Genomic DNA, 57,671 nt, shown 5'->3' with positions numbered 1-57,671 from the left:
GGACGGTCTGATCATGGTCAGCCCGCTGCCCGAGCATAAAAGCGCGATGACGACTTTTCTGGAAAGCAATATTCCGTTTGTGACGGTGGGCAAGTGTCAGTTCTTATCAAACGCCTATCAGGTCTGTACCGACAACTATAAAGGTGCGATGCTCGCGATGGAGCATTTATTGGGGCTGGGCCACCGGCGGATTGCTTATATCAACGGCCCGCACTTCCTGCCCTCCAGCGGGGAACGCTGCCGCGCCTATCTGGACGCGATGCGCGCCGAAAACCTTCCGGTTACGGAAGGAATGATCCGCGAGGGCGGCAACTCGATCGAATCGGGCTATGCCGCCACAAAAGAGATCTTATCCGCCCATCCGGACATCACCGCGCTTTTCGTCGCTTCCGACTATATGGCGATTGGCGTGGAAAGCGCGGTGCGCGACAGCGGCATGCGCGTGCCGGATGATATCTCCATCGTCAGCTTCGATAATATCCCGATCGCCGCACAGATCAGCCCGGCGCTGACAACGGTGGATCAGCATATCGAAGAAAAAGGGCAGCTATGCGTCGATCTGCTGCTCGACCTGTTGGAGGAGCCGAACACGCAGCGCGCGCATTCGATTGATATCGCGCCGACGCTGTGCGTCAGGGAGAGTACAAGCAAAGTCCGCTCATGAGCGAACATTCGTGGGCGGACGGTTCTTTATTCGATCGCGGGAACGGTGCCGGTCACGGTACCGGCTATATATGGTAATCCCCCTATGATTACACTTTACAGGGGATATTTCTGAAACCTCTGCGGGAGCGGTACCGAGAACGGTTTCTTACAGCATTTCTTTGAATATGGTGCAGCGGCACCGGAAACGAGGCAAATAGAGCAATGAAGAAATTGGTTTTAACAGATATCAACAAGCTGGAACTGGTGGAAGCGCCTATTCCGGAACCGGAGGAAGAGGAAGCGGTTGTCCGCGTCCGGTACGCGGGGATATGCGGTTCGGATATGCACATCATGTCCGGCCAGCATCCGACGGCGCGCCCGCCCTTTGTCATGGGGCACGAGGTATGCGGCGAGATCGTATCGATCGACAGCGTGCGAAGACGCGATCTGAAACCGGGCGATAAGGTCGCGATCCACGCGGTCAAGGGCTGCGGATCGTGCGAGATGTGCCGGTCGGGGCGTGAGAACCTGTGCAAGCGGATTGAGATCATGGGCGCGGGCTGCGACGGTTTTTACAGCGAATATGTGAAATGCCGCGCCGACCGGATCGTTCCCTTCCGGGCGGAGGTCGATATGAAGCTCGCGGCGCTGGTCGAGCCGCTGACGATCGCGGTGCACGATGTGCGGCGGTCGGGCTTGCAGGCGGGCGAGGATGTGTTTATCGCCGGGGCGGGCACCATCGGCGTGCTGATCGGTATGGTGGCGCGGCTGAACGGCGCTGCACACGTGGTGCTGGCCGAGATCAACGCCGATCGCATCCGCATCGCGCGCGAGCTGGGTTTTGACGTGGCGGATATTGCGGCCGCGGATTTTGAAGCGCAGTGCACCGCCGTTACGGGCGGCAGGAAATTTGACCGCGTTTTTGAAGTGACCGGCTTTCAAAGCGGCTTCGATACCTGCCTGAAAATGCTGCGGCAGGGCGCGACGATGGTGCAGGTCGGCATGCCGGGCAGCGGTTCGTTTGAAAGCGGCTTTGATGTGAACGCGATCATTTTTAATGAAGCGAATTATTTGGGCGTGCGCAATTCGACCGCGCGCTCAATGGAAGCCGCGGCCAAGATCATCGACGACGGTCTGCTCGATAAGCATTTACGCCGGGTGGTTTCCGCTGTTTACCCAAAGGAAAAGGCCGTGGAAGCGTTTGAGGCGGCGCGGCGGGATAAATCCATGCTGAAAGTACTCATTGATTTTTCGTAACAACGCATAAAAGGGGCTGAACACAACATGCAGGATTGGAAAGAGATCTACCGCGCCAAGCTGACCACGGCTGCGGAGGCGGTGAAGCATATACCGGACGGCGCGCGCGTGTTTTTCGGGCACGCCGCGAACGAGCCGCCGGTCTTGGTGGACGCGATGGTGCAAAACTATGAGCAGTATAAAAATGTGGAGATCGTTCATTGGGTGCCGATGGGCAAGGGCGAGTATACGCTGCCCAAAATGGCAGGGCACATCCGGCATAACGCGCTGTTCGTCGGTCCGTCCACAAGGGCCGCCGTGCAGGAAGGGCGGGCGGATTACACCCCGTTTTTCTTCTATCAGTCGCCCCGGTTTTTCACGGACGGCACCATGCCGGTCGATGTGGCGCTGGTATCCCTGACCCCGCCCGACAAGCACGGCTTTTGCTCGTTCGGCGTTTCGGTGGGCGGCACTAAGCCGGCGGCGCTGGCGGCAAAGATCGTGATCGCGCAGATCAACGACCAAATGCCGCGCACCATGGGCGATTCTTTTATTCACGTTTCGCGTCTTACCTATGCGGTGGAAGCGTCCAGCCCGCTGCCCGAGCTGGGCGGCGGCAGCATCGGCGCGGTGGAGGAGGCGATCGGCCGCAACTGCGCGGCGCTGATCGAGGACGGCTCGACCTTGCAGCTCGGCATCGGCTCTATCCCGGACGCGGTGCTGAAATTTCTTGGCGATAAAAAGGATCTGGGCATCCATTCCGAAATGTTTTCCGACGGCGTGGTCGATCTATACCGGAAGGGCGTGATCACCGGCGCGGCGAAAACGCTGAACAAGGGCAAAATGGTGGCCGCCTTTTTGATGGGCAGCAAAAAGCTTTATGAATTTGTCGACCAGAACCCCGATGTGTTGATGCTGCCGGTCGATTATGTCAACGATCCGGTCGTAATCGCGCAGCAAAACAAAATGGTGGCGATCAACTCCTGCTTACAGGTCGATTTTAACGGGCAGGTCAATTCCGAATCCATGGGGGCAAAGCAGTTTTCCGGCATCGGCGGGCAGCTCGATTATGTGCGGGGCGCGTCCATGTGTCCGAATGGCAAGGCGATTCTTGCCATGCCGTCCACGGCAAAGCATGGTACCGTTTCTCGTATCGTGCCGGTATTTGCCCCGGGCACCACGGTGACGACCACCCGCACAGACGTACATTATATCGTAACGGAGTACGGCGCGGTCGATCTGCGCGGCAAAAGTCTGCGCGAACGCGCGCGGCTGCTCATCTCTATCGCGCACCCGGATTTCCGGGATGAGCTCCGGCAGGCTTACCGCGAACGCTATGGAAACGAGGAGGCAGGGACATGAAAACAGTGGAACACGTGGGCGCGCACAAGCTGGAACAGGTGTTTTTGACCGTGGAGGACCACATTGCGGTCATGACGCTGCACAACCCGCCCGTTAACGCGGCGAGCGGCACGGTGCAGGAGGAGATTCTGCTGCTGTGCGATTACATTGATCGGGAGGATGATATTTGGGTATGCATCCTGCATTCGGATATCAAAACCTTTTGCGTGGGCGTTGACATCAAACGATTTAAGAAGAGCATCGACGACCGGGACGTGACCAACGTACAGGAAAAGTATTACGATGGGGCGCTGGCGCTGTACGAGCTGCGCGTGCCGCTCATCTGCGCGGTGCACGGGCACTGTCTGGGCGGCGGCCTGTGCTACCCGGCGGGGGCCGATATCACCATCGCGGTGAAGGACACCGTGTTCGGCGCGCCGGAGGCCAAGCTATCCGTTGTCGGCGGCTCGGGCCATCTGGGGCGCATCCTGCCGCCGATGATCCAGCGCGATATGTGCTACTGCGGCACCTTTCTGACGGCGGAGGAGCTGCAACGGTACGGCGGCGTGACGCAGGTCGTCGATACGCTGGAAGAGCTGATGCCCGCGGCCATGGCCAAGGCGCGGGAGCTGGTGAAACGCGGCCCGCTGGTGCTTCGGTACCTGAAAGCGTGCCTGAACGCACAGGAGGATTTTCAGATGAAGCGAAAAAACGATCTGGAGGTCACCTACACCCGGTATATGGCGCGGCATCAGGACTTCGCGGAGGGCGTAACGGCCTTTCTGGAAAAGCGCGAACCGAACTACCGGGGCGAATAAATGTTTATGGTTGCCGTTTGGCATCATGAATAAAGAAAAAAAAGACAAACTAAGAACGTGTAATGAAAAGGGGTTTTCACAATGAAAAAGCGATTGTTAGCAGCATTGACAGCGGCGAGCCTGTGCGTATCACTGGCGGCCTGCGGAAACGGCGACGCGAAAACAGCCGGCGGGCAAAGCGGCGAGGCGGGCGGAAACAAGGTCACACTGAAGTTCAACTTCGTCAAGGCCAGCACCGATCCCGAGTACCAGTGGTACGACGAGTACTTTTCCGATATCCGCGAGGCCTCCGGCGAGGAAGTGAACTACGAGCTGTATCCCTCCGAAGCGCTCGGCGCCACCGCCGACGTGCTGGAAATGGCGGCCATGGGCCAACCGGTCGTGGTGGACTGCGACCTTTCCTATCTGGCAAATTACGTGCCTGATCTGGCGGCCGGGATGGCGCCCTACCTGATCCAGACCCCCGAACAGATCAAAACGCTTTGGAAAAGCGAGGTTGGCGAGGATTGGAGCCGAGCGCTGGCGGATAAGGGCCTGCACCTGATCGATCTGCATTACTTTGGCGCGCGCAACCTGATCTGCAATAAAGAGGTGCATTCGCGCGAGGACATCGGCAAGCTGAAGATCCGCTGCGCGGCCACGCCGATGTGGAACGAAGTCGTGCGCGTGCTCGGCGGCAACGCGACCAACACCGCGTGGAGCGAAACCTATCAGGCGCTGTCGCAGGGCGTGGCGGACGGCGCGGAGTCTCCGATGGGCCTTCTCTATTCCGCGCGCCTGTACGAGCCCTGCAAGTATCTGGTACGCACCGAGCATTTGATCGCCTCCACCGCGATCGTCATGAGCGAAGAGGTGTACCAGTCGCTTTCGGACGAGGCGAAAAAGGCGATCGACGACTGCGCTTCCGATTTTGCCGATAAGGCGGTCGAGCGGGTGCAGAGCGTGGAAAAGGAATACGAGCAAAAGCTGGTGGACGAGGGCGTGCAGATCATTGAGATCGACAAGGCCGCGTTTATCGAAGCCGCGCAGGACACGCCGAAGCAGTTCCCGGAATGGTCGGATGGTCTGTATGAGCGCATCCAGCAGGCGATCGCGTAAGCGATCGCACTGCCGGACCGGATGGAGGAACCACATATGAAAAAATTCGGAGATATCCTATACCGTCTGGAAACGATCGTGGCGGGAACCGGCTTTGTCGTCATGGTCGGCGTCATAACGGTCAACGTACTGGCGCGTTTTCTGTTTTCTAAATCGTTTGCTTGGGCGGAGGAGATCGCCTATCTCAGCTTTAACTGGGCGGTGTTTTTCGGCATCTGCATCGTATACCGCAATCAAGGGCTAATCTCCATTGACGCGCTGGTCAGCCGCCTGCCGGAAGGGGTCCAGCGCGCAGTACAGGCTTTTACCTTCGCGCTGGTCGGCGTGGCCAATATCGGCCTGATCGTTTGGGGGATCGAGCTTTCGATCCAAGGGCTGGTGCGTTCGACCCCGATCCTGCGCATCCCGTATTTCTGGGTCGATCTGAGCGTGCCGGCGGCGGCCCTGATCTTGGGCGGCTATTCATTCTATAACATGATAAAGTGCCTAAAGGGCGAAAAGATCGAAGAAGCCGCCCTTGAGGAACGTACCTGAGAAAGGGGGAAACGCTGTGTCATTCTGGTCTGTAGTGCCGATCATCATTTTATTCGTTCTGTTCTTTCTCAAGGTGCCGGTCGCTTATTCTATGATCATTGCGGCTGCCAGCTATTTTCTGCTCGCCCCGGGGACGATGGACCCGTGCAGCATGATACAAAAAATGATCTCGTCCAATTCATCGTTTACTTATTTGGCGATCCCGTTCTTTACCTGCGCGGGCGTGGTGTTCGGCTATTCAGGCATTACAAAGCGTCTGATGGGGCTGGCGGAAATGATCGTCGGTCAAATGCGCGGCGGCATGGCGCAGGTCAATGTGCTGCTTTCCGCGCTGATGGGCGGCCTGTCCGGCTCCGCGAACGCGGACGCCGCGCTGCAAAGCAAAATGCTGGTGCCGCAGATGGAGAAGCTCGGCTATAACCGCGCGTTTTCCTGCGCGGTCACCGCGGCGTCCTCGTGCATCACGCCGATCATCCCGCCCGGCATTATCCTGATCCTATACGCAACAGCCTCTAACGTTTCGGTCGCCAAAATGTTCTATGCGGGCTATATCCCCGGCATCGTCATTACGGTTACCATGATGGTGCTCACTTGGTGGATCTCCAAAAAGAGAAACTACAAGCCCTCGCGCGAAAAGGCGGCTTCCGGCGGCGAGTTCGGCCGTGCTTTTATCGACGCGCTCCCAGCGCTGTTCGTGCCGTTCGGCCTCGTTCTCGGCCTGCGCTTCGGCATTTTCACGCCGACCGAGGCGGGCGCGATTTGCGTACTGTATGCTATTATCATCGGCATGTTCGTTTATAAGGAGCTTAAGCCGTCCGACATTCCGAAGATCATCAAGGAATCGGTTGTGAACACGGCCGGCGTTATGTTCATTCTGGCGGGCGCGCAGGCGTTTTCGATCTACTTGACTTGGGAGCGTTTGCCGAATATGATCTCCGAAGCGATCATCAGCGGCATTTCCAACCCGTATGTGTTCCTCATCGTCGTCAATATCTTGCTGCTCATCGTCGGTATGTTCTTCGACGGCGGCGCGGCGATGATCTTACTCGCGCCGCTTTTGGTGCCTGCAGCGCAGGCGTTGGGCATCGATCTGATCCATTTCGGTATCGTGCTGGCGGTCAACCTGACCATCGCCGGCATGACGCCGCCGTTTGGCGCGATGATGTTCGTTTCCACCTCGATCACCGGCACGCGAATAGAGGACTATACAAGGGAAGCGCTGCCCTATATCGCGCAGCTGATCATCTGCCTGCTGCTGATCACGTATATCCCGCAAATCGTCACCTTTTTGCCCAATCTGCTGGCGGGATAAGGAAGGTAAACCAACAGCGTACACATTTCTTTTGCCCGCCGGCAGCACGCCGGTGGGCAAAATGATTCATCCGAGCAAAACAGAAAAGGGAGGCGAAGCATGCAATCTCTTGTTCTTTCAGTATCCGCCTTTTACCTGCCGGTGGACCGCATCGTGGAAGAGGTGGAAGCGCTGGACCGCGCGGGGGTCGATCTGTTTCATGTTGACCTGATGGACGGCGGCTTTGTCGGCAACCTTGGAATGAGCATGCAGGATCTGGACGCGATACGCCGCCATACGAAGCGGCCGATCGATGTGCATATGATGGTGAACGATCCGGCGCGCTACATCGGTCTGGCGGCGGAGCACGGGGCCGACATCCTGTATGTTCACGCGGAGGCGGACCGCCACCCTGCGGCGACCCTTGCGACGATCCGCGCGTTGGGCTGCAAGAGCGGTCTGGCGGTGAATCCGGGGACCTCCTTAGCACAGGTGGAGGAGCTGCTGCCGCTTTGCGACTATGTGCTGCTGATGACGGTGAATCCCGGCTTTGCCGGACAAAGCTATCTGGACTTTGTCGAGCCGAAGATCAAGCGGTTTGCCGCCGGGCAGGCGCGGTGGGGCTATACCGTGATGATAGACGGCGGCGTTACGCCCGCGGTAATCGCCCGGCTCGCAAAGCAGGGGGTACGCGGATTCATCTGCGGCAACCGCGTGCTTTTGGGGCAGCAAGCGCCCTATGATCGGATCGTGCCGCGCATCCGCGCGGCAGCGGAAGGAAAGGCGGTATCAGTATGAAAGCAATCGTGGTCGAAAGGCCGGGCGTTTATGGATTGCGTGAGGTGGAGCCGCCGCGTATCATTCGGCCGGACGACGTGCTGGTCCGGGTACACGCTGTGGGCATTTGCGGTTCGGATCTGCATTTGCTCTGCGGCGGCAATTCCGCGGCGCAGTACCCGCGCATTCCGGGGCACGAGATCGTGGGCGAGGTGCAAGCGGTGGGCGATGGCGTGACCGGGCTTGCGCCCGGCGACCGGGTAATCGCGGAACCGCTGCGATACTGCGGCGATTGCCACGCCTGCCGCCGGGGCAGGCGCAACGTATGTCGGAATCTACAGATCGTCAGCGTGCATGTGGACGGCGGCTTTGCCGAGTATTTTGTCAGTCCGGCGCGCAACCTGTTCCACTTGCCAGACGATATTGGTTGGGCGCTTGCCACCGCGATCGAGCCCTGTACGATCGGCGAACAGGCGCATGCGAGGGCGGGCACTCTGCCCGGCGACACGGTGTTGATCCACGGCGCGGGGCCGATCGGCCTGATGGTGCTGGATACCGCAAAGCGGCTGGGCGCCCGCGCGATCGTATCCGACCCAAGTGAAAGCCGTCGCTGCCGGGCGGCGGCCTTTGGCGCGGATGCGACGATCGATCCGCGAACAGATGATTTGCGGGCGTTTGTCATGGAACAGACCGGCGGCGTGGGTGCGAACGAGATCTTTGACGCGACGGACGACGTTTCCTTGCTGCCGCTCTCGATCGAGCTGGCGGCGACCGCGGGAGCGATCGTGCCGCTGTCGTTCAGCAGCGACCCGGTCCCGGTCAATTTCGCGCCGCTCAATCAAAAGGAGTTAACCATCGCGGGCACCCGGCATCAGTACAAAATGTTTCCTAAGGTGCTGGCGGCGCTGCCCGCGCGCATGGATATGCTGCGGCGCTTTGTGACGCATACGTTCCCGCTGGAGCAGTACGAGCAAGCGTTCGCGCTTGCCTTGCAGCGGGAAGCGGACGCTTGCAAGATCGTGTTGACGGTGGGAGGATAAGAAGGAGCTTACAGCTATGAATGTTGCGGAAAATCTGCGAAAACACTATTCTTTAGAAGGCAAGGTGGTTTTGATCACCGGCGCGGGCGGCGGCATATGCAGCGAGATGGCGCGGGCCGTTGCGGGCGCGGGCGCGGAGGTAGCGCTGTGCGACTTGAACTTGGATGCGGTGCGGGCGGTGCTACCGACCATGCAGGGCGCGGGACATACGGCGCATCGGGTCGATCTGCGGCGGGTGAGCGAGATCGAGGCCTGCGTGGACGAGGTGCTTGCGGCGCACGGCCGCATCGACGGTCTGGTCAACGGGGCGGGCGTCAGCAAGCGGCTGGGCCTGCTCGATGTGGACGAGGCGCTGTACGACGCGATCATGGACGTCAATCTGAAGGCGGCCTTTTTCATGGGGCAGCAGGTGGTGCGCAAGGCGATGCGGGGGCGGGGCGGCAAGATCGTCAATATCGCCTCCTACAATTCCACGCGCATCTGCGGCGGCAGCTCGGTTTACGGCTGCGCCAAAAGCGGTATCTTGGGACTGACGCGGTCGATGGCGGTCGAATGGGGCGGGTTTGGCATTCAGGCCAACGCCATCGCGCCCGGCTTTATCGAAACGCCGCTGTGCCGCGAATTGAAAGAGGATCAGGCGCGCCTATCCTGTATTGAGGACATGACCTGCTGCCGCCGCATGGCGCAGCCGGAGGAATTGATGGGCATGACAATCCTGCTGCTATCCGACGCGTCGAGCTATATGACGGGGCAGGTGTATAACGTGGACGGCGGCGCGCTGGCAGGCGGCACGCCATGGTACTTTCCCACGGCCTATGGCGCGAAGCAGCACGCCGAGACAGAGTAAAACGGGCGCAAAGGTTCGGGGCGTTTTGGAAAAACGCGCCGAACTTTTGTGCTTTTTTCACGAATTCGGTCGAGCGGCGTTGAATAGTAGGCATCGAATATGGTATAATCCATTTATCTGAAATTAAATGGGAGGACAAAAATGTCCAGTGGATATCGGAGTGAGCGCCCGCCGCGTCAGGATGACGGAACGCTGATCGAAGGGCGCAACGCCGTTTTGGAGCTGCTGCGCGCCGGCCGGACAATCGATAAGATCTTTCTGGCAGAGGGCGGCCGCGGCGGCGATATTGCTTCCGCCGCAAAAAAACAGGGGGTGCCGGTGGTCACGTGCGACAGACGCAAATTAGACCACATGAGCCCGACCGGCAGCCATCAAGGCGTGATCGCACAGGTGGCCGCGCAGGATTACGTGGCGCTGGAGGATATTTTGCTCGTCGCGGAGCAGCGCGGAGAGCCGCCTCTTCTCGTCGTATGCGACGGTATCGAGGATCCGCACAATTTGGGCGCCATCATTCGCTCCGCCGAGGCGGCGGGTGCGCACGGAATCGTGATCCCCAAGCGCCGCGCGGTTGGGCTGACCGCCGCGGTGGCCCGCGCGGCCGCCGGCGCGCTGGCCCACATGGGCGTGCACAAGGCGAATAACCTCGCCGCCGTGCTGGACGAGCTGAAAGAGCGCGGCATCTGGCTGTTCGGCGCTGAGGCCGACGGCGACGCGCCGCTTTTTGAAGCTGATTTTGACCGACCCTGCGCGCTGGTGATTGGGTCCGAAGGCGAAGGCCTCAGCCGCCTGACGCGCGAAAAATGCGATTATATCGTCAGCATCCCGATGCGGGGGCGCGTCAACTCGCTTAACGCGTCGAACGCCGCCGCTGTGATGCTGTTCGAGGCTGTGCGCCGCCGTACGCACGCGAAATAGAGAAAGGGATCACAGAGATATGGATAGAAAAGACGAAACCATGAACCTTGACGATCTCAAGGCGTATTTAAACGACGTGCCTGACAGCGGGGAGTTCGACCTTGATTCTATCATCGCCGAGGTGGAAGGGCTGGCCCCGGCGCAGCCAAAGCGCCAGCCGCCCGCGGCGCCAGCGCCCAAGGCGCAGGCCGCCCCCAGAGCTCCGGCCGCCCCGCAGCAAACGCCTGAACCTAGAACGCAGGCCGCCCCGCAGGCGCAAGCGCGCCCGGAATCGCCGCGCCGGCAAGCGGCGCCTAAAGCCGCGCCGCAGCCCGCGCCCCGCGCGCAGGCCGCTCCCAAAACGCGGCCCGCGCCAAAGAAGGTCGTGGGCGAGGACGACTTGCCCGATCTGAGCGCTTTTGAACAGCAGGAGGTGGACGAGCGCAAGGCGCGCCGCGCCGCCCGTGAAGCGAAAGAAAATACAAAACGTGAAAGGGCCGAACAAAAGCGCGCCGTCCGTGTCGCCCGCGCGGCCGAACCGCCGGAAGAGGAGATCGAACAGGCGCAGCCCTCGCCGCGCGCCCAAAAGCGCGCGCGCGGGCAGAAGCTGTCCCGCAAGGAGGAGCGCGCCGCGCGCCTTGCCGCCGAGCAGGCCGAGGAAGAGGAAGACATCGTTCTGCGCGATCCCACGCAGGCCCAGCGCTCGGCCCTACGCCGCGCGCGCGGGCTGAATGTGCGGTCGCTTCTGGTGCTGCTGCTCGCCGCCGCCGCCGCTTACTTAAGCCTTGCGCCCACGTTTGAAATGCTGCCGGTGCCCATCGCGCTCGATGCGGGCGAAAACCAGTCGATCGCGATCGGCGCGCTGATGCTGCTGCAATTTATCGCGATCTTTCTGGGCGTCGACGTATTCGGCATGGGTTTTTTCAACCTGTTCCACGGCATTCCGGACCGCTCCACGTTGGTCTCGTTCTCGGTAATCGCCTCGCTGCTGCACGGCGCGTCCATCATTGTGTTCGACAACCAGTCCGGTGTGGAGATCCCGTATCTCGCCGTCAGCATTTTGCTGCTTTACGCGGCCATGCGTGAGGAGCGCGGCCGCTGCGCGGCGCGGGCGAGAGCATATAAGGCGATCGCTTCGGCGGAGCGGCCGATGGCGGTCTACAGCCATTATGACCGGACGGACGATGTATGCCGCGCGGTCAAGGGCAGGCTTGGTCAAATGGAGGATTTTCTCCGCGAAATGGAGCGCCCGGACACGATCGACCGCTTTTCCATGATCTACGCGCCGATCGCTTTGGCCGCGTCCATTATCTTCGCGCTGGTGGCTTCGCTCGGCCGGGGCGATCCGATCCGTTTTTTCTGGGCGTTTTCCGCGCTCCTATCCGTTTCCGCGCCGATCGGCCTGCTGTGCGCGTTCGGCGCGGGGTATAAAAACGTATCCCGCCGCTTGCTCGGCACGGGCGCGGCGCTCGCGGGCGCGCGTCAGGCCGGTCTGCTGCGCGGCACGGAGGAAGTCATCCTGACGGAGAACGATCTGTTTCCCGCGGGTTCGATCGCGCTGGAAGCGCTGCAAAACATGGGCGGCATGGCGGATGATAAGGTGTTGGCCTTTGCCGCCGCGCTGACCGACGGGGCAGGGCTGGAGCTTGGCCGTGTGCTGAACGACACGCTGCGCGAGCGGTACGGCGCGGTCGCGAGCGCCAAAAGCGTACAGCTGGTAGACGGCGGCGTTGCCGGTGAAGTAGGCGGGCACCGCGCCGTTTTGGGCACGGCGGCGCTCATGGTCAAGATGGGCGTGCGCATGCGTGCCGGGCAGAGCGCGGACACCTGCAACGCTTATCTGGTCGTGGACGGCGCGCTCGCGGGCGTGCTGACGCTGCGCTACCAACCGACCAAGGGCACCTACCACGCCATGCGCACCATGCGCCGCATGCATATGAGTGCCGCGCTGGCTGTAACGGATTTTAATATTTCGCCCGCCATGGTCGAAAGTCAGTTCGATCTGAAACGCGGCTTTGCCGACCAACCCGATCCGGCCACCGTCGATCGTATCATGGACGCGGCCTATACCGCCGACGATGCGCCGGCCGCCATCCTGACGCGCGAGGGCGCCGGGCCGTTCATCACGGTGCTGCGCGCGGCGGATAAGCTAGCGGGCGCGGTGCGTTCGTGCATCACGCTGGGCGCGTTTGCCGGTGTTTGCGGTATGCTGATCGTGTTCTACCTTTTGTTCCAGAACGCCGTCTCCGCGCTGCCCGTGCTGCACCTGCTGCTTTATTTACTGATTTGGTACATCCCCGTGTTCATCATCACACAGCAAACCCACTAACCGGGGCAGGGATAGAAAAAAGAGGAAGAAAACCATGCGTTTTTCTTCCTCTTTTTTCTTATGGATCTTGTAGATTTCGAACATGCGAACGCTTTTGAACTTGTAATTGATGATCGTCTGAGATAAAATGAAGATATACAACAGAAAGGGGGCGGAAGCTGATGATGCAGGGCATCGTTTTATCCCCGGATCAAATGGCGGCCGTTTTAGATAATGCTCCGGTTGCTGTGTACGTGAGCGCGCTGGACGATTACGAGCTGCTCTATGCCAACCGGCTGTCCCGCGATCTTCTCATGCGGTCCGGCGTTGTGGGAAAGACAACGTGCTACGGCGCCGCCGGTTTCGACCGTCCCTGCCCGTTTTGCCGGGTCGGTGAAATGCGGGAGGATGAGCTGTGTGTGCGCGAGTTCCGCCTGCCCTCCAACAGCCGCGTTTATCAGCTGAGCGGCAAGGTCATTCTCTGGGGGCGCCGCCGCGCCCATATCGAATACATTCTGGATATCACCGATCAAAAGCGTGAGGAAGCGCGGGTGCGCGCGGTCACGGAGGAGCTGGAGACCACCTTCAGCAGCGTGCCCTGCGGTCTGTGCGGCTACCGGTACGATGGACGCACGATCGCGCCGGTGTTCCATAACTCTGCTTTTTACGAGATCATGGGCTATTCGGATGAGCACATCGCGAATATGGAGCAGGAAACCACCTTTCTGGGCGTGCATCCGGACGATCTGCCCGCGCTGACGCAGAAAATCGCGGAAACCATACGCACGGGACGCGTCATGCGCCATATCTACCGCGTGTTCAACGATAAAAAAGGAGAATACCGCTGGATCCAGCTCGACGGTTCGGTCAAGGCGCAGGAGGATGGATCCAAGCTGCTGTACGCGGTGTATACCGATGTCAGCGAGCAGGTGCGGCTGGAAAAGGAACTGGCCGAATCCAGCGAAAAAATGCAGGATATTATTAACGCCATACCGGGCGGCGTGGCGATCTATAAGATATCGGATCGCTTTGAAACCATTTACTTTTCCGACGGCGTGCCCGAGATAACGGGCTACAGCGTGGAAGAATACCGGGAGCTATGCCGCGGCGACGCGGTCAAGATGATCCATCCGGCGGATACGGAAATGGTCGTTCGACGGGTGAACGAGGCGCTGCAAAACCACACCGTGGCGGATTTTGAATTCCGCAAGCTGCACCGGGATGGGCACACCGTTTGGGTGCATGTGCTGGCCAAGCAGACCGGCGAGCAGGACGGCTGTCCGCTGCTGCACTGCGTGTTTCATAATATCACCGACCTGAAAGAAACGCAGAAGGAAATGGTGCGGCTAGAGCAATACTTCCAAACCATTGTGAGCAATCTGCCCGGCGGCGTTGCCGTCGTGCGGCTGAGCGCGGAACAACAATGCTATACGGAATACCTATCCGAAGGTTTTGGCGCGCTGCTTGGTATGACGGCCGAGCAAGCGCAGGATCGCTATGGAAACGATGTGCTGGGCTTTATCCATCCGGACGACGCACCGCGCGTGAGCTGCCTTGTGCGGGAATTTGTGGCGGGGAAGGACGATTTTCTGGAACTGCGCGGGCGGCTGATACGGGTAGACGGGAGCGCGATATGGATCAAATGCCGCCTGTCCATCGCGCGGGAGGAAACCGGCGCCAAGCGGATCTATGCCACCTGCAACGATGTGACAAAGGAGATAGAGGATCAGGAGCGCATCCGCCAGCAGTATAAAGAACTGCTGTTGCAGCACTATCGTTCTCCCGACCCAAACACGCTGATCGTGGGCCACTGCAATGTGACCGAAAGCAGGATAGAAGAGATCATCGACTTTACCGGTTCCGATCTGCTGAAAAATCTGGGCAACGAGCGCAACGCCTTTTTTACCGGCATTTCGGAGCTGATTCCCGACCCGGCGGAGCGGCAGGCGTTTTTAAGCCTCTATTTGAACGAGCCGGCGTTGGCGGCTTTTCGGCGCGGCGAGTCCGAACAGCGGCTGAAATGCTTCATGCGGATGCCGCGGGAAAAGCGCGGCCGGTATGTGCAAATCACGGTGCATCTGGTGGCTGAGCCGGATACCGGCAATGTAACGGGTATCCTGACCGTTATGGATATGACCGATCAGGTGATCTCCGACCGTATCCTGCGCGGTCTTTCGCTGACAGGCTACGATCTGGTCGCCGATGTGGACGTGCAGGAGGACAGCTTTACCGCTTTGGTTTTTACCCAAAGCGCGGATGCATGGCCCAAACGCCATTGCTACTCCGATGCGGTGCGCCACTTTGGCAAAGCTTACGTGACGCCGGAGGATAGGGAAACGTTTTTCAATATGCTCGAGCGGGACCGCATCATGGACCGGCTCGCGCGCGAGGGACCCTATTCGTTTACTTATGCTACCCTATCGTCCGCGACGGGTAAGCGCATCAAGCGCATCACGATCTCCGCGGCGGATCTGGCGCTCGGCCGCGTCTGCCTTGCGCGGGCCGATGTGACTGATATGCTCCGCGCGGAACGGCAGGCCAAGGACGAACTGGAGCGGGCGCTCATGCTTGCCAAGGAGGCAAGCCGCGCCAAAAGCGACTTCCTTTCCGCAATGAGCCATGATATCCGCACGCCGATGAACGCGATCATGGGAATGACCACGCTGGCCACCGCCCATTTTGACGATTCCGAACGCGTGTGGGACTGTCTGTCCAAAATTGCGATCTCATCCAAGCATTTGCTCAGTCTGATCAATGATGTACTGGATATGAGCAAGATCGAAAGCGGCAAAGTAACGCTGGGCAGCACACAGATCCTGCTGCCTGAGCTTGTCGAGCAGTTGTTCGCCATTTTACAGCCGCAGGCGGAAACGGGCGGCCTTACGCTGGAACGGCAAATGGGCCGGCTGGATCATCCGTGCTTCTATGGAGATGCGCTGCGCCTAAACCAGATTCTGATTAATATCCTTGGAAACGCGGTCAAGTTCACGCCGCGGGGCGGTACAGTGCGGTTTGCGGTGGACGAACTGCCGGAAAATAAGGGCGTGGGCTGGGCAAGGTATCGTTTTACCATTCAGGATAATGGCCGCGGCATGTCGGAAGAATTTCTCGCGCACCTGTTCGAGCCTTTTACCCGCAGCCGTGAATCGGTTTCGGGGCGCATGGAGGGCACCGGTCTTGGCCTGAGCATCACCAAGGGACTGATCGATCTGATGGACGGCCAGATCAGCGTTTCAAGCCGTGTAGACGAGGGCTCTACCTTCCTTGTCACGCTGGATTTCCGCTTTTGTGAGATAGCGGACTGCGCCGACACGATGACCGGACAGCTTTATCTGGCCGGGGCTGAGTCAGAAGACGCGGCTTTTGCCGGGCGCCACTTTCTGGTGGCGGAGGACAATGCGATCAATGCCGAAATACTGGGCGCGCTGCTCGAATTGTACGGCGCGCGTTCAACCGTGGCCGAGGATGGCCGCCGGGCCGTACAGGCGTTTTTAAGCGCCGCTCCCGGCACGTATGACGCGATTTTGATGGATGTGCAGATGCCGGAACTGAACGGTTATGAAGCGACGCGGGCGATCCGCGCAGCTGACCGGCCGGACGCGGCTTCCATCCCCATCGTTGCCATGACGGCTAACGCTTTCTCCGAGGATGTGCAGGCGGCGCTGGCCGCCGGGATGAACGCGCATGTGGCCAAGCCCATCGATATGAAGCTTTTGCGCGACGCGCTGGAAAAGCTGCTTTCAGACAAATGACAAAGAGCCGTTTCCTTACTGGAAACGGCTCTTTGTCAAAAAAGAAATGAAGAAAAAAGAGAATGTACGGCAACGCTTAAAACGGCATGACGGATAGGATGGAAAACACGGCAAGTGCTACCATCAGTACGGCTGCTGCGGTCGCGATATAGGCTCTGGTCATATTCCATCCCTCCAAATGTTCGTATACTATATAAACGTTTTACAAAGGCGTTTTGTGACAGAAAATTTGAAAAAAATTAAAATTCGTCGAGTTGCACAAAATGCGAAAATGGAAATTGTGTGGAATGCGCAGAGATTTTCAATAGCCCGGACGCGCGCGGGTGTTGTCCGGTTGCGTCGGACGAACCTCATAAACTTGCACAAAAAACCGCTTGCAACGACATGCAAACTCGTGTATAATAACAAACAGGGAGTTGTTCCCGAAACAAAGTGCCCGCGCATGGAGCAAGGGCAGGGGAGTGTTATAAACATATGGCCAATTATCCAGTAAATAAGATTCGCAACGTATGTCTGATGGGCCATGGCGGCGATGGCAAGACCTCGCTGATCGAAAGCCTGCTGAACATCGCTGGCGTGACCGATCGTGTCGGTAAAATCACAGATGGCAACACCGTGTGCGATTTTGATCCCGAAGAGATCAAGCGCCAGTTCACTATTTCTACCGCTGTCGCGCCGCTTGAGTGGCAGGGTTGCAAGATCAATCTGCTCGATACGCCCGGCTTCTTCGACTTTGAAAGCGAAGTAAACTGTGCGATGCGCGTGGCGGAATCCGCTCTGATCGTCGCGACCGGTAAATCCGGCCCGGGCGTCGGCACGGAAAAAGCGTGGGAGCGCGCCGAAGAACACGCTATGCCGCGTATGTTCTACATCTCCAAGATTGACGAGGAAAACTCGGATTACTATACCTCGCTGCACAAGCTGCAAAAGCAGTTTGGCGTATCCGTCGCGCCGATCGTCGTGCCTATCTTTGAAGGCAACCGCGATACCGTTGGCGTGGTCGATTGCGTCATTCGCAAGGCCTACAAGATGGATGGCAATAAGCGCGTCGAGATTCCGATCCCGGAGGATATGAAGGAGCGCATCGACCAGCACCGCGCCGCGCTTTGCGAAAACGTGGCCGAGCTGTCCGAAGAACTGATGGAGCGCTACTTCGCGGGCGAGGAATTTTCCGATGAAGAGCTGATCGCGGGCATCCGTCAGGGCGTTAAGGATCTGGTTATCGCGCCCGTGTTCTGTGGTACCGCGGCGACCGGCATCGGTTCCTATGCCATGCTCAAGGGCATTGCGGACTACATGCCCTCGCCGGATGAAAAGCCCATCGAGCTGTGCGAGGATGAAAAGGGCGAACTGATCGAGATTAACTGCACGCCCAACGGTTCCGCCTGCGCGTTCGTGTTCAAGACCGTTGCCGACCAGTACGGCCGCTTCTCCTATTTCAAGGTGATGTCGGGCGAGGTCAAGCAGGACATGGTGCTTGTCAACAAGCGGGCGGACGCGAACGAAAAAATGAGCCATATCTTTACCGTCTGCGGTAAAAAGACGACCGAAGTGCCGCTTGTCGGCTGCGGCGACATCGGCGCGGTATCCAAGCTGGTCACCACCAAGACAGGCGATACGCTTTCCATGAGCGTGCGCAAGGTAGAACTCGAGCCGATTGAGATCGCGCCGCCGTGCTACACGCGCGGTATCGTGCCCAAGGTGAAGGGCGCGGAAGAAAAGATATCCGCCGGTCTCAGCCGTCTGCACGATGAGGATCCTTCGTTTGAAACCGAATTCAACCCCGAGACCAAGCAGCACACCATTTCGGGTGCGGGCGACATCCATCTGGATGTGCTGTGCGCCAAGCTGAGAGATAAGTTCGGCGTGGATGTCGATCTGACCGAGCCGATCGTGCCTTACCGCGAGAAGATCCGCAAAAAGGTATCGGTGGAAGGCAAGCATAAGAAGCAGTCCGGCGGTCACGGCCAGTATGGCCATGTCAAGATGGACTTCGAGCCGTATACCGAGGGCGATTATCTGTTCGAGGAAAAGATTTTCGGCGGTTCCGTGCCGAAGAACTTCCACCCGGCGGTAGATAAGGGCATCCGCGAAGCGATGGAGCATGGCGTTTTGGCGGGCTATCCGCTGGTCGGCTTGCACGCCGTGCTGACCGACGGCTCGTACCACGATGTGGACTCCAACGAGCTTTCGTTCAAAATGGCGGCGCGTCTGGCCTACAAGGCGGGCATTCCGCAGGCCAGCCCGGTTCTGCTCGAGCCGATCTCCGCGATCAAGACCGTCGTTCCGGATGCTTACATGGGCGATGTGATCGGCGACCTGAACAAGCGCCGCGGCCGCATCATGGGTATGAACCCGATTGAGGGCGGCAAGCAGGAGATCGTCGCGGAAGCGCCGATGGCCGAGCTGACCGACTATGCGATCACGCTGCGTTCGATGACGCAGGGCCGCGGTTCGTTCGTATCCCAGTTCGAGCGGTACGACGAAGCGCCCCAGCCGGTTCAGGAAAAGGTCATTGCTGAGAACAAGGCGCGTCTGGAAGCACTCAATAAAGAATAACAGAAAAACCCAAAAAGGAACCGGAGAAAGCCTTCTCCGGTTCCTTTTAGCGTGTTAAAGAGCCCCTCGCGCCCCCGCCGCGTGTCGAGCAGTGGCAGGTCCAGCATGACCGGGCAGGGGCGGCCGGTTTCATGCAAGCGGCATATGAGCGGCCGCCCGTAAGGCGGAGCGGGCGCATTAAATACGGCGAATCCGTGCTTTTTTGACGAAGCGCACGGTTTGCGTGGCAGGATTTTTGTATACACTTAGAGAAAAATACGTGGTATACTGGAAGCAGACTTAGAAGTAATGGAGGTGCACACCTTAATATGTATTGCACAAGAAAAATTACGGATGATCTTCTTTATATCGGCGGCAGCGACCGCCGGCTGAACCGGTTTGAAAACCTTTTTCCAATCCCGCGCGGCGTGTCGTACAACAGCTATCTGCTGCTGGATGAAAAGACCGTACTGTTTGATACGGCGGATGAAGCCATTGGCCGCCTGTTTTTTGAAAATTTGGAGCATGGTTTGGATGGCCGCGCGCTCGATTATTTGGTCATCCACCACATGGAGCCCGATCACTGCGTGCTGCTGGGCGAAACGCTGCGCCGCTGGCCGGATGTCAAGCTGGTTTGCAGCGCCAAAGCCCTGTCCATGATCGGCCAGTTTTTCCCGCTCAACGTGAGCGACCGTACGCTCGTCGTCGCCGAGGGGGACAAGCTCTCCACCGGCCGCCACACGCTGCATTTTCTCATGGCGCCCATGGTGCACTGGCCCGAGGTCATGGTCACTTACGACGAGCTGGGCAAGACCCTGTTCTCCGCCGACGCTTTCGGCACGTTCGGCGCGCTGGCCGGCAATTTGTTTGACGATGAGATCACCTTTGACCAGAACTGGATGACCGACGCCCGCCGTTATTACGCCAACATTGTGGGAAAATACGGCGCGCAGGTGCAGACGGTGCTGAAAAAGGCCGCGCTGCTCGATATCCAGTTCCTTTGCCCGCTGCACGGGCCGGTCTGGCGCGCGCATCCGGAGGTGCTGGTGGAGAAATACCAGAAATGGAGCACCTACGAACCGGAAGATAAAGCGGTGCTCATCCTTTACGCCACCATGTACGGCAATACCGAAAACGCCGCCTCCGTCCTTGCGGGCGAACTGGCCGAAGCGGGCGTGCATGATATCAAGATGTACGATGTATCGGATGCCGATCTGTCCGACCTGATCGCCGAAATCTTCCGGTGCAGTCATCTTGTCTTTGCCGCGCCGACGTATAATGGCAATCTGCATCCCAAAATGGAAGCGCTGATGAGCGATATGAAGGCGCTGAACGTGCAGAACCGCACGGTGGCCCTGATCGATAACGGCACTTGGGCGCCCGTGGCGGCCAAGCACATGGCCGCGCGCCTTGCAGAAATGAAAGCCATGAACGTGATGGAGAACCCGGTCTCGCTCAGGTCCTCGCTGACCGAGGTGCAGCGCGAAAGCCTGCACGCGCTCGCGCAGGCGTTTGCCGCGGAGCTTGTTTAACTTTTTTGTTCTGACCCGTCCGCCCGCCGCATAGGATAGACCATGTTAGCGGCAGGAGGGACGAAAATGATCGTTTACGCAACTAAGGTATCGGTAAAAAAGGCGATTGCGGGCGTTTTAGTGGTCGGTGCGGTCGTGTGGGGCGTATCGGCGCTTGTGCCCGACGCGGCGGAACCGGCCAGCGCGGAGGCTACGGCGGCCGAGGGGATGGACGCCAAACTAAAGAACAATGAGCAGCGCGTCGCGCTTCTAAACAGCTTCGGCTGGAAGGTCGAACCGGAGCCGCGCAGCGAGCGCGAGGTGCAGGTGCCCAAGACCTTCGATGAAACATACGAGGCCTACAACGCCATTCAGCTCGCGCAGGGCCTCGATCTTACGCCCTATCAGGGCAAACGCGCCACGCTTTACACCTATGAACTGACCGAATATCCCAGCGGGGCGGAGGGCGTGACCGCCAATTTGCTTATCCGCAAAAACAAGCTGATCGCGGCCGATATCAGCGCCGCCGAGGCGGACGGCTTTGTGCACGGAATCACCGGCATGCCGGAGGAAAAGACGGCCGCGCCGCAGACCGGCCAGCCCCAGCAGGACGGCCAGACCCCGCCGGAGGAAGGCGCGGAAACGCCTTCTGAGGGCACGGCGGCGCCCGACGCGACTCCATCAGAGGACGCGGCCGCCCCATCCGACAGTGCGGAGACCCCGCCGGCGGACGCCAGCGATACGCCAGAAAGCGCGCCAAGCGAGTAATATGACACCCAAAGCCCGCCGCAGCAGAGTCTGCGGCGGGCTGTTTTTATGCAAATGTATACGCCGATTCGCACAAAAAATGGCTGTTGGTTTCTCTGTTTCGCACGGTTGCCTGATAGAAATACACTTTTTTTACGATTGTCTATTGTGCAAATTGCGAAAAAGTGTTATGCTATTTGCAGTAATCGATGGTCGGGAGGCACAAAATGCCCGGAATGCGTTTGGATAAAATTCTCACACATCTCAACTGCGGCAGCAGGCGCGAGGTCGCCGCGTGGGTCCGCGCGGGCCGTGTGACAGTGGACGGACAAACCGTACGCGATCCCGCGTATAAGGCCGATCCCGATCTTGCCGCGCTCACGCTGGACGGCAGGGCGCTTTGTTACCGCGCTCAGCGGTATTATATGCTCAATAAACCCGCCGGCGTCATAACCGCCAACAGGGACGGCCGCCATCAAACGGTGATGGAGCTGTTTCCCGAGAACGAGCGCAAGGGCCTGTTTGCGATCGGCCGGCTGGATAAGGACACGGAAGGGCTGCTTTTGATCACGGACGACGGCGCTTTGAGCCACGCGCTCATGGCCCCGGGCCGCCATGTGCAAAAGCTGTACGAAGCCGTGTGCGACGGTGAGCTCGCGCCGGACGCCGAAGCCCGTTTTCGCGAGGGGCTGACGCTGGGGGACGGCACGGTATGCCGCCCCGCCGCGTTGGAGATCGTGCGCGACGCGCCCGCGCTCACCGTGCGCGTCACCTTGTGTGAGGGCAAGTACCATCAAGTGAAACGCATGCTCAAAGCCGTGGGGGCGGAGGTGAACGCGCTCAAGCGGCTGTCGATCGGCGCGCTGGGGCTGGACACGTCGCTCGCGCCCGGCGCATACCGTCCGCTGACGGAGGCTGAAATCGCGCTTTTGCGCCCTTCGGAGGGGCTTGCCGCGGCGACCTCAACAAAAAAATAAAATTTCTACAAAGAATTTTTAAAAAATTTGTACAAAACTATTGACGGTTGTGATATAATTACTTAAAATGCACAGGGATGCCGTCTTATTCTTGTGAACAATGATGGTTCCTCATAACCGTTTAAACGAGCACGCATATGACAGCGCACAAAGAAGAGACCTTCAGATGAGGGGCGCGTTCGGCGCAGGAGAAGAAGAGGGTAAACGACAGTCGGGAAAGGTGATGGAAATGGCTTCGAGATTGTTCCAGTCGATCATTTTGCAGATGAAGGATACGGTGGATCGCACCATTGGCATCGTGGATGCTTCAGGAGCGGTCATCGCATGCACCGATCTGCCTCGTATCGGTGAGATGCGCGAGGAAGCGGTCACCGAGCTTGGCTTTGCCGGAGAGTTGGTGCGCTTTGGCGGATATACTTACCACACCACGGGGGACAGGACCTCCCGCATGGAGTACGCCGTGTTTGTACAGGGCGAAGATGAGCTTGCCCGCAGCATTTGTTCGCTGGTGGCAGTCGCGATCAACAACGTCAAGACGCTTTACGATGAAAAGCACGACAAGGCGACTTTTGTAAAAAACATTATTCTGGATAATATCCTGCCCGGCGATATCTACATCAAGTCCCGCGAACTGCACTTTGGGAACGATGTGCCGCGCGTGGTATTCCTGATCCGCCAGCAGGCCCCGGCGGACGTCGCCGCCATCGACGTGGTGACCAGCCTGTTTCCGGACAAGCAGCGCGATTTTGTGCTGCATATTTCGGAGAGCGATATCGTCGTCGTTCGCGAGGTCAAGGCCGGCTGTGATTTGAAGGAGCTGACCAAGTCCGCCGCGGCGATCGAAGAGGCGCTCGAAACCGAGCTTTCGGTCAAGAGCCTGATTGGCATCGGTTCGATCTCGTCCCAGATGAAGGACATCGCCCGCTCCTTTAAGGAAGCGCAGACCGCGATTGAGGTTGGCGGCGTGTTCGATACGGAAAAGAGTATCATCAGCTTTGAAAACCTCGGCATTGGCCGACTGATCTATCAGCTTCCGATCACGCTGTGCGAAATGTTCTTGACCGAGGTGTTCAAAAAAGGCTCTATCGATTCGCTCGATCAGGAAACGCTCTTTACCATTCAAAAGTTTTTTGAGAACAACCTGAACGTGTCCGAGACTTCGCGCAAGTTGTTCGTGCACCGCAACACGCTGGTGTACCGTCTGGAAAAGATCAAGAAGCTCACCGGTCTCGATCTGCGCGAGTTCGACCACGCGATCGTATTTAAGGTCGCGCTCATGGTACGCAAGTATCTGGCGAGCCGCGAGGAGAACAACCGGTAAAAGCGTTTTATCAAAATACAGAGTTTCGACCGGGGATGCGGAATCGGCGCGGAAGAATTGCCGGTGTTACCAAAAATCCATGAAATCTTCACAAAAAAACCGTCTTATGCGGGGTTTTGACAGGAATTGTCGACTTGCGCGTTTGGGGAATATCTGTTACAATAGACAGAGGCGCGCATACGCACGCGCCTTTGTCTTTTTTTGTAAAAAGAACAGAAATCCGGGGAGGACTACCTGTGATACGAATGACAGACGCCACCATGGTGTACGACAATGGCACGCGCGCTGTGAACAAAGTGAGCCTGCACATTGAAGCGGGTGAATTTGTCTTTTTGGTCGGCGCGTCCGGTTCGGGCAAAACGACCATGATAAAGCTTTTGACCGGCGAGGTGCGGCCCACCGAAGGGCGGGTACTGGTCAATAACTACAACATTGGGGAAATGAAAAAACGGCAGATTCCTTACCTGCGGCGCACGCTTGGCGTGGTGTTTCAGGATTTTCGCCTGATCGTGAATAAGACGGTCTATGAAAACGTCGCCTTTGCGATGCGGACGATCGGCGCCAAAAGCCGCGCGATCAAAGAACGCGTGCCGTATGTGCTCGATCTGGTCGGCCTTGCGGAAAAGGCCGGTGAAAAGCCGATGAACCTTTCGGGCGGCGAGCAGCAGCGTGTCGCGGTGGCCCGCGCGCTGGTCAATAATCCGCGCCTGATCATTGCGGACGAACCGACCGGCAACCTTGATCCCGCCCGCTCCCTCGAACTGATGACGCTGTTCGAGAAGATCAACGAATTGGGCACGACCGTGCTGATCGTCACGCACGAAAAGGGGCTTGTGGACGAGTTTGAAAAGCGCGTCGTCGTGATCGATCAGGGCGAAATCATCAGCGACCAGACAGGTGGGTACTATAATTATGAGAAGCTTTAGTTATTACTGGAAGGAAGGCTTTCGCAACATTTTTTCGCACGGCTTTATGTCCATCGCCGCTGTGATCATTATGCTGGCCTGTCTCCTTCTTACCGGGACCGTGACGCTGATCGCGCTCAATATCGACCTGAACATCGTCGATTTGCAAAAGCAAAGCGAGATCGTCGTTTTCATTGACGACAGCCTCGATACCCGCGCCGCCAAAAGCCTTGGCCGCGATTTTAAGGATATTGAGAACGTCGCGACCATAGAATTCGTAGACCGCGATCAGGCGCTTGCCAACTACCGCATCGATATGGGCGAGGATTCCGATATTCTCGATATTTACGATTCGAGCAACAACCCGCTGCGCAACTCCTTTGTTTTGACCTTTAAGGACGCCAGCATCGCCAGCCAGACGATCGCCGAGATCGAAGCCGTGGAAGGCGTGGCCCGCGTTCGCGCGGATGCTTCCGCCATTGCTAAGCTGGTGCAGATTCAGCGCGTGTTCAACATTGTCGCGTTGGCCATGGTCGTGGCGTTGGCGCTCATTTCGATCTTTATCATCTCCAACACCGTAAAGCTGGCCATGTTTGCCCGCCGCGAGGAGATCTCCATTCAGAAGATGGTCGGCGCGACCAACTGGTTCATCCGCTGGCCCTTTGTGATCGAGGGAATGGTGCTTGGCCTGTTCGCCGGTGTTTTGGCTTTCTTTGCCGAGTGGGGCGTGTATACCGAAATGCAAAATGTTGTTTCCGGCGTCATACCGCTGCTCGATCTTGTTCCGTTTGACCACCTGCGGTATCTGGTGCTCGGCGTGTTCGCGGGAGCGGGCGTGCTGTTCGGCATCGGCGGCTCGGTCACGAGCATCCGCAAGTTTATGAATGTCTGATTCCCGATTGAGCAAAGGAGCGATGTGATTTCTATGATGAGCAAAAAGACCATTCGTATGATCTCCGGTGCGATCGCCGCGATCCTTGTGATCGTCATGGTGGTTTCCGTGGTCGTTTCCGGTCTGGTCCCTCTGGCGGGGGCGGCGGACGCGGATGAATTAAAGGATAAGCTATCCACCTTGGAGGAACAGAAATCCGCTATTAAAGCGGAACTGGCTTCTCTAGGCGATCAGGTGAGCGATATCGAGGCCGCGCGAAAAGCGCTTAATAGCGAGATCGAGCTGACCAAGCAGGAAATCGCCACGGTTGAGGATTACATAAGCCGCCTGCAAACCCAGATCGATGTAAAAACCAGCGAGTTGACGGTTGCGGAAGAGCAGTTGCAGGTCAAGAAGGATCAGCTCGACGAGTGCGTGCGCGAGACCTATGAGCAGGGCGACACTTCCTATCTGGAAGTTGTCCTCAACTCCAAAAGCCTTACGGATATGCTTTCCCGCATCGAGGTCGTCACCCAGCTGATCGACCATAACAAGAAGGTGGTCGAGGAGTTCCGCGCCGCTAAGGAAGACATTGAAAAGAAGCGCGACGAATTGCAGACCACGCAGGATGAACAGAAAAACTATCAGGAAAACCTGAGCTACAAGGCGGATGAGCTTGCGGCGAACGAAAAGCAGCAGGCCGCCTTGCAGGAAAGTCTGGAAGCCTATAAATCCGAGCAGGAAGCCGAGTATGACCGCATCGCCAGTGAAATGGCGTCCGTCAGCAGCGAAATCGCGGCGATGAGCCGCCAGTCCGCGGCGGCGGGCGGCATCCCGTATTCCGGCACCTTTGTTTGGCCCACGCCGAGCTGCACCTCCAATTCCTCGGCGTACGGCTGGCGTATCCACCCGATCTTCGGCACCCGTAAGTTCCACGCGGGCGAGGATATCCCGGCGGGCTACGGCGCGGAGATCTTGGCGGCGGCCTCCGGTACCGTCACCACCGCGGGCTGGGTTTCCGGCTATGGCAACTATACGGTCATCGACCACGGCGGCGGCGTTATGACGGCTTACGGCCACCAGTCCAGTCAGGTCGTTTCGGTGGGCCAGTATGTCGAGCAGGGACAGGTAATCGGCTATGTCGGTTCTACCGGCAACTCCACCGGCCCGCACCTTCACTTCGAGGTGTACGTCAACGGTCAGACCACCGACCCGAAGAGCTACTTTACATTTTAATTGATCAACATCTGGGGGGAGAGCACAAAACGCTCTCCCCCTGTTTTTGAGGAAAGGCGAATTTAAATGAGGGAAAAGCGAGTTTCTGTTTTAACGGCTTGCGTGATGTGCCTGATGGCGCTCGCGGTAGGCGTGGCGGGCAGCTATGCGGCGTTTGCATGGCCCAACCGGGCGGTGCAAAGCAAGCTGCATGAAATAGACGATATTACAAACCGTGTGTTCGTGGGAGATATCGACCAAGAAAAGCTGGCCGATTACGCGGCGACCGGCTATGTCGCAGGGCTGGAGGATAAATGGTCCTATTACATGACGGCGGAGGAATACGAGGAATACAGCCTGTCGAGCGAGGGGAAGACCTGCGGCATCGGCGTTTCCGTTGTTTCGAGCGATAAGGAGATCCGCGTGAGCGAGGTTTACGACGATTCGCCGGCAGAAAAGGCGGGCGTCGAAAAGGGTGACTATATCTTGGGCGCGGACGACAAAACCACCGAAAAGGACGGGGCGAGCGAAGTGATCAGCGCCGTCGCGGGCGAAGAGGGGACCGAGGTATCCGTGACCATCCGCAAGGGCGAGACCGGCGAGCAAAAAACGCTTGCGATGACGCGCGCCATGGTGGTGCAGCGCATCTCTTGGGGTGAAATGCTGGAGGATCAGATCGGGTACTTACGCATCGCAAGCTTTCATGCGGGCGCCGCCGAGCAGTTCAAGGCGGCGTTGGACGGCCTGATCGAGCAGGGCGCGCGGGCGCTCATCATCGATGTGCGGCGCAACGGCGGCGGCCGGGTCACCGAGTTGAGCGAAGCGCTCGACCCGCTTCTGCCCGAGGGCACGGTCATGACGCTGCGCACGCGCGAGGGCAAGGAGACCGTTTATTCGTCGGACGCGGAGATGATCGACCTGCCGATCGCGGTGCTGATCGATGAACGTTCCATCTCCGCCGGCGAGTTTTTCCCGGCTGCCTTGCAGGAATATGGCCGCGCGACGCTGATTGGCACGCATACGACGGGCAAGGGCCGCGCGCAGCAGACGTTCAAGCTGTCCGACGGCTCGGCGGTCAACCTGTCGGAGGAGGAGTATTTCACACCCAAGGGCGTGAGCCTTGCGGGCAAGGGAATCGCGCCCGATATTGAGGTGAATCTAACCGAAGAGCAACGGAAGAACTTTTACTTTTTGGAGCCCGAGGAGGACCCGCAGCTGCAAAAGGCGATAGAAGTATTAAAGTAGCGTTGGCGGTTCGCCGCGCTCGTGACCAAAGGAACGGCGTGGTGGGGTCACCACGCCCTACAAAAAAGTAGGGCCGAGTGACCCTATCAATGTCATTTAATTAAGGGAAACTCATAGAAAAAAACAAGGGATTCACCGAGCTAGTAGGGCGCGACGCCCTCGGCGCGCCGTCTCGAAGGGACGTAACACTTGCTGAGAAACCATGTCCCTTCGCTCGGCCGTACCAGCCTGTTTGATGCTCTCACTTATCCCGGTGCTTCGCTCTCGGCGCGCCGAGGGCGTCGCGCCCTACTTTTTCTGTGTTTGCGTTACCTTTTTGTCTCGCCTGACCTTATCTTAATGATATTGGTGATCTCATCCGGCCGCGCATTTTTGATATACCGTCCAAAAACCGCTTGTGCCTTGGTCGATAACAGACCGGGCAACAAGCGGCTTTTTTGTTTGAATAAAATACGCAAGGAAGTTTATACTGATACAATTAATCGGTTCGTCCAAGAAGATAGTCGATCGACACATTAAAATAGTTTGCGAGATCAAAAAGAACCTGATTGGGAATGTTGCGACGTCCACTTTCATAATTGCAATAAGTAGACCGTGGAATGCCAATCGCTTTGGCAACATCCTCTTGGTTTAAATCCTTGTCTTCGCGCACATCCTTTATACGAAGTCTCACATAAATCACCTCAAGCAAAGTATAATGTGCCAAAATGAAACACTTGATATTTGTCCCAAAATGACACATAATATACCTATAAACAAAAAGGAGATTTGATGCTATGAGCATTCTGTCATATGCGATCAAGGCGCTCGCGCCGGACGAGCACGCGGACTTTGACGGGATAACGGAAGAGCTGAACCGGTATCTGAAGGACTTTGGACAGGGCTATCAGCAGGCGCTGGAGGAAAACAGAAAGCTGATGGATCGTGTTTACGAAGGCTTTGACATCGCCGCCTGTAACGCGCTGACCGAGGAAATGTACGACATTTGGATCTATTTAGACGCGCTGCGCGGTTATTTTGTCGCCTATGGACAGGCGCACGCCATGCTGGTGTTTCTGGGCAAGGCGGAGGGCGCGCCGGACCTCAAGCAGGCGGAGGCTGAGTTTGCGCATTATTGCGGGCGGGCGTATGTGCAGCAGCTCAGATTGACGGCGGAAGCGCATAAAGCGGCGGTCGAGCGGCGGCTCGCGGACGAGGAAAAGGTCAATCAATTCCGCGCGTACTGCACGCGGCAGGAGGCGATCGACCGCTCGGTGCGCGAAATTTATATGCTGGGCGGCTATGAGCTGCAACGGGCGCGCTGGCCGGGCGACGACCGGGAGGATACGCTGCCGGAGGCTATGCGGCGCTACCGGCTGGAAGAAAAATAGCAATCGACACGGGCGACGGGGGAATACCGCCGCCCTTTTTTTGCGCATGGGCGAATAAAGCACAAAAAGCGCGCATAAGCTGGCGTGGATATGGCAAATTAGGCAAAAAAATTGATCGTCGCTTGACATTGCTGTTTTCCTTACATATAATAGTGAGTATTGTACGGCTCCAGTTGGGCCGATTCCGTAGAATGAGAAGGTTTCGATTATGGCAAAAGAATTTAAGATGACACAGGAAAGTCTGGATAAACTGAGCGACGAACTGGAATATTTAAAAACTGTACGCGAAAAAGAAGTCGCGGAACAGATCAAGGAAGCCCGCTCCTTCGGTGACCTTTCGGAGAACTCGGAGTACGACGAAGCGAAAAACGAACAGGGCAAGGTTTTCTCTCGTATCGCGGAGCTTGAGAATATTGTCTCGCACGCGGTCATTATTAATGAAGATATGTACTCGGCGGACGAGGTATCGCCCGGCTGCCGCTTTGTCGTAAAGGATATGGAGTTCGGCGAGGAAGAGGAGTACCACTTCGTCGGCTCGCAGGAAGCCGATCCCATGGAAGGCAAGATTTCCGACGAATCCCCCTTTGGCAAGGCCATGCTGGGCAAAAAGGTGGGCAAGATCGTAGAGGTGGAAGCGCCCTCCGGCACGGTCAAGTACAAGATCCTCGAAATCAAGAAGTAATCGATATTTAAAGATAGGTGAAAGATATGGCAGTTGAGCAAAACCCGCAGGCGGCAGAACCGACCGCCGAAGAGCTGCACGAGCTTGCGCGCATTCGCCGCGAAAAGCTCGCCGAGCTCCAGCAGGCCGGGGCCGACCCGTTCCAGCAGGTGCGATTTGAGCGCACCCACCACACAAACGAGATACACGAAAACTTTGACGCGCTCGAAGGGCAGACCGTTCGCCTCGCGGGCCGCATGATGTCGAAGCGCATCATGGGCAAGGCGTCCTTTTCCGACCTTTCCGACCGCCGCGGCCGGTTGCAGCTTTATATCAAGCGCGACAACATCGGCGAAGAGGAGTATAAGGGCTACAAAAAGCTGGACATCGGCGATCTGATCGGCGTCTCCGGCGAGGTTTTTCGCACCCAGAAGGGCGAGATCTCCGTTGCCGTGCAGGAGCTGACGCTGCTCTCCAAGAACCTTTTGCCCCTGCCCGAAAAGTGGCACGGCCTGAAGGATACCGATATGCGCTACCGCCAGCGCTATGTTGACCTGATCGTCAACCCGGAGGTGCGCGATACCTTTGAAAAGCGCTCCGCTATTGTGCGCGAAATTCGCCGCTTTATGGATGGCCGCGGCTTTATGGAGGTCGAGACTCCGTGCCTGAACACCATCCCCGGCGGCGCGGCGGCCCGTCCGTTCATCACGCACCATAACGCGCTCGATATCGATATGTACATGCGCATCGCGACCGAGCTGCACCTCAAGCGCCTGATCGTGGGCGGCTTGGAGCAGGTGTACGAGATCGGCCGTATCTTCCGCAACGAAGGCATGGATACCAAGCACAATCCGGAGTTTACCACCATTGAGCTTTATCAGGCCTATACCGATTATAACGGCATGATGGACATCACCGAGGATATGATCGTGCACGTGTGCAACGCGGTGCTGGGCAAAACCAAGGTGACCTATCAGGGCGCGGAGATCGACTTTGCCAAGGGCTGGAAGCGCCAGACCATGGCGGACGCGGTCAAGGAGTACGCCGGGATCGATTTTATGAATATAAACGGCGAGGAAGCCCTGCGCCAAGTAAAGGCCAAGGGCGTGGAAACCGAAAAGGGCAAGGAGAGCTGGGGCGACCTGCTCGCGTTGTGCTTTGAGGAATTTGTCGAAGAAAAGCTCACCCAACCCACTTTCATCATCGATTACCCGGTCGAGGTATCGCCGCTGGCCAAGCGCATGGCGTCCGATCCCCGCCTGACCGAGCGGTTCGAGCTGTTTGTGTTCGGCCGCGAGCTGGCCAACGCCTTCTCCGAGCTGAACGACCCGATCGACCAGCGCGGACGCTTTGAGCGTCAGGTCGCGCTGCGCGCTGCGGGCGACGACGAAGCCAATATGATGGACGACGATTTTGTCACCGCGCTGGAATACGGCATGCCCCCCACGGGCGGCATGGGTATGGGCATCGACCGTCTGGTCATGTTCCTGACCGATTCGGCCTCCATCCGCGACGTTTTATTGTTCCCGACCATGAAACCGCTGGGCGCGGACTAAACCGCACATAAAGCCTGAACGGGTGCCGTTCAGGCTTTCGGCATTTCGTATTTCTTTTCGAGGGGAGAGGTTTTACTACGTTTTCCCATACGTTAGGGCGTGGCCGTAGGTGCTGGCGGCCCACGTCCGTTATGGCCCTTGGCTTTATCGGCATTATCCTGCTGGGCGCGGTGTTGCTGACGCTTCCGGTCTCATCCAGAAACGGCGATTTCACTTCCTTTCAGGATGCGCTGTTCACCGCTACCTCCGCAACCTGCGTCACCGGTCTGGTGGTGCATGATACGGCCACCTATTGGTCGAATTTCGGTCATCTGGTGATTTTGCTGCTCATCCAGATCGGCGGCCTTGGGTTTATGACCATGGCTTCGCTCGCCTCCTTCCTGCTGCGCCGCACGATCACGCTGCGCGAGCGCATGGTGATGGGCGCGGGCCTCAATATGACCGAAAACGCCGGTATCGTGCGGCTGACGCGCCGCGTGCTGCTCGGCACGCTCGCGTTTGAGGGCGCGGGTGCGGTGGTGCTTGCCTTGCGCTTTATCCCGCTCGTCGGACCGGCGCGCGGCGTAAAAATGGGCGTGTTCCACGCGGTATCCGCTTTCTGCAACGCGGGCTTTGATTTGATGGGTGAGCCGGGCAGGCTCTACCCCTCGGTGACGGCTTATGTTTCCGATCCGATCGTTTCTTTAACGCTGATGGTGCTGGTCGTGGTCGGCGGCCTCGGCTTTTTCGTGTGGAGCGATGTGTGGGATAAGCGCAATTTTAAGCGCCTGCACCTGCATACCAAGCTGGTACTCGTCACGACCGGCATTTTGCTGCTCGCGGGCTTCGGACTAACGCTGTTGTTCGAGTGGGGCAACCCGTCCACGCTTGGCCAGCTCAATACGGGCGGCAAGCTGTTGGCCGCGGGCTTCCAGTCGGTCACGCTGCGCACGGCGGGCTTTAACACGATCGATCAGGCGGCGCTGACCGGGCCAAGTCAGGCGCTCGGCTGCTTTCTGATGCTGATCGGCGGATCGCCCGGATCGACGGCGGGCGGCGTAAAAACAGTCACAGCGGCGATCCTGCTGCTTTCCACGCTTTCGGCTCTGCGCGGCAGGACGACGGTTTTCGCCTTTGGCCGTGCCATTGCGCCGCGCAGCGTGATGAACGCCGTGACCATGCTGATCGTCGGTTTTATGCTCAGCCTGACCGGCGCGTGCGCCATCTCCTTTTTGGAGGCCGCGCCCTTTCACCAGTGCCTGTTTGAAGCGGTATCCGCGTTTGCAACGGTCGGCCTGTCCATGGGGCTGACGCCCGCGCTGGGCACGGTGTCGCATTTCATATTGATCGCGCTGATGTACCTTGGACGCGTGGGTGTGCTGACGCTGGGCGTCGCCGTGCTCATGCGCCGCCGCGAACCGCCCAAGATGCACTACCCGGAAGGGTTTGTCATGGTGGGATGAAGCTTGTAATTAGGAGTTAGGAATTAGTAATTAGTAATTAGGAATTAGTAATTAGGAGTTGCGGTGGCCGCGCGTAGCGCGGCACAATAAACTCCTACTTCCTACTTCCTACTTCCTAACTCCTAACTCAAACATGAGGGGGATGCAACGTGAAGTCATTCTTAGTGATCGGCCTTGGGCGGTTTGGTATGGCGGTGGCGCGCGAGCTGTCGCTGCTTGGACAGGAAGTCCTTGTGCTGGATTCCAGCGAGGAAAACGTACAGCGCATCGCGGACAGCGTGACGCAGGCTATCGTGGGCGACGGCGAGGATGAAGCCGTTCTGCGCTCGGTCGGCGCGCGCAACTTCGATTGCTGCATCGTTTCGGTCGGCACCGATCTGGAGGCAAGCGTGCTCATCACGGTCATGCTGAAGGATATGGGCGCCAAATATATCGTGGCCAAGGCCCAAAGCCCGGTGCACGCCCGCGTGCTTGAACGTATCGGCGCGGACCGTGTGGTGCTGCCCGAAAGCGAGATGGGCCAGCGTTTGGCGCAGCGGCTCGCGCGCACCAACGTGGTCGATTATATCGGCGTGAGCGATGATTTTTCGATCGTGGAAATTCATCCGCCGCATAGCTGGATCGGGCACTCGCTGGGCCAGCTCAATGTGCGCGCCAAATATCTGATCAACGTATTGGCCATCCGCCACGGCGAGGGCGGCAAGGTCGATGTGACCCCGGCGGTCGATCAAGTGATCGCGGAAGGCGATGTGTTGATCGTGATCGGCACGAACGAAAATGTCAATCAGGTGGTGGAGCTCGAATGATCCTCATTGAAAGCAAACAGAACGCGGCGCTTCGCCATCTGGCCCGGCTGGGCCGTGAAAAGAAGTACCGCCGCGAGACCGGCGAAATGCTGTGCGAGGGCGAAAAGATGCTGCGCGAAGCGCTATCGTCAAACGCGAAAATCGGCACGGTGATCGCGCGGGCGGGGGAGAAGGACGCGGCGTTTTCCGCGCTCCTCGGCAAAGCGGAGGAGGCCGGCGCCAAGCTGTACGAGGCGCCGGACGCGCTGTTTCGTTCCGCCTCCGAGGTGGAAACGCCGGGCCGCGTGCTGTTTTCCTGCGCGCAGCCGCGGTGGGGCGCGGATACCCTTGCGGAGCAAAAGCCTGTGCTCTTGCTCGATGGGGTGCAGGATCCCGGCAACCTTGGCACAATTTTGCGGTCTGCCGATGCGTTCGCGCTCGGCGGCGTGGTATTGTGCGAAGGCTGCGCTGATCCGTTTTCCCCCAAGGTAGTGCGGGCGACGATGGGGGCCATTTTCCGCTTGCCCTGTCCGCGCCTGCCGCTTTTGGAGGCGGTGTCGCTGCTGCGGCAAAATGGGCTGTATATTTATGCCGCCGCCTTGCGGGCGGACGCCGTACCCATCTGCGACAGAGCAATGAAAAACGCCGCCGTGATCGTCGGCAGTGAGGGCGCGGGCGTGACGCAGGCCGCGCTGGACGCGGCGGACGGCTCCGTGATCATCCCGATGGCGGGGCGCGCCGAATCGCTCAACGCGGGCGTCGCCGCATCGATTTTGATCTATGAAATGACAAAATAATTAGTAATGAGTAATTAGTAGTTAGTAATTGCACGGGAAATAACCGTGGATCGATGTCCTTTCATTACTAATTACTAACTACTAATTCCTAATTTAACAAAAGGGGTGTTGAACGGTGTCTGCATTGCAAAGCTATCTTTGGCTGGCGACATTGCCGGGGCTGGGGCCGCAGGCGGCAAATCTGGCCGTGCAGGCGTTCGGTTCGCCGGACGCGGTGTACGCGGCGGACCGCGCCGCTCTTGCCGCTTCCGCCGCCGGGCTGAACCGCCGGCAGGTGGAATGCCTGATGGACAAGTCCCTGACCCGCGCGCATGAAATCCTGTCGGATTGTGAAAAGAAGGATATCCGCATCCTGACCCTTGGCGACAGCGCCTACCCCGACCGGCTGTGCGCGATCGCCGATCCGCCGCTCGTCCTCTATGTGCGGGGGCGCTGGCCCGATCTGGACGCCGCGCCCGGTATCGCGGTGGTCGGTTCGCGCGAGCCAACGTCTTACGGCGTGCGCATGGCCGAAGGGCTTGGACGGTCGCTCGCCGAGGCGGGCTTTGTTACGGTAAGCGGTATGGCGCGCGGCGCGGACGCGGCCGCCCACCGGGGCGCGCTGCGCGGCGGCGGCATCACTGTGGCCGTGCTCGCGGGCGGCGTGGATCTATGCTACCCACAGGAAAACCGGCGGCTGATGGGCGATATCCTGCTTTCCGGCGCGGTCGTCAGTGAAAACCCGCCGGGCACCGTGCATAAAGGCGGGCTTTTCCCGGCGCGCAACCGCATCATCAGCGGCCTTGCGGTCGCGTCGGTCGTCGTGGAAGCGCGCAGCTACCGTTCGGGCACCATGCTGACCGCGCACCACGCGCTCGATCAGGGGCGGGATGTTTACGCCGTGCCCGGCCCGGTGGACGCGGGCTGCTCCGCCGGCTGCAACGAGCTTTTGGAGCGCGGCGAGGCCGCGATCCTGACCGGACCGGAAACGCTTCTGCGCGCCTATGCCGGTATGCTGCCCGCACCGCCCGACAGCGCGCGCGTGCGCGAAGCCTTTTTGCGGCAGGCGGGCGGAGAAACGGCGGATGCGAAAGCTGCATGGCAGGCGGTGGAACAGCGGCAGGCGGTTAAGCCGCTCTCCGCGCCGCAGGCGGACGAGCCCGCCGCGGCAAAACCGCTTCCCGAAAACCTCACAGCGGAGGAACGGCAGGTCGCGGAGTTGGTGCGGGGCGGCGCTCTGACGCCGGCAGAATTAGTTGAGCAATGCGATATGGCCCCGGCCCGTGTGATGTCCATCGTCACCATGCTGGAAATGGACGGTATCTTAAAACGAGAACGGGGCATGCTCACGATTGTTAATTCATAATTAGAAATTAGTAATTAGAAATTGGATATCGATAAGCGGTACTATAATTCCTAACTACTAATTACTAATTCCTAATTTTTTCTTAAGTGTTTGGATAGAAAACCGAAAGCGAAGTGAAGTTGAAGCAATGTCGAAATTAGTAATTGTGGAGTCTCCCGCCAAGGCAAAGACCATTGGCAAGTATCTGGGCTCCGATTATGTGGTCAAGGCCTCGATGGGGCACCTGCGTGACCTGCCGAGAAAGACCATGGGCGTTGATATCGAGCACGATTTCGACCCCGAATATATTCCGATCGAGGGAAAAAACAAGATCATCACCGAACTGAAAAGCGAAGCCCGTAAAGCGGACTTCGTCTATCTCGCAACTGACCCTGACCGCGAAGGCGAAGCAATCTCGTGGCACCTGAAGGAGCTTTTAAAGCTGAAGGATGATAAATCCAAGCGCGTTACCTTTAACGAGATTACAAAGCCCGCGGTGAAATACGGGATTGAGCACCCGCGCGATATCGACGCGGATCTGGTGGACGCGCAGCAGGCGCGCCGTATTCTGGACCGCGTCGTGGGCTACCAGCTTTCGCCGTTCCTGTGGCGCAAGGTGAAGCGCGGCCTGTCCGCGGGCCGCGTACAGTCGGTCGCGACCAGACTGGTGGTGGATCGCGAAAACGAGATCCGCGCTTTTGTTCCCGAAGAATACTGGACGATCGAAGCGGCCCTTTTGACCGAGGCGGGCGGCGGCTTTACCGCGCGCTTTTACGGCGACCAGACCGGCAAGGTGGAACTCAAAAACGAAGAGCAGACGAACGCGGTCGTCGCCGCCGTCACGGATAAACCGTTCGCGGTCGGCCCGGTCAAGCGCGGCAAAAAGAAGAAATCCGCGCCCGCGCCGTTCATCACCTCCACCTTGCAGCAGGAAGCCTCGCGCAAGCTCAATATGACGCCCCGCCGCACCATGAGCGTGGCGCAGGAGCTGTACGAAGGCGTTGAGCTGAAAAACGTGGGCTTGACCGGTCTGATCACTTACATGCGTACCGACTCGCTCCGTCTGGCGGACGAGGCGACGATCGCCGCCGCCGGTTTTATCCGGGGCCGTTACGGCGATGCCTATTATCCCGGCAAGCCCCGCGTATTTAAGACCAAGGGCAATGCGCAGGACGCGCACGAAGCCATTCGCCCGTCGGACGTCAAGCTGGTGCCCGAGGATATCCGCGATTCGCTTTCGCCCGATCAGTTCAAGCTGTACAAGCTGATTTGGTCGCGCTTTGTCGCCTGCCAGATGTCGGATGCGATCCTCGACACCGTATCCGCCGATATTCTGTGTGAGTCATATGTGTTCCGCGCGTCCGGCCACACGGTCGCGTTCCCCGGCTTTACCGCCGTTTATGAGGAAGGCACGGACGATGATAAGAAGGGTGAGGCCGGCAAGCCGCTGCCGTCCTTTGACGAGGGAGACAAGCTTACGGTCGAGTCGCTTACGCCGGGCCAGCACTTTACCCAGCCGCCCGCGCGCTATACCGAAGCCTCGCTTATCCGCGCGATGGAGGAACGCGGCATTGGCCGTCCGTCCACCTACGCGCCGACGATTTCCACCATTATTGACCGCGACTACGTGACCAAGGAAAACAAGGCGCTGCGTCCGACCCCGCTCGGCGAAGGAGTGACCGGCCTTTTAGTGGATAAATTCACCTCTGTTTCGGACTATGAGTTTACCGCCAACATGGAGCACGAGCTCGACGAGGTCGAAGCGGGCAAGCTGCAATATATCCAGCTGCTCAAGAACTTTTACGGCGGCTTTGAAAACGCGCTCGAGCAGGCCGAAAAGGACCTTGAGGGCCAACGCATCAAAATTCAGGATGAAGTGACCGATATCATCTGCGATAAGTGCGGCCGCAACATGGTGATCAAGTCGGGCCGGTTCGGCAAGTTCCTTGCGTGTCCGGGCTTTCCGGAGTGCACCAACACCAAGGCCATTACGGAGGATACCGGCGCGGCCTGCCCGGTATGCGGGGCCAAGGTGGTCAAGAAGAAATCGGCGCGCGGCTACGTGTACTTTGGCTGCGACAAGTACCCGGAATGCAAATTTATGACTTGGGACAAGCCGCTGAAAACCAAGTGCCCGAACTGCGATTCCTCGCTGTTCCGCCATACCGACCGCGATTCCAAGGAAGTGACCGATATCTGCCTGCGCGAGGGCTGCGGCTATTCTGAGCTGGTTAAGGAAGGCCTGCCGCCCGAGGAGGCTGAAAAGAACCGCGCCCGCCGCGAAGCGCGCGCCGCCAAGATGGCCGAGCGCGCCGCCGCCAAGGCGGCCGCGGGCGAAGAGGAAGAGGGCGAAAAGAAGACCGCCGCCAAAAAGACGGCCGCAAAGAAAACCACAACGAAAAAGACAGCCGCCAAAAAGACGGCCGCGAAAAAAACCACCGCTGCCAAGAAGACCGCCGCCGCGAAAAAAACCGCGGATGCCGAGGAGTCGGCAAGCGAGGAAAAGACCGGCGCCAAGAAGACGGCGGCAAAGAAGACCGCTGCAGCTAAGAAAACCACGACGGCGAAAAAGACGACCGCGACAAAGAAGACCACGACCGCCAAGAAGACCGCGGCGAAAAAGGCGGCGGAAACCACGGACGAAGGAAAGGAAGGCGCCGATGCATGAGAAAGTGACGGTGATCGGCGCGGGCCTCGCGGGCTGCGAGGCCGCGTGGCAGCTGGCCGAACGCGGCGTGCCGGTAGTGCTGTGCGAGATGAAGCCGGCGGTCCGCACGCCCGCGCACCATTCGGATGATTTCGCGGAGCTGGTATGCTCCAACTCGCTGCGTTCGGACGAGCTGACGAACGCGGCGGGCCTGCTCAAGGAGGAGCTGCGCCGTTTGGGCAGCCTGATCCTGCGCTGCGCCGATGAAAACCGCGTGGAGGCGGGCGGCGCGCTCGCGGTGGACCGGGAGGCCTTCGCAAAAGCCGTGACCGAAAAAATCAACAGCCATCCCTTGATCGAGATCGTGCCGGGCGAGGTGACCGAGCTGCCCGCCGGGTGTGTGATTGTCGCTTCCGGCCCGCTCACCTCGGACAAGCTGTTCGATGCGATCCACCGCGCGGTGGGTGGCGAATTTCTGCACTTTTTCGATGCGGCCGCGCCCATCGTCACCGCGGAGAGCATCGATATGGAAAGCGCCTACGCCGCTTCCCGCTATGGCAAGGGCACGGCGGATTATATCAACTGCCCGTTTTCCCGCGAGGAATACGACGCGTTTTGGAACGCGCTGACGGCCGCCGAGGAAGCGCCCGTCCACGGTTTCGAGGACGCGCGCGTGTTCGAGGGCTGCATGCCGATCGAGGTGAACGCGCGGCGCGGGTACGATACGCTCCGCTTTGGCATTTTAAAGCCCATCGGCCTGCCCGATCCCAAGACCGGGCGCGACCCGTTCGCGGTTTTGCAGCTTCGGCGTGACAACGCTTCGGGCACGCTGTACAATTTGGTGGGTTGCCAAACGCATTTAAAATTTGGCGAACAGAAGCGTGTGTTTTCCATGATACCGGCGCTTCGGAACGCGGAATTCGTGCGTTACGGCGTTATGCACCGCAACACGTTCTTGGACTCGCCACGCCTGCTGGACGCGACCTACGCGCTGAAAACCGATCCGCGCATCCGCTTTGCCGGACAGATGACGGGCGTGGAGGGATATATTGAATCGACCGCCTCGGGGCTTGTCGCCGGGATCGCGTCCGCGCTGGAGATCAAGGGGAAAAAACTGCCCGCGCTCGACCGGGAAACGGCTACCGGGGCGCTGGCAGCGTATATTTCCGATCACACCGTAACAAAATTCCAGCCCATGAATATCAACTTCGGCATACTGGAGCCGCTTGGCTTCAAGGTAAAGGGTAAGCGCGAGAAGAACATGCAAATATCCGAGCGCGCGCTCGGGCGTATCGAAGCTTTGAAAGGGGAAATAGACGCATGAAGATCATCGTAGACGCAATGGGCGGCGATAACGCGCCCGAATCGGCTGTATGGGGCGGCGCGCTGGCCGCAAAGCAGTTCGGGGAAGAGGTCGTGCTCGTCGGTAAGCCGGAAGCGGCGCAGGCGATCCTCGCGGCCAAGGGGCTGGAAGGCCTGCCGAATCTGTCTATTGTCCCGGCTAACGATCTGGTCGATATGCACGACGATCCGGCCACCGTGCTCCGCAAGAAGCCGGATTCTTCTATGGCGGTTGCCTTTGGCCTGCTCAAAAAGGGCGAGGGCGACGCGCTCGTTTCCGCAGGCAACACCGGTGCGCTGCTGACCGGCGCGACGCTGTACGGCGGCCGCATCAAGGGCATCCGCCGCGGCGCGCTCGCGCCTGTCATGCCCTGCGCGGGCGGACAGATGATGCTGTGCGACGCGGGCGCGAACACCGAATGCACTGCGGAAATGCTGCTGCAATTCGCGTTTTTAGGTTCGCTGTACGCGGAAAAGATAAACGGCGTAAAAAATCCGCGCGTCGGCCTAATCAATAACGGCACCGAGGATACCAAGGGCGACGCGCTGCGCCGTGAAGCGTACGGCCTGTTAAAGGCGGCGGGCGATGCGGGCCGAATCAACTTTGTTGGCAATGTGGAAGGCAGCATGGCGCCCCTCGGCGCGTGCGACGTGGCGGTGTGCGACGGCTTTGCGGGCAACGTGATGCTCAAGACGATCGAAGGCGTGGCCAAGTTTATGGCGGGCGAGATCAAGAAGGTGTTTTACCGCAATCTTGGCACCAAGCTTTCCTATCTGGCGTGTAAAAAGGGCATGGACGAATTTCGCGGCCTGTTCGATCAGGACCGGGTGGGCGGCGCGCCCTTCCTCGGCATTGCAAAGCCGGTGATCAAGGCGCACGGCTCGTCGAACGAAGTCGCCATCATGAACGCGGTGCGGCAGGCCATTGCCTACACCAAAAGCGGCATGATCGAAGCGGTTTCGGAAAACATTCAATACATGACGGTTGAATAAGGGCAGTTAGGAATTAGTAGTTAGGAATTAGGAATTGCGGCATCGGCCGCAGGCCGATTATTATAAATGCGCGCTGTGCGCGCCGCCATCATTCCTAACTACTCATTCCTAATTACTAATTATTTACCGGGAGGCAGGTTTTACGATTGCTGAATCTAAACTATAAATTTAAAAACGCGGTACTTTTGAACACAGCGCTGACGCATTCGTCCTATGCCAACGAGCACAAGAGCCAGCACTTGCATCACAATGAGCGGCTGGAATTTTTGGGCGACTCCGTGCTGGGCTTTGTCACGGCGGATCATCTGATGAACCGCTTCCCCGATCTGCCGGAAGGGGAGTTGACCAAGATCCGCGCCTCTGTCGTGTGCGAAAGCGCGCTGTGCGGCATCGCGGCGGAGATCGGCCTGCGCGACCATATCCGTCTGGGTCACGGCGAGGAGGCGGGCGGCGGCCGCGACCGCGCCTCTATTTTAGCGGACGCGACCGAGGCGCTGATCGGCGCGATCTATCTGGACGGCGGCATAGAGCCCGCGCGGGCGTTCGTTCTGCGTTTTATTCCTAAAAAGGTGGACGCTTCGCTTGCTGGCTGCATGTTTAAGGACTATAAGACCATGCTGCAAGAAATTGTGCAGAAAAACAAGCAGGAAACACTGTCCTACCGTTTGGCCGGGCAATCCGGTCCGGACCACGACAAGCGCTTTCAAATGGAGCTGCTGCTTAACTCCAACGTCTTTGCCACCGGCGAAGGCCGCAGCAAGAAAGAGGCGGAGCAGATGGCGGCAAAAAAAGCACTGGAACTCATGGGCGAGGAATAAACAACAAGAAGCGTGTCAAAGAACCCCTCGCGCCGCAGTGCGTATAAAATAGGATTTTGCCGCAAGCGGCAAAATCCATAAAATCCGGGAGCATGTATCTCGGATTTTATACAAACCGACTTCAAGTGTGCCTGTAAGGCGCGCGCAGAAGCCGGAATTCTCGATCGAAATGGGGCTTTGTTTCGATCGACAGGCTGTCAAAACTTGTTTTTTGACAGCCTGAACAAGAAGCGTTCCCGATCGGGAACGCTTCTTGTTGTCTTGGCGTTGTTTAGAAACCGGCCGCGCTCCTCATGCGGTGTGCGCGGCGGACACGGTCGCGGCAGGTGGCGAGCAGTTCCCCCATGCCGTTGTACCGGGCGTCGGAAGCGTTTTGCAGCAACTTTTGTTCGATCAGGTGCGCTTGTATCACAAGGCTGTAATAAAGCTGCACATCGATGCCGGGCTGCCGGCAAAGCTCCGAAAGGAGCGCGGTGGTGGCGGCGTATTTCTTCCAAAGCTGGTCGGTCGCCGTGCGGCGCATAAAGGGGAAGAGCAGGCGGTTGACCACGCAGGCGATCGCAATGCCGAGGAGGATATACCCCAGCCGCACGCCGAACATACCGCCTATTTCTCGCCAGCCGGCAAGGCCCGTCACCGCGCCGCCCAGACCGCCCACCGTGGCGCAGGCAAAGGTGAAGCGGTAATCGGAAAAGTAGGAGGTGAGATAGCCCGAAAGCATCATCACCGCCGTGCGCATCCCCGGCGAGGGAAGCAGCGAAAAGGCGGTCCAAGCAACCGCGCCGCCAAGCAGCGTGGCGATCAATCGCTTTTTCGCCTTGGGCGCCACGTCGTCCGCGTACGGCATCGAGACCGAGGCCAGCGTAAAGAGCAGCCATTTACCGTGCGGCAGCTGAAAATGCTGCACGAGCGCGGTGAACGCCGCGAGCAGCGCGGCTACCCGCAACGCGTAAACGACGCGCACCGGGCTGACGTCGAGCGCGGCTTTCAAACGGATCGAAAGTGATTGCGCCGTGGGGCGGTAGGCGGTGCGCTTATCCGGGTCGGCCATATGGAGCAGATGCTCCCGGATATAGGCGGCGGACCGGTAAAGCTCCTCCGCCTCAGCATCATCCAAGGGGCCGAAAGCGTTTCGGTCGAGCAAAGGCAGCGTGCCGCATTCCTTATCGGTAAAGGCGCGGAAAGCGGAAAGCTGGGTTTGAAGCTGTCGCAGCATCACTTCCCGCGCCGGTGTGATGGGGCCTTCCAGCGCGTAAAGCTGTAAGATCACGTGCTCAAGTCCGCGCCCCGCGTCCAGCATGGAAAAGCTCGCGTCCGATACACACAGCGCCCGCTTCCGCCGCTCGTAGACCACACGGCTGAGCTTGCATAATTCGGCGCGCACGGTTTCCGGGTCCGCGGGCGTCGCAGTAGCGGTAAGCAGGCAGCAAACGCAGTTGCCCGCTTCATCCAGCATGGCGTTGAGCGCTTCCTGCACGGTATCGGCCGCGCGGGTATGGCACCGGATCAGCTGATACGCCATAATGCAGCCTGCGCCGACCAGCATGCAGAAAAGCCGCCGCGGCAGCTGCGCCGCGCCGATGGGGGCCAGAAAGATCAGAAACAGGTAGGATAGGATATAGGGCATGTACAGGTGGCTGGCGTATTCAAACGTGTAGGTATACAGCAGGAAAAACACCATCAGGAAGTTGAAAGGCACCGCCCAGAGCGGCGGCAGCGCCGTGGTGAGGAACGCGGCGAGCGTCATGGCTTCCAAAATACACGCAGCGTAGATCAGATTTTTTACCGGCGTGGCGGTCAGGTCCTGCGCGAGGGAGGACATCATCAAAATAGTGAGGATCACGCCGACGATGGAATTTTCCGGCCCGAACAGCATGCCGAATAGGGTGATGAATAGGAAGATAAACAGAAAATCCCGCGTAACGGTTTTGAACTTGGAACGAACGATAACAGATATTTTGTGTAAACGATTTTGCAGCATAGGGACACTCCTTCTACTTAATATGGTAGCATGGATATAGCGCGGATGCAACCACGTGGAAATCGTACAAACTCTGTAAACTTTTTGTGAATAGATAGGGGGAGGGAAAATTGCAGACGAAAGGAACGCGTGAAAACGCAGGCTTTTGAAGATGAACACGGTGTAAAATCTGGGTTTGGCGATTGAAAAGATGGGGCGGAAGTGGTAAACTGTTACCAGAGTATGTTCACGAGGTGGATACATGGTTTTAAAAAGCCTGATTTTGCAGGGCTTCAAGTCCTTTCCGGACAAGACGGAGATAAGCTTCCTTGGCGGCCTGACCGCGATCGTCGGCCCGAACGGGTCGGGAAAATCCAATATATCGGACGCGATCCGCTGGGTGCTCGGCGAGCAGTCCTCGCGTTCTCTGCGCGGCGCCAAGATGGAGGACGTTATCTTCGGCGGTACCGCCAAACGCGGCCCGGTCGGTTTTGCCGAGGTATCGCTCATTCTGGATAACTCCGGAAACGCCTTCCGCTCTGATTTCACCGAGATCATGATCACCCGCCGCTATTACCGCTCGGGCGAGAGCGAATACTATATCAACCGCAGCCACTGCCGCCTCAAGGATATTCACGAGCTGTTTATGGATACCGGTCTTGGGCGGGATGGCTATTCCATCATTGGGCAGGGCCGTATCGACGAGATCCTGTCTCTGAAAAGCGAGGACCGGCGCGAGATCTTCGAGGAAGCCGCCGGCATCACCAAGTTCCGTTACCGCAAGGAGGAAGCGGAACGCAAGCTTTCCGCCACCGAGGATAACCTGACCCGCATCCGCGACCTGTACGCGGAGCTGGAGCGTCAGGTCGGCCCTTTGGAAAAGCAGGCGGAAAAGGCAAAGCAATACCTGCTGCTGCGCGACGAGCTGCGTGTGCTGGAGATTTCGCTCTGGCTGCTCGGTCTTACGCGCATCAAGACCGATACGGAAAAGAATCTGACCGACATGGAAACCTGCAAAGCGCAGCTGATCGAAACCAAAGCGGGGCAGGAAACGCTTTACGCGCGCTCCGAGCAGCTTTCCGAGGATATGCGCGGGGTCGACCGCGAAGCCGACCGGCTGCGTCAGCAGCTTCGCGAAGCCGAGCAGCGCGCCGCCGATGAAGCGAGCCGCGCCGCGGTGCTGAAAGCCAATATTCAAAATAACCGCGATAATATCGACCGCGCCCGCCGCGAAAGCGAAACGCGCGCGGCGCAGGCGCAGGGGCTGGGCGCACAGCTGGCCGAACGGCGGGGCCGCATTGAGCTGCTGAATGCCGAACACGAAGGCTTTATGGCGTCCCTAAACGCGGTGCTGGGTCAAAGCGAGACCCGGCGCGCGCGGCAGGACGAAGCGGAGGCCGCTCTACGGCAGGCCGAGGACGCACGTCTAGCGGCGCAGCAGCAGACCCATAAGCTGGCGCTTGACCGCACCGCTGCCGAAACCGGCCTAGCGGGCATGGACAGCCGCGTGGGCACGATCGGCGCCGATATCGCGGCGGCTGAAAAGCGGCTGGCCGCCGAGCGGGCCGCACAGGAAACGCTGGAAAACAGTCTGCGAGACTGTCTCGATACGTTGGCGGGAGCCAAAAACAAAGCGGCGGGCGCGGCGCTTAAGGCTGAAAGCCGCCGCAAAAAAGCGGCGGAGACGCAGGAAGCGCTTTCGAGAGCCGCCGCCGCGTTGACAGACGCGAAAAACCGCGAGAAGATGCTTTCCGACATGCAGCGCGAGTACGAAGGCTTTTCCCGCTCGGTCAAAAATATCATGGTGCGCGCGGAAAAGGGCGCGCAAAGAGGCGTGCACGGCCCGGTTTCCGCGCTGCTTGACGTACCGGAACGGTACGTTACCGCGATCGACACCGCGCTGGGCGCTTCGGCCTCGTCCATTGTTGTGGATACTTCGGCGGACGGCAAAGCCTGTATCGAGTATTTGAAACGCTCGGACGGCGGCCGCGCCACCTTCCTGCCACTGGATACCATCCGCCCGGCGGAGCTGCGCGAAACCGGGCTTTCTGGTCATAAAGGCTGCTGCGGCACTGCTGACCAGCTCGTTTCCGCCGATCCGAAGTATTCGGCGATCGTGCGCAACCTATTGGCGCGCACGGTCATTGCAGAGGATATGGACGCGGCGCTCGCCATTTCCAAAGCATATTCTCGGCGTTTCCGCATTGTGACGTTGGATGGGCAGATCTTGCAGGCCGGCGGCGCGATGACGGGCGGTTCGGCTTCTCGCGGCACGGGCGCGCTCGCCCGCGCGGGCAAGCTGAAGGCCCTGCGCGAACAGGTCGCCGCGCTGCAAAAGGCGCTCGGGGACGCGGAGCAGGCAAGTCTAGCCGCGCGCGAGGAACTGGCCGCTTTGGACTATGATCTCAAGGCGATCGAAGCCGAACGCGCCCGCGCCGAACAGGAGGAAGCCGGGCTGCGCGCTTCCGTTTCCCAGCATGGGGCGCTGCTCGAAAGCCTGACCGTGTCGCTGAACGGTTTGACGCTGGAACGTGATAACATTGCCGAAGCGCGCGCGGGCTATCAAAGCGTTATCGCCGCATGCGCGGAGAACGAAACAGCGGCGGCAGCCGCCACCGAAGCGGCGGAAGCAGAGACCGCGCGGTGCCGCGAAACGCTGCGCGAGATTGCGGAGGAAGCCGCGAGAGAAGCCGATGAAGCGGCCTCCCTGCGCACTGCGATCGCGGAAAACCGGTCCGCTGCGGCGGCGGAGGCGCGCTCGCTGGAAGAACTGACGCAGCTGAAAGCCGAGCTGGACGCAGGCGTTTCCGGTTCGGACGATGTAATCTCGGGTTTTGAACGCGAGATTGAGCGCCTGACGCAGGAATTGGCGCAGGCCGAAGCCGGGCGCGGCGATACGCAGACCATCACCGCAAAGCTGGGTGAAAGCATTGCCGCCGCGACCCAGCAGCGCGAGCGCATAGAAGGCGAACGCGCCCGCGTTGACCGCGAGGCGCAGAGCCAGAACGAGGCGATCCTGAACCTCGAACGAGAGGCCGCGCGTTTGGAAAGCAAAGCCGCACAGCTCAAAAACGAGGAAGCGCAGATTTTGGACAAAATGTGGGAAAGCTATGAGCTGACCCCCACGCCCGCGCAGGACGTTGCCATAGAACTGGGCGACGGAAACGCCGCAAAAGAGAAAGCAGGTACGCTCCGCGCGCAGATGAAGAGCCTTGGCAACGTCAATCTGGACGCGGTGGAGGAATATCGGGACGTATGCGAACGCTATACCTTCCTTGGAACACAAAAGGACGATCTGGAAAAGGCGCAAAAGGAGCTATACAAGGTCATCGACCAACTGACGCAGAACATGAAAGAGATTTTTGCTTCCGAATTCGCAAAGCTGAACGTGTACTTTGGCGAGACCTTCCGTGAAATATTCGGCGGCGGCCATGCGGAGTTGCAGTTGGCCGATACCTCGGATATTTTAAACTGCGGCATCGATATCCGCGTTTCGCCGCCGGGCAAGTCGGTCAAAACGCTGACGCTGCTGTCAGGCGGTGAGAAGGCGTTTGTCGCCATCGCGCTGTACTTCGCTATTTTAAAGCTGCGGCCCACGCCGTTCTGTGTGCTAGACGAGATCGAAGCCGCGCTGGACGATGTCAACGTCGTCCGCTATGCGCAGTACATACGCCGCCTGTCCGATAAGACGCAGTTCATCGTCATCACGCACCGCCGCGGCACGATGGAAGAAGCCGATATGCTGTACGGCGTAACCATGCAGGAGCAGGGTGTCTCCAAGCTGCTGATGCTGAACCTCGCGGAAGCAGAAAAACGGCTGGGAAACACGCTGAAGTAATTAGTATTTAGAAATTAGTAATTATTGGGAGGAGCTGGGAGTCAGGAGTTAGAAAGAAGAACGTAGGAGTTATGAAGTAGGAGGTAGGAATTTGCGGTATCGTGCAAGGCGCGATGATTTGGATCGCCGCCCTTGGCGGCCACCGCAATTCCTAATTCCTAATTCCTAATTCCTAATTCCTAATTCTAAAACCTAATTCCTAATTAATTAAAGAATGGGTTTATTCGATAAGATCAAAAAGGGACTCGCCAAAACGAGCGACGCGGTCACGCGGTCGCTGGATCAGGTGTTTGCGGGCTTTGTCACGATCGACGACGATCTGCTGGAAGAACTGGAGGAGGCGCTGATTCTGTCCGACGTGGGCGCTGTCTCCGCCGCGAAAATCGTCGCGGAGGTGGAGCAGCGCGCCAAGCGTCAGAATGTGACCACCTCGCTGGAGCTGCGCTACGTTTTAAAGGACACGCTCACCGATATGATGCTGCCTAATCAGCCACTCGATACGACGGGCAAGCCCGCCGTGATCCTAGTCATCGGCGTCAACGGCGTCGGCAAAACGACCAGCATCGGTAAGCTTGCCGCGCGCTATGTCGCGGAAGGCAAAAAGGTCATGCTGTCCGCCGCGGATACGTTCCGTGCGGCTGCTGCGGATCAGCTTGAGATCTGGGCGGGGCGCGCGGGCGCGGATATCGTCCGCCACGGGGCGGGCGCGGATCCCGCCGCCGTTGTGTTCGATTCGATCGCGGCGGCCAAGGCGCGAGAAAGCGATGTTATCATCGTCGATACCGCGGGCCGTCTGCACAACAAAGCCAATCTGATGAACGAGCTGGCCAAGATCGACCGCGTTATCTCCCGCGAACTGCCGACCGCCTCGCGCGAGACGCTGCTTGTGCTGGATGCGACGACAGGCCAGAACGCCGTGCATCAGGCGGAGGAATTCAACAAGGTCGCGAAGCTGTCCGGCATCGTGCTGACCAAGCTGGACGGTACGGCCAAGGGCGGTATCGTGGTGGCGATCTCGGCGGGTCTTGGCGTGCCGGTCAAGTTGGTCGGCGTGGGCGAAGGACTGGACGATCTGGTCGATTTCGACCGTTCGGCCTTTTTGGAAGCCATTCTGCCGCCGCTTGAAGGAGGAATATCATAAATGACACGTCCCGATGGAAGAACGCCGGGCGCCCTGCGACCGGTCAAAATAACGCCTCACTACACCATGCACGCCGAGGGTTCGGTGCTGATCGAAATGGGTAACACCAAGGTGATCTGCACGGCGAGCGTGGAGGATAACGTGCCGCCCTTTCTCACGGGCAAGGGCCTTGGCTGGGTGACGGCGGAATACGCCATGCTGCCCCGCGCCACAAACACGCGCAAAAAACGCGATATCAAGAGCTTGAAGCTGGACGGACGCTCGTCTGAAATTCAGCGCCTGATCGGCCGGAGCCTGCGCGCGGTGGTCGATCGCGCCGCGCTGGGTGAGCGCCAGATCACGGTGGACTGCGATGTGATCCAAGCGGACGGCGGCACGCGCTGCGCTTCGATCACCGGCGGCTTTGTCGCGCTGTGGTTGGCTTGCCAAAAGCTGCTGGAGGACGGCGTGATCGAAAAAATGCCGCTCACCGCTTCTGTTTCCGCCGTTTCGGTTGGTATTTTTGAAAACGAGGCCGTGATGGACTTGAATTACGCCGAGGATTCGCACGCCATCGTGGATTGTAACGTGGTGATGACCTCCAAGGGGGAGTTTATCGAGGTGCAGGGCACGGGCGAGGGCCGCCCGTTCACCGATGCGGAGCTAAAAAAGCTGCTCGCGCTTGCAAAACGCGGCTGCGCTAGGCTGTGCAAGGTGCAGCAAAAACACTTGGTAAAGAGGTAGGAGTTAGGAAGTAGGAAGTAGGAGTTTGCGGTATCGCGCAAAGCGCGATAATTGAATAAGCCGCCTACGGCGGCCACCACAATTCCTAATTCCTAACTACTAATTCCTACTTCTCATGGAGGTTCGCATGAAGTTTATACTGGCTTCCCATAACAAAAACAAACTGCGCGAAATGGACGCTATTTTGCAAGAGCTTGGCATCGAGGTCAGCGCGCTGCCCGAAGGCGCGCCCGAGCCCGTGGAGGATGGCGACACCTTTGAGGAAAACGCGCTGATCAAAGCGCGCGCCGCGTGCGCGCTCACCGGCCTACCCGCGCTGGCTGACGATTCCGGGCTTTGTGTGGACGTGCTTAACGGCGCGCCCGGCGTCTATTCGGCGCGGTACGGCTCGGCGGAATATTTCGAGTACGCGGAAAAGCATGGGCTTTCGGTCGGTCTGGAACCGCTGCCTCCCCATGCAAACGATAAGGAGCGCACGCTCCGGTTGCTGCGCAACCTCGCCGCCGTGCCGGACGGTAAACGACAGGCGCGCTTTGTCTCGGCAATCGCCTGCGTCTGGCCGGACGGCCGGGAGCTGACCGTTCGCGGCGAATGTGAGGGCGAGATCGCCCGCCGTCTGGCGGGGGAGAACGGCTTCGGCTACGATCCGGTATTCTTTGTGCCGGATTATGACTGCACCTTCGGCGAACTGCCGGCAGAAGTGAAAAACCAAATCTCCCACAGAGCGAGAGCGCTGCAAAAACTAAAAGAAAAACTAAATGAAATCGTTAGGAGTTAGGAAGTAGGAGTTAGGAGTTTGCGGTATCGCGCAAAGCGCGATAAATCAAATAAGCCGCCCTTGGCGGCCACCACAATTCCTAATTCCTAACTACTAATTCCTAATTGATTAAGAGGAGAGCATTATGCTAACAACCAAGCAACGCGCGCAGCTGCGCGCGATGGCAAATACATTGCCCGATACGCTGATCATCGGCAAGGAGGGCGTGACCGACGCGGTCGAGCGCGAGCTCGACGTGCTGCTGGAAAGCCACGAACTCGTCAAGGGTAAGGTGCTGGAAAGCGCCATGCTCACACCGCGCACGGTATCCGAAGCGCTGTGTCAGGCTTGCCGCGCCAATCCGGTGCAGGTGATCGGCTCGAAATTTGTAATCTATCGTCCCGCGTCGGATAAGGACAAGCGGAAGATCGTCCTCGTCAAATGAGAACGGGCGTTTTGGGCGGCACCTTTAATCCGCCGCATTTGGGCCATTTAAACGCCGCGAAAAGCGCCAAGACCGCGCTTGGGCTGGAACGCGTGCTGTTTATCCCGACCAATATACCGCCGCATAAGGAACTGCCGGAGGACACCGCTTCGGCAGCCGACCGTTGCAAGATGGTGCGCCTGATGATCGAAGGGGAAAGCTGGGCCGAGCTCTGCGATATCGAGATCCGGCGCGGCGGCGCCAGCTATACCGTGGATACGCTGCGCTCGCTGCACGATCGTGGCGAGAGCGACCTGTTTTTGATCATCGGCACCGATATGCTTTTATCGTTCGATCGCGTTTGGCGCGCGCCGGATGAGATCGCGCATCTGGCCACGCTGGCCGTCTGTGCCCGTGAAGCGGATGACTGGAACAACCTGCGGGAAAAAGCGAAGGGCCTTCAAAGCAGCCTCGGCGCGCGCATCGAGCTGGTGCGCGGCGACGTACTCACCATTTCTTCGACCGAACTGCGGTGCGGCGGCGATCTGCGCCGCTATACCACGAACGCGGTCGCCGATTACATCGAGCGAAAACACCTTTACGGTTTTTAATATTTTTATTCGATGAAAAGACAGAAAGGCGGGTCAAAAGTTATGTTGTGCAATGACGAAATGAGAAAAGGAATACTCGCGCGTCTCCATGGGTACCGCTATGAGCATACGCTCGGCTGCGAGCGCGCTGCGATCTACCTAGCCGAACTTTATGGGGGAGACGTGGAAAAAGCGGCTTTCTCAGCAATCCTGCACGACATAACAAAGCATCTTTCTAAAGAAGAACAGTTGAATTTAAGTAAGAAATACGGTATAATACCCTGTAACGCTGAATTCTCCGAGCCAAAAATGCTGCACGGAAAAACGGCCGCCGCCATCGCAAAGGATGAGTACGGCGCGCCGCAGGATGTGTGCGACGCGATTGCCTGCCATACCACCGGCAAGGCGGGAATGACTGTGCTCGATAAGATACTCTATTTGGCGGATTATATCGAGGATACGCGCGACTTTCCCGGTGTGAAAAATGCGCGCGAACTCGCAAAAGAAGACATCGACCGCGCGCTACTGTATTGCTTCGACCAAACGTTGATCGAGCTGGTGACGCGGGCCAAGCTGATCCACGGCGATACGATCGCCGCGTACAACGACTTGATCGCGCAGGGCGTCCGCTGGAGGGACGCGCAGGACTGAAACTGGAGGCAGGAAATCTTTGAAACTGTTTGGAGGCGGCGGCGGCCGCAAGAAAACGACAGGGAGCGGCTCGCCAAAGTCAGCTCCAAAAGCGGCCACTGGCACACATAAGACGGCGCCGAAGCCACAGGGCAAGGGCGGAAAGCCGGCAAAAGCCGGAAAAGGCGGCAAAGTAAAAACGCCGCTAACGAAAAATCAAAAGCGCAAACGCATCATCATCGCGGCGGTCATCGTGGCGGTGCTATGCGTGGGTCTTGCAACCGCGGCGTGGATCTTTATCCGCCCGCCGGAAATCAAGAACGATCCCACCATCCATGATACCGAAAACGGAGACAAGGTGGATGTCAACGAGCTTTTAAACGCCGGCACGCGCGTGGACGATCTGTTTACCTTCGTCGTATGCGCGGTGGACGAGGATGAAACGCGAACGGACGCCATCATGGTCGCGCGCATGGATACCAAGAAAAAGACCATCAATATCATGAATATCCCGCGCGATACCATGTGCAACAACGGCTATTCGGGCGCGTCCCGTAAGATTAACGCGGCATACGGCATCAAGACCGGCGGCAAGGGCGGCAATATCGAGCAGACCAAGAAGGAAGTCGAACGTCTGCTTGGCTTTAAACCGGATAAGTATGTTGTCGTCAACTTTGACGGTATCGCCGCGATCGTGGACGCGATCGGCGGCGTGGATTACGAGGTGCCGTTCCGTATGCAGTACGACGATCCCTCGCAGGATCTGCACATCGACCTGTACGCCGGTATGCAGCACCTCAACGGCAAGCAGACGGTCGAGTTCCTGCGCTGGCGGCACTCGAACGACTATTCGATGCAGTATGAAACGGGCGATCAGGGCCGTGTGGAAAACCAGCAGAAGTTCCTGAAAAAGATCGCGAGCGATTTGTTCCAGATGAAGAACATCCTCAAGATCAAGGACATTTCGGACGCGATCTTCAATAACGTCAAAACCGACTTCACCGCCGGTCAGATCCTATGGATGGGCATGCAGGCGATGAATATCAAAAACGAGAATATCCAGTTCTTTACCCTGCCGGGCTATGGGCAAATGAGCACGGCGGGCAGCGACCCGGTCGCGTATTCATTCTATTTCCCGTATTATCAGCAAACGCTCGATCTGGTCAACCAGTATATGAATCCCTTTGCCGAGCCGATCACCACGCTGGACATGGTGGACGGACCGGAAAGCTATTCGGGCGGCGGACATGTAAGCACAGACCCGGGCGACGATTACGTTTGGCCTGATTCCGGCTCCGGCTCGGGCAGCGACAGCAACGAGGGCGGCTCCGGTTCCGGCGCGATCGATCCTGAGCAAGGCGACAGTAACGGATCGGGCGACGGCACGGGAACAGGCACAACGCCCGGCACGCCCACTACGCCGGGAACCTCTGACGGAGAACCCGGCGGCAGCACGGGCGGCGAGACCGGCGGCGGAGAATCCGGCGGCGGCACGGGCGGCGAGACCGGCGGTGGAGAAACCGGCGGCGGCACGGGCGGCGAGACCGGCGGCGGAGAATCCGGCGGCGGCACAGGTGGCGAGACCGGCGGCGGGGAATCCGGCGGCGGCAGCACGGGCGGTGAGACCGGCGGCGGGGAATCCGGCGGCGGTTCGATCGACCCGGAAGCATAAAACAATAAGTAAGGAGTGCATGAATTGACTGCACAGCAAACAGTAAAGGCGATCTGCGAAGCGCTTTTAGAAAAGAAGGGCAACGATGTCGAGGTGCTGCATGTAGAGCACCTGACCGAGCTGACCGAATATTTCGTCATCTGCTCGGCCTCCTCGAGCACGCAGGTCAAGGCGCTGGCGGACAACGTTGAATGGCGCCTAAAATATGACCATGAGACCCTGCCGCACCACATCGAGGGCTATGAATCCGCCCAGTGGATGCTGCTCGATTACGGCAGCGTACTGGTTCATGTGTTCATGCCCGAAGCGCGCAAATTCTATAATCTTGAGAATTTGTGGAAGGACGGCACGCCCGTCTCGCTGGGATCACTCGGTATTACCGAGTGATCCCAGAAAATTAGTAATTAGTAATTAGAAATGAGTCATTCAAAAGCGGTAACGCGGACGAGCTCATATCATTACTAACTACTAATTTCTAATTACTAATTCATTTGGGGGAAATACCGTTGAAGTACGATCATAAACAAGTGGAAAAGAAGTGGCAGGACATCTGGGACGATGCGCACTGCTTCGAGGCGTCCAACAACTCTGATAAGGAGAAGTTCTACGCCCTCGTCGAGTTCCCGTATCCGTCCGGTCAGGGCCTGCACGTCGGCCATCCGCGTTCCTATACCGCGCTCGATATTGTGGCGCGCAAAAAGCGCATGCAGGGCTACAACGTGCTCTATCCGATGGGCTGGGACGCTTTCGGTCTGCCGACGGAGAACTACGCGATTAAAAACCATGTCCATCCGGCTGAAGTCACAAAGCAGAACATCGCGCGCTTCAAGAGCCAGCTGAAAAGCCTTGGCCTGTCGTTCGACTGGTCGCGCGAGGTCAATACGACCGATCCTGCCTACTATAAGTGGACGCAGTGGATCTTTCAGCAGCTCTTTAAAAAGGGGCTGGCCTATAAGAAGGAAATGAACGTGAACTGGTGCACCTCGTGCAAGTGCGTGCTGGCCAACGAAGAGGTGGTGGGCGGCACGTGCGAGCGCTGCGGCAGCGAAGTTGTGCATAAAAATAAGAGCCAGTGGATGCTGAAGATCACCGAGTACGCCCAGCGGCTGCTCGACGATCTGGACGAGGTCGATTATATCGAACGCGTCAAGACCCAGCAGCGCAACTGGATCGGCCGCTCCACCGGCGCGGAAGTCGATTTTACCACCACCGAGGGAGACAAGCTCACTGTTTATACCACCCGCCCGGATACGCTGTTCGGCGCAACCTACATGGTTATTTCGCCCGAGCATCCGGCGGTCGAGACTTGGGCGGACAAGCTGAAAAATATCGAGGCGATCCGCGTCTACCGTGAGGAAGCCGCGCGCAAGTCGGATTTTGAACGCACTGAGCTGAACAAGGAAAAGACCGGCGTCCGTTTGGACGGCGTGGCCGCGATCAACCCTGTCAACGGCGAGCAGATTCCGATCTTTGTGTCTGACTATGTGTTGATGGGCTACGGCACGGGCGCGATCATGGCGGTGCCCGCGCATGACGACCGCGACTGGGATTTTGCCAAGGCGTTCGACCTGCCCATTATCGAGGTGATTGCCGGCGGCAATGTGCAGGAAGCCGCGTTCACCGACGTGGAGACCGGCACGCTCGTCAACTCCGATTTCTTAAACGGCCTGTCCGTTGCGGAAGCGAAGCAGAAGATCATCGCCTTCCTGACTGAAAAGGGCCTTGGCCACGAAAAGGTTAATTTTAAGCTGCGCGACTGGGTATTCTCCCGTCAGCGCTATTGGGGCGAGCCCATTCCGCTCGTCTATTGCGAAAAGTGCGGCTGGGTGCCGGTGCCGGAGGATCAGCTGCCGCTGACGCTGCCGAACGTCGACTCCTACGAGCCCACCGAAAACGGCGAAAGCCCGCTTGCCAAGATGACGGATTGGGTGAACACGGTTTGCCCGCACTGCGGCGCGCCCGCCAAGCGCGAGACCGATACCATGCCCCAGTGGGCCGGTTCGAGTTGGTATTTCCTGCGCTATATGGACCCGCACAATGAGAACGCTCTCGCTTCCAAGGAAGCGCTCGAGTATTGGTCTCCGGTCGATTGGTACAACGGCGGCATGGAGCACACCACGCTTCACCTGCTGTATTCGCGCTTCTGGCATAAGTTCCTGTACGACATCGGCGTTGTGCCGACAAAGGAGCCGTATGCCAAGCGCACCAGCCACGGCATGATCTTAGGCGAGAACGGCGAAAAAATGTCCAAGTCCCGCGGCAACGTGGTCAACCCGGATGAGATCGTCGATGTATACGGCGCGGATACCATGCGCCTGTATGAAATGTTTATCGGTGATTTTGAGAAGGCCGCGCCGTGGAGCCCCAAATCCATCAAGGGCTGCCGCCGTTTCTTAGAGCGCGTTTGGGCGCTTGCCGAAAAGGTACAGCCGGGCGACAGCTATTCCGCGCAGCATGAGGTGCTGATGCACCGCACGATCAAGAAGGTCGGGGAGGATATTGAAAACCTCAAGGCCAACACGGCGATCGCGGCGCTGATGAGCATGCTCAATGAGTTTGCGGATAAAGGCGTCAACATGGCGGAGTACAAAACGTTTCTGGCGCTCCTGAACCCCTTTGCGCCTCATATCACCGAGGAGCTGTGGCGGCAGATCGGCGGCGAGGGCTTACTCTCGGTCGCTTCGTGGCCGCAGTATGAGGACGCCAAGACCGTCGAGGACAGCGTGGAGATGGCCGTGCAGATCAATGGCAAGCTCAAGGCCACTGTTAAACTGCCGGTCGATTCCGACAAGCAGGCGGCCATCGACGCGGCTCTTGCCGAGGAGAAGGTACAGCGCGCGATCGAGGGCAAGGAAGTCGTCAAGCAGATCGTTGTGCCGAATAAGATCGTCAATCTTGTAGTCCGTTGATTTATGGGTTGACAGGAAGGCCAAAAAAAGATATAATATTCTTACGGTTCTATGCGCGGCATGTGCGCGCATGTCCGTGCAAAGCGTCTCCAAAGGGAACGCGCGGAGGGAGGGAAAACTGTGTCGGAAGTCCGCATCAAGGAAAATGAATCTATTGACAGCGCGCTGCGCCGTTTTAAGCGCTCGTGCGCTAAGGCGGGTACGCTTTCCGAGCTCCGCAAGCGTGAGCATTATGAAAGCCCGAGCGTCAAGCGCCGCAAGAAGTCTGAGGCTGCGCGCGCCAAGAAGAAAAAGTTTCGCTAATTAAAAAAAGCAGGTGCATGGTGCACCTGCTTTTTTCATGTCTATCCCGTTTTCTTCTCGTCAGAGCCCCTCGTAGCGGATCGCGGGCGAAAGCGAAGAAACACCCCGCCCGGCTAAGAAGCCTCGCCGCAGACGGGGATTCGTGCCATCAGGGGTGTTTCTGAGCTGCTGCAACTGTAGGGACTTGAACCAACGAAATTCCCTCTATTTCCCCTGTTTTCTTGTCGAAATGTGGCATATTTTTGCGCTGATAAGGTGAGAATCCATGCAAAAGCCAGTGTTTAAGCCATTTATTTATAATCAGGCAAAAATGATATTTGCTATTTTGTCACCACACGGATTATTTTTCACAAATAAATCTCAGAATGAACTGGGGCTTGTCAGGAATGGAATAGAGAATCATTTCATCAATACCAATCATGCTTTTCGCCTCGATTCAGGGCGTTGATCCTTGCCATCTCCCCATCTGTCAGCTCGAAATCATAAAGCTCCGTGTTCTCCTGAATATGGTCGGGATTGCTGGAGCCGGGGATGACCACTACACCCTTTTGGAGATTCCAGCGCAGAATGACCTGAGCTGCGGATTTATTGTGGTCTGCGGCAATCTCATTTATGACCTCATTCCCCAGCAACTCCGCCGTATGTCCGCGGCCACCAAAGGGATACCAGCCCTGTACTACGATGCGCAAGCTCTGGATATAGGGGATCACGTCGTTTTCCTGATAGTAGGGGTGTATCTCGTTTTGCACCAGAGCCGGGGGAATCGTTACCTGAGGCAGGAATTCCTCCAGCTCCTCAACATACCAGTTGGACAGTCCGATGGAGCGGACCTTACCCGCTGCCACAGCCCTTTCCATCGCGCTGTACGCCTCCACGTCGTTTGCGCCTGGATGGTGGAGCAGCATCAGGTCGATATATCCGATATCCAGTTTCTGAAGCGCCTCGTCGATTGCGTCCTCCGCGCCCGCAAACTGGTTGGGATAGAGCTTGGTGATGACGAAAATCTCCTCTCGGGGGATGCCGGAATCCCGCACCGCCTGTCCTACCTCTGCCTCGTTGCCGTAGATATGGGCGGTGTC

The 57,671-nt window shown here is 58.4% G+C and carries 47 protein-coding genes (2 of these 47 cut by a window edge); 44 read left to right on the top strand and 3 right to left on the bottom strand.

Annotation, left to right across the window (positions count from 1 at the left end):
• The 22 genes from NE562_RS02155 to NE562_RS02050 all read left to right on the top strand — a co-directional run.
• On the top strand, window positions 1-664 hold the 3' portion of the coding sequence (locus NE562_RS02155; RefSeq protein WP_280960748.1) for a LacI family DNA-binding transcriptional regulator. 356 nt of this gene lie to the left of the window's left edge; the window shows 664 of its 1,020 coding nt (coding positions 357-1,020); its start codon lies off the left edge, out of view; it ends in the stop codon at window positions 662-664.
• 203 nt (window positions 665-867) lie between these two features.
• Complete coding sequence (locus tag NE562_RS02150; RefSeq protein ID WP_280960747.1) at window positions 868-1,902, top strand: zinc-dependent alcohol dehydrogenase; 1,035 nt, start codon at window positions 868-870, stop codon at window positions 1,900-1,902.
• A 27-nt stretch (window positions 1,903-1,929) separates the two neighbouring features.
• Window positions 1,930-3,243, top strand: coding sequence for an acetyl-CoA hydrolase/transferase family protein (locus tag NE562_RS02145; protein ID WP_280960746.1), 1,314 nt, complete (start codon window positions 1,930-1,932; stop codon window positions 3,241-3,243).
• Window positions 3,240-4,040, top strand: coding sequence for an enoyl-CoA hydratase/isomerase family protein (locus tag NE562_RS02140; RefSeq protein ID WP_280960745.1), 801 nt, complete (start codon window positions 3,240-3,242; stop codon window positions 4,038-4,040). Before NE562_RS02145 ends, NE562_RS02140 begins: the two co-directional genes overlap by 4 nt.
• Window positions 4,041-4,121: 81 nt before the next feature.
• On the top strand, window positions 4,122-5,138 hold the full coding sequence (gene dctP, locus NE562_RS02135) for a TRAP transporter substrate-binding protein DctP (RefSeq protein WP_280960744.1): 1,017 nt from the start codon (window positions 4,122-4,124) through the stop codon (window positions 5,136-5,138).
• A gap of 36 nt (window positions 5,139-5,174) precedes the next feature.
• On the top strand, window positions 5,175-5,672 hold the full coding sequence (locus NE562_RS02130; RefSeq protein ID WP_280960743.1) for a TRAP transporter small permease: 498 nt from the start codon (window positions 5,175-5,177) through the stop codon (window positions 5,670-5,672).
• Between the two features lie 16 nt (window positions 5,673-5,688).
• Window positions 5,689-6,984, top strand: coding sequence for a TRAP transporter large permease (locus NE562_RS02125; protein ID WP_280960742.1), 1,296 nt, complete (start codon window positions 5,689-5,691; stop codon window positions 6,982-6,984).
• 99 nt (window positions 6,985-7,083) lie between these two features.
• Entirely contained in the window at window positions 7,084-7,761 is a 678-nt protein-coding gene (locus NE562_RS02120; protein WP_280960741.1) for a ribulose-phosphate 3-epimerase, read from the top strand.
• Complete coding sequence (locus NE562_RS02115) at window positions 7,758-8,780, top strand: zinc-dependent alcohol dehydrogenase (protein ID WP_280960740.1); 1,023 nt, start codon at window positions 7,758-7,760, stop codon at window positions 8,778-8,780. The genes NE562_RS02120 and NE562_RS02115 overlap by 4 nt, the downstream gene beginning before the upstream one ends.
• 16 nt (window positions 8,781-8,796) lie before the next feature.
• Entirely contained in the window at window positions 8,797-9,627 is an 831-nt protein-coding gene (locus NE562_RS02110) for an SDR family NAD(P)-dependent oxidoreductase (RefSeq protein WP_280960739.1), read from the top strand.
• Window positions 9,628-9,768: 141 nt separating this feature from the next.
• Window positions 9,769-10,542 carry a 23S rRNA (guanosine(2251)-2'-O)-methyltransferase RlmB gene (gene rlmB / locus NE562_RS02105; RefSeq protein ID WP_280960738.1) on the top strand — a complete coding sequence of 258 codons (774 nt, stop codon included), beginning with the start codon at window positions 9,769-9,771 and terminating at the stop codon, window positions 10,540-10,542.
• Window positions 10,543-10,561: 19 nt separating this feature from the next.
• On the top strand, window positions 10,562-12,850 hold the full coding sequence (locus NE562_RS02100; protein ID WP_280960737.1) for a hypothetical protein: 2,289 nt from the start codon (window positions 10,562-10,564) through the stop codon (window positions 12,848-12,850).
• A gap of 161 nt (window positions 12,851-13,011) precedes the next feature.
• Window positions 13,012-16,581: a hybrid sensor histidine kinase/response regulator gene (locus NE562_RS02095; RefSeq protein ID WP_280960736.1), complete on the top strand. Its 3,570-nt coding sequence runs from the start codon at window positions 13,012-13,014 to the stop codon at window positions 16,579-16,581.
• A 474-nt stretch (window positions 16,582-17,055) separates the two neighbouring features.
• Window positions 17,056-19,140, top strand: a complete 2,085-nt coding sequence (locus NE562_RS02090) for an elongation factor G (protein ID WP_280960735.1) — start codon at window positions 17,056-17,058, stop codon at window positions 19,138-19,140.
• Between the two features lie 308 nt (window positions 19,141-19,448).
• The gene (locus NE562_RS02085; protein ID WP_280960734.1) at window positions 19,449-20,651 is read left to right on the top strand and encodes an FprA family A-type flavoprotein; all 1,203 of its coding nucleotides are present in this window, start codon (window positions 19,449-19,451) and stop codon (window positions 20,649-20,651) included.
• A gap of 66 nt (window positions 20,652-20,717) precedes the next feature.
• Window positions 20,718-21,398 carry a DUF4830 domain-containing protein gene (locus tag NE562_RS02080; protein WP_280960733.1) on the top strand — a complete coding sequence of 227 codons (681 nt, stop codon included), beginning with the start codon at window positions 20,718-20,720 and terminating at the stop codon, window positions 21,396-21,398.
• A gap of 206 nt (window positions 21,399-21,604) precedes the next feature.
• Entirely contained in the window at window positions 21,605-22,354 is a 750-nt protein-coding gene (locus tag NE562_RS02075) for a pseudouridine synthase (protein ID WP_280960732.1), read from the top strand.
• A gap of 229 nt (window positions 22,355-22,583) precedes the next feature.
• Window positions 22,584-23,675 (top strand): PucR family transcriptional regulator, encoded by a 1,092-nt coding sequence (locus NE562_RS02070; protein ID WP_280960731.1) that lies wholly within the window; start codon window positions 22,584-22,586, stop codon window positions 23,673-23,675.
• Between the two features lie 236 nt (window positions 23,676-23,911).
• Entirely contained in the window at window positions 23,912-24,601 is a 690-nt protein-coding gene (gene ftsE / locus NE562_RS02065) for a cell division ATP-binding protein FtsE (protein ID WP_280960730.1), read from the top strand.
• Window positions 24,588-25,472 (top strand): permease-like cell division protein FtsX, encoded by an 885-nt coding sequence (gene ftsX, locus NE562_RS02060; RefSeq protein ID WP_280960729.1) that lies wholly within the window; start codon window positions 24,588-24,590, stop codon window positions 25,470-25,472. Before ftsE ends, ftsX begins: the two co-directional genes overlap by 14 nt.
• A 33-nt stretch (window positions 25,473-25,505) precedes the next feature.
• Entirely contained in the window at window positions 25,506-26,687 is a 1,182-nt protein-coding gene (locus tag NE562_RS02055; RefSeq protein WP_280960728.1) for a murein hydrolase activator EnvC family protein, read from the top strand.
• 66 nt (window positions 26,688-26,753) lie between these two features.
• The gene (locus tag NE562_RS02050; protein ID WP_280960727.1) at window positions 26,754-27,911 is read left to right on the top strand and encodes a S41 family peptidase; all 1,158 of its coding nucleotides are present in this window, start codon (window positions 26,754-26,756) and stop codon (window positions 27,909-27,911) included.
• A 478-nt stretch (window positions 27,912-28,389) separates the two neighbouring features.
• On the opposite strand, the gene NE562_RS02045 is transcribed toward NE562_RS02050, so the two are convergent.
• The gene (locus NE562_RS02045) at window positions 28,390-28,653 is read right to left on the bottom strand and encodes a helix-turn-helix transcriptional regulator (protein ID WP_330645827.1); all 264 of its coding nucleotides are present in this window, start codon (window positions 28,651-28,653) and stop codon (window positions 28,390-28,392) included.
• A 34-nt stretch (window positions 28,654-28,687) separates the two neighbouring features.
• Here NE562_RS02045 and NE562_RS02040 point away from each other — a divergent pair, with 34 nt between their 5' ends.
• The 11 genes from NE562_RS02040 to rnc all read left to right on the top strand — a co-directional run bounded on the left by NE562_RS02040 (window position 28,688) and on the right by rnc (window position 41,645).
• Window positions 28,688-29,281, top strand: coding sequence for a hypothetical protein (locus NE562_RS02040; protein ID WP_280960726.1), 594 nt, complete (start codon window positions 28,688-28,690; stop codon window positions 29,279-29,281).
• A gap of 208 nt (window positions 29,282-29,489) precedes the next feature.
• A complete protein-coding gene (gene greA, locus NE562_RS02035) occupies window positions 29,490-29,963 on the top strand; it encodes a transcription elongation factor GreA (RefSeq protein ID WP_280960725.1) in 474 nt (157 codons plus the stop codon).
• A 26-nt stretch (window positions 29,964-29,989) separates the two neighbouring features.
• Complete coding sequence (lysS, locus tag NE562_RS02030) at window positions 29,990-31,498, top strand: lysine--tRNA ligase (protein ID WP_280960724.1); 1,509 nt, start codon at window positions 29,990-29,992, stop codon at window positions 31,496-31,498.
• A gap of 131 nt (window positions 31,499-31,629) precedes the next feature.
• Complete coding sequence (locus NE562_RS02025) at window positions 31,630-32,940, top strand: TrkH family potassium uptake protein (protein WP_280960723.1); 1,311 nt, start codon at window positions 31,630-31,632, stop codon at window positions 32,938-32,940.
• 149 nt (window positions 32,941-33,089) lie between these two features.
• Complete coding sequence (locus NE562_RS17765; protein ID WP_280960722.1) at window positions 33,090-33,746, top strand: potassium channel family protein; 657 nt, start codon at window positions 33,090-33,092, stop codon at window positions 33,744-33,746.
• Window positions 33,743-34,522, top strand: coding sequence for a TrmH family RNA methyltransferase (locus NE562_RS02015; RefSeq protein ID WP_280960721.1), 780 nt, complete (start codon window positions 33,743-33,745; stop codon window positions 34,520-34,522). Before NE562_RS17765 ends, NE562_RS02015 begins: the two co-directional genes overlap by 4 nt.
• A 115-nt stretch (window positions 34,523-34,637) precedes the next feature.
• Complete coding sequence (gene dprA / locus NE562_RS02010; protein WP_280960720.1) at window positions 34,638-35,867, top strand: DNA-processing protein DprA; 1,230 nt, start codon at window positions 34,638-34,640, stop codon at window positions 35,865-35,867.
• A 127-nt stretch (window positions 35,868-35,994) separates the two neighbouring features.
• Window positions 35,995-38,514, top strand: coding sequence for a type I DNA topoisomerase (topA, locus tag NE562_RS02005; RefSeq protein ID WP_280960719.1), 2,520 nt, complete (start codon window positions 35,995-35,997; stop codon window positions 38,512-38,514).
• On the top strand, window positions 38,507-39,817 hold the full coding sequence (gene trmFO / locus NE562_RS02000; protein ID WP_280960718.1) for a methylenetetrahydrofolate--tRNA-(uracil(54)-C(5))-methyltransferase (FADH(2)-oxidizing) TrmFO: 1,311 nt from the start codon (window positions 38,507-38,509) through the stop codon (window positions 39,815-39,817). Before topA ends, trmFO begins: the two co-directional genes overlap by 8 nt.
• Window positions 39,814-40,827, top strand: a complete 1,014-nt coding sequence (plsX, locus tag NE562_RS01995) for a phosphate acyltransferase PlsX (RefSeq protein ID WP_280960717.1) — start codon at window positions 39,814-39,816, stop codon at window positions 40,825-40,827. The genes trmFO and plsX overlap by 4 nt, the downstream gene beginning before the upstream one ends.
• A 146-nt stretch (window positions 40,828-40,973) precedes the next feature.
• A complete protein-coding gene (gene rnc / locus NE562_RS01990) occupies window positions 40,974-41,645 on the top strand; it encodes a ribonuclease III (RefSeq protein WP_280960716.1) in 672 nt (223 codons plus the stop codon).
• A 271-nt stretch (window positions 41,646-41,916) separates the two neighbouring features.
• Here rnc and NE562_RS01985 read toward each other — a convergent pair whose 3' ends face one another.
• Window positions 41,917-43,626: an FUSC family protein gene (locus NE562_RS01985; RefSeq protein ID WP_280960715.1), complete on the bottom strand. Its 1,710-nt coding sequence runs from the start codon at window positions 43,624-43,626 to the stop codon at window positions 41,917-41,919.
• 241 nt (window positions 43,627-43,867) lie between these two features.
• On the opposite strand from NE562_RS01985, the gene smc reads away from it, so the two are divergent.
• The 11 genes from smc (at window position 43,868) to rpsU (ending at window position 56,592) form a co-directional block, all read left to right on the top strand.
• Entirely contained in the window at window positions 43,868-47,443 is a 3,576-nt protein-coding gene (gene smc, locus NE562_RS01980) for a chromosome segregation protein SMC (RefSeq protein WP_280960714.1), read from the top strand.
• 214 nt (window positions 47,444-47,657) lie between these two features.
• A complete protein-coding gene (gene ftsY, locus NE562_RS01975) occupies window positions 47,658-48,584 on the top strand; it encodes a signal recognition particle-docking protein FtsY (RefSeq protein ID WP_280960713.1) in 927 nt (308 codons plus the stop codon).
• A complete protein-coding gene (gene rph / locus NE562_RS01970) occupies window positions 48,585-49,307 on the top strand; it encodes a ribonuclease PH (RefSeq protein WP_280960712.1) in 723 nt (240 codons plus the stop codon). It abuts the gene before it with no gap.
• 127 nt (window positions 49,308-49,434) lie between these two features.
• On the top strand, window positions 49,435-50,085 hold the full coding sequence (rdgB, locus tag NE562_RS01965; protein ID WP_280960711.1) for an RdgB/HAM1 family non-canonical purine NTP pyrophosphatase: 651 nt from the start codon (window positions 49,435-49,437) through the stop codon (window positions 50,083-50,085).
• Between the two features lie 124 nt (window positions 50,086-50,209).
• Window positions 50,210-50,509 (top strand): YhbY family RNA-binding protein, encoded by a 300-nt coding sequence (locus NE562_RS01960; protein WP_280960710.1) that lies wholly within the window; start codon window positions 50,210-50,212, stop codon window positions 50,507-50,509.
• The gene (gene nadD, locus NE562_RS01955) at window positions 50,506-51,099 is read left to right on the top strand and encodes a nicotinate (nicotinamide) nucleotide adenylyltransferase (RefSeq protein WP_280960709.1); all 594 of its coding nucleotides are present in this window, start codon (window positions 50,506-50,508) and stop codon (window positions 51,097-51,099) included. The genes NE562_RS01960 and nadD overlap by 4 nt, the downstream gene beginning before the upstream one ends.
• Before the next feature lie 60 nt (window positions 51,100-51,159).
• Window positions 51,160-51,729: a bis(5'-nucleosyl)-tetraphosphatase (symmetrical) YqeK gene (gene yqeK / locus NE562_RS01950; protein ID WP_280960708.1), complete on the top strand. Its 570-nt coding sequence runs from the start codon at window positions 51,160-51,162 to the stop codon at window positions 51,727-51,729.
• 19 nt (window positions 51,730-51,748) lie between these two features.
• Window positions 51,749-53,380: an LCP family protein gene (locus NE562_RS01945; protein WP_280960707.1), complete on the top strand. Its 1,632-nt coding sequence runs from the start codon at window positions 51,749-51,751 to the stop codon at window positions 53,378-53,380.
• A 15-nt stretch (window positions 53,381-53,395) separates the two neighbouring features.
• Window positions 53,396-53,767, top strand: a complete 372-nt coding sequence (gene rsfS / locus NE562_RS01940; RefSeq protein ID WP_317860855.1) for a ribosome silencing factor — start codon at window positions 53,396-53,398, stop codon at window positions 53,765-53,767.
• Between the two features lie 119 nt (window positions 53,768-53,886).
• Entirely contained in the window at window positions 53,887-56,289 is a 2,403-nt protein-coding gene (gene leuS / locus NE562_RS01935) for a leucine--tRNA ligase (RefSeq protein WP_280960705.1), read from the top strand.
• Between the two features lie 120 nt (window positions 56,290-56,409).
• Window positions 56,410-56,592 carry a 30S ribosomal protein S21 gene (gene rpsU, locus NE562_RS01930; protein ID WP_280960704.1) on the top strand — a complete coding sequence of 61 codons (183 nt, stop codon included), beginning with the start codon at window positions 56,410-56,412 and terminating at the stop codon, window positions 56,590-56,592.
• Window positions 56,593-56,999: 407 nt separating this feature from the next.
• On the opposite strand, the gene NE562_RS01925 is transcribed toward rpsU, so the two are convergent.
• Window positions 57,000-57,671, bottom strand: partial view of an aldo/keto reductase gene (locus tag NE562_RS01925; RefSeq protein WP_280960703.1) — the final stretch only. It continues 861 nt past the right edge of the window; only the last 672 of its 1,533 coding nucleotides appear in the window; the start codon falls outside the window, past its right edge; it ends in the stop codon at window positions 57,000-57,002.

Source organism: Butyricicoccus faecihominis (genome assembly GCF_024462775.1).
Taxonomy (GTDB): domain Bacteria; phylum Bacillota; class Clostridia; order Oscillospirales; family Butyricicoccaceae; genus Agathobaculum; species Agathobaculum faecihominis_A.
Note: the sequence above shows the minus strand (reverse complement) of the source record. Positions and strands in the feature narration are given on the sequence as shown.

What these genes read in the sequence shown, in the direction of transcription:
- yqeK (WP_280960708.1), top strand. Translation starts at nt 51,160, where the DNA reads ATGAGAAAAGGAATACTCGCGCGTCTCCATGGGTACCGCTATGAGCAT.
- NE562_RS02075 (WP_280960732.1), top strand. Translation starts at nt 21,605, where the DNA reads ATGCCCGGAATGCGTTTGGATAAAATTCTCACACATCTCAACTGCGGC.
- smc (WP_280960714.1), top strand. Translation starts at nt 43,868, where the DNA reads ATGGTTTTAAAAAGCCTGATTTTGCAGGGCTTCAAGTCCTTTCCGGAC.
- NE562_RS02085 (WP_280960734.1), top strand. Translation starts at nt 19,449, where the DNA reads ATGTATTGCACAAGAAAAATTACGGATGATCTTCTTTATATCGGCGGC.
- NE562_RS02070 (WP_280960731.1), top strand. Translation starts at nt 22,584, where the DNA reads ATGGCTTCGAGATTGTTCCAGTCGATCATTTTGCAGATGAAGGATACG.
- NE562_RS02050 (WP_280960727.1), top strand. Translation starts at nt 26,754, where the DNA reads ATGAGGGAAAAGCGAGTTTCTGTTTTAACGGCTTGCGTGATGTGCCTG.
- NE562_RS02150 (WP_280960747.1), top strand. Translation starts at nt 868, where the DNA reads ATGAAGAAATTGGTTTTAACAGATATCAACAAGCTGGAACTGGTGGAA.
- NE562_RS02055 (WP_280960728.1), top strand. Translation starts at nt 25,506, where the DNA reads ATGATGAGCAAAAAGACCATTCGTATGATCTCCGGTGCGATCGCCGCG.
- NE562_RS02095 (WP_280960736.1), top strand. Translation starts at nt 13,012, where the DNA reads ATGATGCAGGGCATCGTTTTATCCCCGGATCAAATGGCGGCCGTTTTA.
- rph (WP_280960712.1), top strand. Translation starts at nt 48,585, where the DNA reads ATGACACGTCCCGATGGAAGAACGCCGGGCGCCCTGCGACCGGTCAAA.
- NE562_RS02145 (WP_280960746.1), top strand. Translation starts at nt 1,930, where the DNA reads ATGCAGGATTGGAAAGAGATCTACCGCGCCAAGCTGACCACGGCTGCG.
- ftsX (WP_280960729.1), top strand. Translation starts at nt 24,588, where the DNA reads ATGAGAAGCTTTAGTTATTACTGGAAGGAAGGCTTTCGCAACATTTTT.
- NE562_RS02130 (WP_280960743.1), top strand. Translation starts at nt 5,175, where the DNA reads ATGAAAAAATTCGGAGATATCCTATACCGTCTGGAAACGATCGTGGCG.
- NE562_RS02015 (WP_280960721.1), top strand. Translation starts at nt 33,743, where the DNA reads ATGATCCTCATTGAAAGCAAACAGAACGCGGCGCTTCGCCATCTGGCC.
- NE562_RS01960 (WP_280960710.1), top strand. Translation starts at nt 50,210, where the DNA reads ATGCTAACAACCAAGCAACGCGCGCAGCTGCGCGCGATGGCAAATACA.
- NE562_RS02140 (WP_280960745.1), top strand. Translation starts at nt 3,240, where the DNA reads ATGAAAACAGTGGAACACGTGGGCGCGCACAAGCTGGAACAGGTGTTT.
- topA (WP_280960719.1), top strand. Translation starts at nt 35,995, where the DNA reads ATGTCGAAATTAGTAATTGTGGAGTCTCCCGCCAAGGCAAAGACCATT.
- greA (WP_280960725.1), top strand. Translation starts at nt 29,490, where the DNA reads ATGGCAAAAGAATTTAAGATGACACAGGAAAGTCTGGATAAACTGAGC.
- NE562_RS02100 (WP_280960737.1), top strand. Translation starts at nt 10,562, where the DNA reads ATGGATAGAAAAGACGAAACCATGAACCTTGACGATCTCAAGGCGTAT.
- NE562_RS02110 (WP_280960739.1), top strand. Translation starts at nt 8,797, where the DNA reads ATGAATGTTGCGGAAAATCTGCGAAAACACTATTCTTTAGAAGGCAAG.
- NE562_RS02120 (WP_280960741.1), top strand. Translation starts at nt 7,084, where the DNA reads ATGCAATCTCTTGTTCTTTCAGTATCCGCCTTTTACCTGCCGGTGGAC.
- NE562_RS02040 (WP_280960726.1), top strand. Translation starts at nt 28,688, where the DNA reads ATGAGCATTCTGTCATATGCGATCAAGGCGCTCGCGCCGGACGAGCAC.
- dctP (WP_280960744.1), top strand. Translation starts at nt 4,122, where the DNA reads ATGAAAAAGCGATTGTTAGCAGCATTGACAGCGGCGAGCCTGTGCGTA.
- NE562_RS02115 (WP_280960740.1), top strand. Translation starts at nt 7,758, where the DNA reads ATGAAAGCAATCGTGGTCGAAAGGCCGGGCGTTTATGGATTGCGTGAG.
- lysS (WP_280960724.1), top strand. Translation starts at nt 29,990, where the DNA reads ATGGCAGTTGAGCAAAACCCGCAGGCGGCAGAACCGACCGCCGAAGAG.
- plsX (WP_280960717.1), top strand. Translation starts at nt 39,814, where the DNA reads ATGAAGATCATCGTAGACGCAATGGGCGGCGATAACGCGCCCGAATCG.
- NE562_RS02045 (WP_330645827.1), bottom strand. Translation starts at nt 28,653, where the DNA reads ATGTGTCATTTTGGGACAAATATCAAGTGTTTCATTTTGGCACATTAT.
- NE562_RS02025 (WP_280960723.1), top strand. Translation starts at nt 31,630, where the DNA reads ATGGCCCTTGGCTTTATCGGCATTATCCTGCTGGGCGCGGTGTTGCTG.
- ftsY (WP_280960713.1), top strand. Translation starts at nt 47,658, where the DNA reads ATGGGTTTATTCGATAAGATCAAAAAGGGACTCGCCAAAACGAGCGAC.
- trmFO (WP_280960718.1), top strand. Translation starts at nt 38,507, where the DNA reads ATGCATGAGAAAGTGACGGTGATCGGCGCGGGCCTCGCGGGCTGCGAG.
- rdgB (WP_280960711.1), top strand. Translation starts at nt 49,435, where the DNA reads ATGAAGTTTATACTGGCTTCCCATAACAAAAACAAACTGCGCGAAATG.
- NE562_RS02090 (WP_280960735.1), top strand. Translation starts at nt 17,056, where the DNA reads ATGGCCAATTATCCAGTAAATAAGATTCGCAACGTATGTCTGATGGGC.
- NE562_RS02080 (WP_280960733.1), top strand. Translation starts at nt 20,718, where the DNA reads ATGATCGTTTACGCAACTAAGGTATCGGTAAAAAAGGCGATTGCGGGC.
- rlmB (WP_280960738.1), top strand. Translation starts at nt 9,769, where the DNA reads ATGTCCAGTGGATATCGGAGTGAGCGCCCGCCGCGTCAGGATGACGGA.
- NE562_RS01985 (WP_280960715.1), bottom strand. Translation starts at nt 43,626, where the DNA reads ATGCTGCAAAATCGTTTACACAAAATATCTGTTATCGTTCGTTCCAAG.
- nadD (WP_280960709.1), top strand. Translation starts at nt 50,506, where the DNA reads ATGAGAACGGGCGTTTTGGGCGGCACCTTTAATCCGCCGCATTTGGGC.